Here is a 57,362-nt window from a genome sequence, read left to right on the forward strand (position 1 = left end):
TGGGGCGGCAGGTTCAGAACATCGCGTTCGGCAGCACGAGGATAATCTGCGGGAAGACCATGCATATGGCGACCGCAACCAGCATCAACGCGATGAACGGAACGACCGACCGGTAGATATCGGTCATGCGCACTTCCGGCGGGGCGACCCCTCGCAGATAGAAGAGGTTGTAACCGAAGGGCGGCGTCAGGAAGCCGATCTCCATCATGATGATGAAGAGAATGCCGAACCAGACCGGATCGAAGCCGAGCGCGGTGATGATCGGCACGAAGATCGGCGCGGTGATCATGATGATACCCACGGTATCGAGCATCATGCCCATGATGAACAGGATCGACAGCATGCCGACGAGAATGAGCCATCGGTTCACCTCCAGGTCCAGCACGAGACCCTCGATCAAGCGGGATGCGCCCATCGCGGTATAGAAGGTCGACAGCGCCGTCGCCCCAATGATGATCCAGAAGATCATGCAGCTAAGCTGCAGCGTCTCCTCGCAGGCCTGCCGCAGCACCGACCAATCGAGACGCCCGAGCACCGCCGCCGCCAGGATCGATCCGGCAGCACCGATCGCACTGGCCTCCGACACGCTGGCGATGCCGGTCAGGATGGAACCCATCACCCCGACGATGAGCAGCACAGGCAGCACCAGGCCTTTGAGGCTGACGAGTTTCTCCCGCAACGAATAGCGCGTCATCTCGCGACCACCGCTGATTTCCGGCTGGAGCCAGCCGCGGATGATCAGATAGGCGATGAAGAGTGCCGAAATGAGCAGGCCGGGCAGAAGCCCCCGGCGTACAGCTTGCCGATGGAGGTGTTTGCAACGATGCCGTATACGATCATCGTCACGCTCGGCGGGATCAGGATGCCCAACGAGCCACCGGCGGCGATCGAGCCCAGCGCGATGTCCTTGCCGTAGCCGCGGGCCAGCATGGCGGGAATCGCGATCATGCCCATCGAGATGGTCGCGGCGCCGCTGATGCCCGCCATCGCGGCAAACAGGGTGCAGATGACGATCGTGCCGACGGCCAGGCCGCCCCGCAACCCGCCGAAGAACTTCTGCATCGTGTTGTAAAGGTCTTCCGCGATGCTTGCGCGCTGCAGCATGGCCGCCATGAAGATGAAGAGCGGAATCGCGACGTATTCGAAACTCGAGGCGGTCGAGAAGGCGCGGATAGGCACCATGTTCAGAGCCATCGGGCTCCAGAAGAAGTAGATCATGCCGATGGAGATGCCGCCGAGCGCGATAGCGATCGGAACGCCCAGCATCAGAAACAACAACATGAAGCCGAAAAGCAGACTCGTCGTCAGAACGGGATCGGCCATCATCATGCGGCCTCTTGCCCGTAAAGCGCGTCGCGCCAGCCACGCAGGAGGTTCAGAATCCACGCCAGCACCAACAGCGCAGCGCCGATGGGCAGCATCGCCTTGGGCAGCCAAACCGGCCCGCCCCAGCCGCCCGTTGCGGAACGCTCGCCCATGGCAAAGGACTTCAGGGCGAAGTCATAACCGAAGGACAATAGCACCCAGATGAAGAGCGCGAAGAGGGCCGTGGAGACCACGGTGTCGACGATGGCCTTCGCAAGCGGCGAAAAATGTTCGTAGACTGCATCGACCCGGACGAAGTTGCCCTTCGCCATGGCCCATGGGCCACCCAGGAAGATGAACGCGACGAGGAGCCACGTGCTTGCATCGCCGGCCCAGCGCACGGAACGGCCAAGCACGGCGCGCGAAAACATCTCGTAGATCATAATGGCGATGATCGCCAGAACGAAGAGCGCGACGACACGGCCAATGCCCGTGATCAGACGCTCGAGAAGATTGATGATGGTGTTCAGCATCGTCCCTCGTCATGAAAAAGCGGCCCTGACGGAGTTCGTCAGGGCCGCGCTGCAAGCTGTGCCTATTCGGCGGCTGCGCTGTCGAGGCGCCCCAGATCGCGAAGGAACTCGTTGAGAAGCTCCACGCCACGAGCGGCCAGTTCATTCTCTTCCGCATAGGCCTGCCAAAGCGTGCGGGCCTCCGCCTCCATCGCCAGCCACTCGGCTTCCGGGATGGTGGAAATCTCCACGCCGGCAGCCTGCATTTCCTGCATGGCCTTGGCGTCGTTGTTCATGCTGATGAGAATGTAGTCAAGCGAGGACGCGACGGCAGCCTCCTGAAGGATCGCCTTCAGATCGTCGGGCAACGCATCCCATGCCTGGCTGTTGACCGCAAAGAAGTTGTTCGGCACCGGCATTGGCGATGGCTGAACATAATATTTGGCGACTTCGTGGAACGAGTTGTTCATGTTGCCGGCGGGGCTTGCCCAGCGTGCCGCGTCGAGAACGCCTGTGGCCAGGGCGGTGTAGATTTCGCCGCCGCTCAGAAAGACCGGCGAGGCGCCCATCTTCTCGTACCACTCAGCTTCCAGACCGAAAGCACGGATCTTCAGGCCGTTGAAGTCGGCTTGCGACGTGATTGGCTTCGTCGACATGATGTCCCAGGCCGGCGAAAGCTGCGGCCCGAGATAGAACACGCCGTGCGGCTGGTAGGCCTCGCGTGCGATATCCAGGAAGCCGCGCTTGTAGAAGAAGTTGAACCGCTCCAGCGGTGTGCGCAGCGAGCCAGGCACGCCGCTCTCGATGCTGGCGATCGGGCCGAGCTTGCCGGCGTAGTATCCACCGGTCAGAACCGCCATTTCGGTGACGCCCGCGCCCACGGCCTCCAGGCCGTCGGCGATCGGAACAGCGCGCGCCGACCGGATAGATTTCAAACGTGATGCGTCCGCCTGACATCTCCGTCGCGAGGTCCGCGAACTTCTCCTGGAGCGCCACGTATCCCGGCTCGCCGGCATTGAGGTTGCTCTGAATGCGCCAGTGTACGGCATCCTGGGCGGAAGCCGCGGATACGCCAAGAAGACCGGCCCCGAGCATCACGACCGCGCGCAGATGGTGTCTGAAACGTGCAAACATCAAGTTTTCCCCTTCAAGAGTTTCATATAATGAGATTTCATCTTGTTTTATGAAACTCTCGCGCATTTCGCCCCTGTCGTCAAGTTGTGAAACCGACGCTCAGGATGCGCTCTGCTATCTCGGAATTGCAGGGATTGGAACTGGCGGCCAAGGCGACCAGGCAATGCGCACAACGCACGCCACGCCAGACGGCGGCTGACTTTCGGCAGGCCGGCATTCGGGTGCCACCGTCAGCGGCACCCGCAATATCTTGAAAGATCGGCTGGCGAACAGCGGCCCTGCGCCAGCGTCTCGGCCCTAGCCGCCGAGTTCGTGCAGGAGTGCGGCTCCGGTCCGGATGCCGTCGACGAAGCGCACAATCTCCAGGTTCTCGTTGGGCGCGTGGTTCGCCTCGTCGGCATTGGCGTAGGGAATGACAAAGGCCGGCTTGTTGAGGATCTTGGTGAAGACGTAGTCCGGCAAGCTGCCGCCGACCGTCGGGTACATCAGCGGCTCCACCCCGCGCGCCGCTACCACAGCCCGGCGGATCGGCTCGGCGTAGCGCGAATCCATCGGGGTCTTCGACGGCAGCATGCCGTTGAGCGGGACGAATTCCACGTCGGGGGCATGCTCCTTCACATGCGCAGCCACCTTCTCGAACACGTATTCAGGCGTCAGGGGCTCGACGAGGCGGATGTCGCATTTCGCGAATGCCTCGCACGGCAGGACGGTCTTCATCCCCGGCCCGCCATAGCCGCCATGCAGGCCGTTGATGGTCAGCGTGGGGTGGAACATCAGCCGGTCGTAATAGCCGCGGTCGTGCGGCTGATCGAGTTCACTGAGGCCAAGGTCGGCCTTCAGCGCGTCGAGGTCGAGCGGCAGGCGGGCGACGGCATCCCGCTCATAGTTCGTTGCCGGAATGACGGCCTCGGTGAGGCCATTGATGGTGATCTCGCCGGTCGGGCTTTTCATGGTCGCGAGCAGATGAACCAGCTTCCAGATGGCGTTCGGCACGACGCCGCCAAAATTGCCCGAGTGCACGTCTCGCGAGGCCGTACGGACACGAAGCTCGAATGCCGCGACGCCACGCACGCCGAACGTGACCACCGGTGCGCCGCTTTCGTGCAGCGGGCCGTCCGAGGTCACCACGAGGTCGGCGTTGAGCCGGTCGGCATGTTCTCGAACGAAATCGGCGATGTGCGGGCTGCCGATTTCCTCTTCGCCCTCAAGCAGGAAGATGACGTTGCAGGGCAGCTCGCCGTGAACGGCCAGGTGAGATTCGATCGCCAGAAGCTGGGCAAAATGCTGGCCCTTGTTGTCACCGATGCCGCGCGCATAGATGCGACCGTTGCGGATGGTCGGCTCGAAGGGCGGGCTTTCCCACAGCTCCAGCGGGTCTGGCGGCTGGACGTCGTAGTGACCGTAAAGAAGCACTGTCGGCTTATCCGACGAGACCATGCGTTTGCCGAGCACCATCGGATGGTTCGCCGTCGGCACGGCCTCCGCGTCGAAGCCAAGGCCCGAAAGATGGTCGACGAGCATTGCCGCCACTTCGCGAATGCCCAGGTTGTGGGCGCTTATCGAAGGGTGGCGGACATAGTCCATCACCCGCTCGATGAAGCTGTCGCGGTTCTGCTCGATATGCGCGAAGACCGGCTCAAGACGGCTATCGATCGTGGTCATTGGGCGGCTCCCTCCCGGGACAGGATAAGCGCGCCGGTCTCGTGGACGTGTCCCGTCCAGCCCGGTGCGACAAATGTGGTGGTATCGAGCTGGGTCAGGATCATCGGGCCGCTGAAGGTGGCACCGGCCCCGAGCCCTGCGCGGTCGACAAGCGGAACCCTCGCTTCGCCCGTAGCGAGATGCACGGTCGCCTCGTCATAGGCCTCCACCTTGTCTCCGTCCTCAATGATACCGATCGGAGCGGCGGCGGTCAGCCCTGAAGCCTCGACACGCAAGGTCACCAGTTCGATGGCAGCGTCAAGCGTGAAGCCGTAAAGCGCGCGATGCTCGTCGGCAAACGCGGCTTCCAAGGCCTCGACGCCGTCCACCCAACGGATGGCAATCTCGCCGCCCTGCCCGTGGTAGCGGAGAAGCGCGACGCGCTGCATGCGGCGCTTCTCGTCGGCGACGCCTTCCTGCTCGAACCAGTCCAGCGCCTGCGCTTCCAGTTCGCCGAAGACGGCGTTCGCCATGGTTGTGTCGATTGCACCCGCGCGCGGCAGGGTACGGCTGAACTCGGCCTTGAGGTCGGCGGCGAGAAGCCCGTCGGCACACAGAACGCCCGGTGCCGGCGCAATCATGATGCGCGAGATGCCGAGCAGCTCGGCCAGCGCACAGCCGTGCAGCGGACCTGCGCCACCGAACGGCACAAGCGTGAACTGGCGCGGATCGTGGCCGCGCTCCACCGAAACGACCCGCACGGCGCCGACCATATGGTTGTCGACAATCGCGAGGATGCCGCGCGCGGCCTCCTCGATGTCAAGCCCCAGCGGACTGGCGACACTTTCCGCAACGACCCTGCGCGCGGCCTCGACATCGAGCGCCATGCGTCCGCCGAGCAGTTTCGACGGCAGGTGGCCGAGCACGACATGGGCGTCCGTCACGGTTGCCTGCTGGCCGCCATGACCATAGGCGGCGGGGCCCGGCCGTGCGCCCGCACTGCGCGGACCGACGGAAAGTGCGCCATCCTCGACGGCAGCAATCGACCCGCCGCCGGCACCGATGGTCACCATGTCGACCATGGGCAGCGGCAGCGGCCATTCGCCCACCTTGCCGTTCTGAGTCAGGCCGATATGCCCGCCCTTGATCAGGCAGATGTCGGCGCTGGTGCCACCGATGTCGACCGTGATGAGATCGTCGATGCCGCAGGCAGCCGCGATCGCGCGGGCGCCGACGACACCGGCCGCCGGCCCGGAGAGTGCGGTCAGTGCCGGTGCCTGGCGGATTGCGGGTGCGCCGGCAACGCCGCCATTCGACTGCATGAGGAGAAGCGGCGCGGACACCGCCTCTTCCTCCAGCCGCTGCTCGAGCCGGCCCACATAGGTGGTCACGCCCGGCATAACCGTGGCGTTGAGCACCGTCGTCAGCGAGCGTTCGTATTCGCGCACGACCGGGAGGACGTCGACGGAGGTCGTCACCGCGAGATGCGGCAGCCGTTGCCGCAGGATTTCGGCGGCGCGGCGCTCATGCGCCGGATTGGCGAAGGCGTGCAGGAGGCAGACCGCGACAGCTTCCACATCCATCGAGGCGATGGCCTCGGCGGCCCGCTCGACGCTCGCCTCATCGAGGACGCGCTCCACGCCGCCGCCCGGCGCTATCCGCTCGTCGATCTCGATGATGCGCGACGCGGGCACCGGTCGCTCCGGCTTCACCCATGTGTAGAGATTGGCCTTGCGGGGAATATCCTGCCGACCGATCGCCAGCACATGCCGAAACCCGCGCGTGGTCACGAGCGCCGTGCGCGCGCCCTTGTCCTCGAGGATCATGTTGGTGGCGACGGTGGTGCCGTGCAGCACCTGCTGCAGCTTCGATGCGGGCGCTCCGGCGTCGGCAAGCGCGAGCCGGATGCCGTTCAGGAACGCTTCCGAAGGATCGGAAGGCACGCTGGGCGTCTTGGCGCGCCAGACCTGTCCGCTGGAACGGTCAAGCAGCGAGATGTCGGTGAAGGTCCCGCCGATGTCGACGGCGATGGAAAGTGCCTGATCAGTCGAGTGCATCGACATAGTCCTTGCGATGGAAACGGCGGGTGGCGGGGCGCTCGGAGCGCAGGCGCCTGGTGGCGACTTCGTCGACACGGCCGTCGACGATCTCGACGCCGTAGAGTGCACGGGCCGCATCGACGCTGACATATCCGCCGAGCACGTCTTCGAGCACCTTGGCGAGCGGCCGGTCGTACGGATGGCCGTAGCCGCCACCACCGCCGGTCTCGATGCGCAGGATATCGCCGCGGACGAGCCGGTTGCCGTCTGACAGCGGCGCGAGCGGCCGCTCCCTGTCCGTTCCCGGGTTGACGACAGCGCGACCCACGCCGCCCGACATGCCGCCCTCAATGCCCCAAGGCGGGTTCTTCACGCTGTCGATTCGAACCGCAAGCACGGCGTCCTCTGCCAGCACCTCATATTCGCGCACGATACCGCAGCCGCCGCGATACGCACCCGCGCCGCCGGAATCCTGCATGACGCCATAGGTGCGCAGTCGAACGGGATAGCCCAGTTCGAGAAACTCGACCGGATAGTTCTCCTGCGCAACGAAATAGACCGCGTCGATGCCATCGGCCTCGGGCCTTGCGCCATAACCGACGCCGATGCCGTCGGCCAACAGGAAGCGCTGGAGATCGCCGGACTCATCGCGGAAATTGCCGCGCATGATCGAGATCACATAGGCGGAATTGGCGGCAGGCGCTCCGCCATTCGCCACGTTGAGCAGGCCGTTGATTGCCGAGATCACCCGCATGGTAGTCAGGCCGCGCATGCCGAGCGGTGCCGGGAAACGCGGCAGCAGCAGCGAACCCTCGCGCAGACGGACTTCATCCAGTGCGTTCGGCCCACCGGCATTGCAGACCTGGGACGGGTCGCCGCCGAGATAATAGAGCCCGAGCGCCATGCCCGGAACGCCCCGGTTCATCAGATAATTGACCGGGCCGGGAGCCTGGTCGTCGCTCTCACTCGCGTCGAAAAGGAAGCGGTCTTCGCCGTCTGCGCCCTTCTCCCGCGTCAGGGAGAAGCGGATCTTGAAGGGGCCGTTGCCGTGCCCGTCACCATCGATGGCATCGGTGAAGGAGTGGGTGCCGTAGTCGAAAGTATCTGCGAGGCGGTCGCGCACGAGGCGGCGCGTACGTTCCAGCAACTGGGCGAAGGCGTCCTCGACGACGTGGGCGCCGAAGCGGTCGACGATCTCGCCCATGCGCTTCACACCGAGATCGACACTCGCCATCAGCGCGCGCATGTCGCCATTGCTCTGCTCGGGAAAGCGCGAGTTGCGGTGGAAGATCGACAGCGTCGCCTCGTTTACCTTGCCCTCATCGGCGAGCTTGGTCACGGGGATGATGATGCCTTCCTGGTAGATCTCGGTCGCATCCGGGCTGATCGAACCCGGCCGCAGCCCGCCGATGTCGGCGAAATGCGCCCAGCTCATCACGAATGCGCAGCGGCGGCCGTCCTTGAAGACGGGCGCCAGCAAGACCTGGTCGTTGGAGTGCGAGACCGCGCCCCGCGAACCGTAGCAGTCATTATACCAGTACAGATCGCCCGGCTTCATCTCGTCGGCCGGGAACTTCTCGAATACCGGGCTCGTCATGTCGCCGAAGATCGGCACCATGGACCCGACCGCCATGATGCCGTCGGCATCGAAGAGCGCGGTGTAGAAATCCTTCTTCTCGCGAATGAATGCGGAAATGGCGGTGCGCTCCAGCAGCGCCTCCATTTCCGATTGCGCGGCGGCAATCGCGCCGCGGATGATTTCCAGAGAGATGGGATCGCAGGCGCGTTCGTCCCTCTCCGGCTGGTCGGCCAGTTTCGCGGCCGTGGTTGGTTGATGCATCGAATGGTTTCCTGTTGATGCGGTTCACAAAGTGACGACGACGTTTCCCAGATTTCCGCCGGCCTCGACGGCGCGGTGCGCGTCGGCGATGTCCTCGAGGGCGAAGGTTCTGGCGATGGCCACGCGCAAATCGCCCTTGGCGGCAAGCTCGGCAATACGAAGCTCACCTTCGAGGCGCTCGGCCTTCGGGATCGCAAACCCCTGGATCACACGCAGGTTGGCGCCCTTGTTGGCAAAAGCGTAGTAGTCGAAAACGGGCTTTGGATCGCTGGTCGACGAATAGGACGCGATCGTGCCGTTTACCTTGAGCGCGGCAATGTCGACTGCGTGATTGGCTCCGAAGTCGACTTCGATCACACGATCCACGCCCTTGCCGACGGTAAGATCGAGGACGTGGGCTGCGACATCCTCCTGCCGGCGGTCGATGATTTCGTCGGCGCCGCCAGCGCGCGCGTGCTCGGCGGCCGCAGGGTTCGAAACGGTGCCGATGACCCTGGCCCCACCCGCTTTGGCCATCTGCACCGCGCAATGACCGACAGCCCCCGCAGCTCCGGCAACCAGAACCGTCTGGCCTTCCACCGTTCCGTCGGCGAAGACAGCGCGATACGCGGTCATCGCCGGCACGCCCAGACACGCTCCCGCCTCGAAAGACATAGCGTCAGGAAGCTGCACCGCCTGCTCGGCAGGCAGTGCGATCAGTTCGGCCGCCGTGCCGAAAGCGCGACCAGCCGTGCCATATCCACCCTGCGCGTTCCACATCCAGACGCGTTCACCCACGCGTGACGGATCGACCCGGTCACCCACCGCAACAATCTCGCCAGCCCCGTCGCAATGTGGAATGACGAGTGGATGCTGCATCGCCATGCCGTTCCATCCGGCGCGTCGTTTCACGTCTGCCGGATTGATGCCGGACGCGCGAACGCGCACCAGTACCTCGCCCGGTCCCGCAACCGGGTCCGGCCTTTCGCCGATAACGAGCACGTCTGCAGCGGGACCGGTCCGGGTATAAAAGGCACAGCGCATCAATCGGCCCCTTCGAAGAGGTGGCACGCGACCTGCCGCGTCCCGGTCTGCCTCAGCTCGGGCACTTCCTGGCTGCAGCGGTCAAAAGCGTGCGGACAACGGTCGCGGAAGACGCAACCTGAGGGTGGATTGCGTGGGTCAGGCGCGCCACGGCCGATCGGCAACGCATCGTGGCTCTGGTTCGGGTCCGGCACGGGAACCGCCGCAACCAGCGCCTTGGTGTAGGGGTGAAGCGGTTCGTGGACGATGTCCTCGGTCGGGCCGTCCTCCATCACCTTGCCGAGATACATGACGATGGTGCGCTCGCACACGTAGCGCACGAGGGCGAGGTCATGGCTGATGTAGATGGCGGTCAGGCCGAGGCGATCGCGCACGTCGCGAAAGACATTGAGCACGCCTGCCCGCACCGACACGTCGAGCATCGACACCGGCTCATCGGCAACGACGAAATCGGGTTCGAGAATCAGCGCGCGTGCCATGACAACGCGCTGCAACTGCCCGCCCGAAAGCTGGTGCGGATAGCGGTCGAGATACTGGCGCGGTTCGGGCAGGCGAACGAGTTCCAGAACGGAGACGATGCGCGCCTCGCGTTCGGCCGAGGGGACGCCTGCATTCTCCAGGGGCTCGGACAGGGTCTGACGGATTGTGAAGCGCGGGTTGATCGCGTCGAACGGGTTCTGGAAGATGAACTGCGCGCGCGAGCGGTAACGCTTGAGCTCCTGCCCCCTGAGGTCGGCGATCTTCTCGCCGTCGAAGCGGATCGCGCCGCCGGTCGCTTCTTCCAGCTTGAGCAGCAGGCGCCCCATCGAGGTCTTGCCACAGCCGGATTCTCCCAGAAGCCCGACGCTCTCGCCACGGCGTATGGTGAAGGTTACTCCGTCCACGGCCTTGACCACTGGCGGGTTGCCGCGCAGCGCCGACAGCGCGCCGCCGACCTTGTAGTGAAGGCGGGCATCCTCGATGCTGATGAGCGGTGCCGAAGTCTGCATTGTCATGCGACCGCCCTCCCCATCCAGGTTTCGATGCGCGCCGCCTTTTCTCGCAGCGCGGCCGCTTCGCCGGCCCGATGGCAGGCCACGGCGTGGTCGGCGGCAATACCCTCGAGGGGTGGCTGCACGGTTCGACATGTGTCGAGGACGAAGGGGCATCGCGGCGCGAAGCGGCAGCCCGGCGGCGGAAAAGCCAGGTTGGGTGGTGCGCCCTCGATCGGGGTCAGCACCCGGACGCAGCGCCCTGAAGGTCGGGAAAAGCGTTGCGCAGCCCCATCGTGTAGGGGTGGGACGGCTCGGTCAGCGTCGCCTGCATGGTTCCGGATTCGACGACCTTCCCGGCATACATGACGACGGTGCGGTCGCAGATATAGGCGACCACCGAGATGTCGTGCGTGACGAGAATGACCGAGATGCCGAGCGCGGCCTGCAGTTCGCGAAGCTGATCGAGGATCTGGCGCTGGACGATCACGTCGAGTGCCGTCACCGGCTCGTCGGCGATGACAAGTTTGGGATTAAGCGCCAGCGCCAGGGCGATCGCCACGCGCTGGCGCATCCCGCCGGAAAACTGGTGCGGGTAGTCCGACAGACGCCCACGGTCGATGCCCACCAGCTCGAACAGTTCCTCGCAGCGCCTGCGCGCATCCCGACGGCCAAGGCCGCCGCGCCGCCGAAGCACCTCGTTGAGCTGATACTCAACGGTGTAGACCGGATCGAGCGAGTTCATCGCACTTTGCGGGATGAATGCGATGTCGCGCCAGCGCAGGGCGTTCATCTCGCGCTCGGGAAGCGTCACGAGGTCCCGCCCGCCGAACATCATCTGGCCGCCGGTGATTGCGGCATTGTCGGCAATGACGCGCGTCAGCGCCCGCGCGACCGTCGTCTTGCCGCAGCCGGACTCTCCGACGAGGCCGACGATCGAGCCGCGGGCACATCGAAGCTCGCACCGTCGACTGCATCGATCCTGCCGGAGCCGACTTTATAGCTGACCTTGAGGTCGCGGACGGAAAGCAGCGGTTCAGTCATCGGCCAAGCTTGGGAAAGAGGATGTTTTCGTAGCCGCGCGTGATGAAGAAGCCGGCGGAAACGACGAGGATGATGCAGATGCCGGGCGGCACGAACCAGTAGTAGGCCTGCTTGGCCAATGCCTGGCTGGCGAAGGCGTCCTGCAGCATGTAGCCCCAGCTTATCGACTGGGGATCGCCGAAGCCGAGAAACGAGATCGAGGCTTCCGTGAGGATGGCCCATCCGATCGCGATCGAACCGTAGAGAAACGACAGCGGCAGGATGTTCGGCGCGATGTGGCGCAGGATGATCTTCATGTCGGAAGAGCCGGCGACGCGCGCGGCATCGACGTAGCCGCGCGAGCGCAAGGTCAGCACCTGGCTGCGGATGACACGCGCCGTGTCGCGCCACAGAACCAGCGCCATGGCGATCACGACGTTCCAGATAGAGGGTTCCAGAAACGCGGCCAGCACGATGACGAAGGGCAGGAACGGAATGCCGAAGGCGATGTCGGCGAGGCGCATCAGGATCACGTCGACCCAGCCGCGAAAATATCCGGATACGAGGCCGACGATGGAGCCGATCAGCGCCACCATGAAGGCGGCCGTGATGCCGATCAGCAGCGCCGAGCGCGAGCCGTGGACGATCTGGGAGAAGATGTCACGGCCAAGGCTGGTGGTGCCGAGTATGTAGCCGTCTTCGCCCGGCCGCAGGTCGGCCGCCAGATTGTAATCGGGTGTAGAGAGAATCTCCGTCGGATCGTATGGCGCTATCTGGTCGGCGAAAATCGCGGTCAGCACGAATACCGCGTAGATCAGCAATCCCAGAACGGCAAACGGGTCGTTCAGCGGTAAACGTAGGCTGCGGAACATGCGTCCGATCAGGCTCGGCTTTCTTTCCACCGCGGCATCAAGCATGGCTGATCCTCGGATCGAGCAAGGCATAGAGAAGATCGGCGATCAGGTTCATGACGATGACCACCACGGCAATCATCAGGAACGCGCCCTGCGCCAGCGGATAGTCGGAAGCCGAAACCGCGTTGACGAGTTCGCGCCCGAGACCGGGCCACGAGAAAACCGACTCGACTACCACATTGCCCTGGAGCTGGTAGCCCACCGCGATCGCAAACGAGGTCATGACCGGCAGCAGCGCGTTGCGCGCCGCATGGCGCACCACGACGGTCCAGTTCGACAGTCCCTTGATGCGCGCCATGGTGACGAAGTCTTCCTTCATGACGTCCAGCATGTTGGAGCGCATGAGAAGCAGCGGCAGGCCCTGGCTGTAGATCGCCAGCGTCAGCGCCGGCAGCGCCAGGTAGGTCAGGAAATCGCGCGAGGTGTAAAGCGCCCACAAACTGTCGTAGTTCGCGCCGGCCGGGCGCGTGCCTCCAGCGGGGAACCAGCCGAGATTGAAGGAGAAGATCGCAAGCAGCACCATGCCCAGCCAGAACTCGGGCATGGCCCGCGTCGTCAGCACCAGCGGGATTGCCGCATTTTCCACGACGCCGCCACGCTTCCAGGCGAGATAGGCGCCGGCAAGAATGCCGAACACATAGGCGATGATAAGCGAGGTGAATGTGAGGATCAGCGTGTTGGGCAGGAGCGCCAGGATGCGGTCGGCGACGGGCTCGCGGTACCGAAAGCTCTGGCCAAGCTCACCCTGCAAAAGATTGCCGACATAGATGAAGTATTGCTCCCACAGCGGCTTGTCCAAACCGAACTGCGCCATCAGCGCCTGCTGCTGCTCGACGGTAAAAGTCGGATCGATGTAGGCCGCCATCGGGTTGCCCGGCATGAGCCTGAACATCAGGAACAGGATCGTCACCACGGCCCAGAGAACAAGCAGAAGCTGAAGCGTACGGCTGAGCGCCGCCTTCAGGTGAGGCATGGGAGAACTCCAACGTCGGCGCAGGAAGCCGAGCGGTACCGCCAAATCGATGGCGGCACGCCGACCAATGCCAGCGTGCCGCCCAGGATCGTCTACTTCGCGAGCTCTTCGGTCTTGTCGCCCGGATAGTGCAGGCGCCCGCCTTCGAGCGTGTAGCCCGCCTCTTCGAGCATCCGCGCCGCGACATCGGTCCCGGTCTCGAACCCGTCCATCACGGCCGCATCGTACCAGAACTTGAGCGCCGGAGAGATGACGGAATTGGACGGTTCCGCAAATCCGCGGAAGGCAGCGCCCACGATCAGACGGCGGTCGACAGCCTGAGAGAGAGCCTTGCGGAATGCGGGATCGTCGAACGGCGCGCGGCGGTTGTTGAACGCCACGTAGCGGAAGCCCATCTCCACCGTGGAGACGACCTCGAGATCGCCGTCCTGCTCTGCCGCCTGAAGCAGCACCTGCGGATCGCCGGCAAACTCACCCATGAAGTTGATCTCGCCGGAGCGCAGCATGCCAAGCGCAGCCTCGACGTTGGGGACGATGCGCAGGATCCAGCGATCGGCCTTCGGCGCATTGAAGTGGTCCTTGTGGGCGGAGAGGACGATTTCCTCATTGGTCAGCCAGCGCTCGAACTTGAACGGACCGGAGCCGATCGGTGTCTGCTCCTGATAGCTCTCGGCGTTCTCTTCCTTTGTCTTCAGGTCCTCGATCACCGGCTCCCAGACATGCTTGGGAATCAGGTTGATCTTGGCAAGGCTGGAGGTGATGAAGGATGCAGCCGGCTGCTTCAGCGTGAACACGAGGTTGAGGTCGTCGACCACCTCGATCGTCTCGATGTTGGACGCAAACGGCGCGTACATCGGCGCTTCACCGGAGACCGCGGTCTCGAAGGAGAACTTGACGTCCTCGGCGGTCAGCGGCTCGCCGTCATGCCATTGCATGCCCTCGCGGAGCTTGACCTCGATGGTCTTGTCGTCACGCCATTCGTAGCTTTCAGCCGCCCAGGGCTTCGGCAGGCCGTCCGGGCCGACGCGGGCGATACGGTCGTAGACCAGCTCGAACACCCAGCTATCGACGCCGCCGGAGATGTAGAGCGGATTGATCGCCTGAACGTTGTCACCCGAATTGAGGATGATGTCCTTCTGCTCGCCCAGCGGTTCCAGCGACATGAAGGTCCAGGTGTTGCGGATGCCGATGCCGCTCTGCTCGACGACGGAGTCCTTGTTCCAGACCGTGTTGTCGAAAGCGAAGGTCTGCCGCGGATGAACCAGCATCATGTTGGGCTGGTCGGCAGCCAGAATTTCCTGCGCCTTGTAGATCAGGCCCTTGCGCGCTTCCTCGTCGATCTCGACGCGCTGCGCTGTCGCCACTTCATCATAGGCCGGATTGATATAGCCGATGAAGTTGTAACCCTTTTCGGCCGTGGAAGAATGGAAAAGGTTGTAGATTATCTCGTCCGGGTCGGAGCGCTCCGGACGGCCCACCATCTGCCAGGCTGTCACATCCCACGCATCGCGCTGGTACCAGACGATGTCGGACATCTGCTCCCACGGCATCACCCGAACGTTCACGTCGAGACCGAGCTTGCGCCATTCCTGGGCGATGAGCTGGATCGACTGGAATTCCTGCGGCTGCGCAGCCTGAGGACGGGTAAAAAGATCGATCGTGCGGATCTGGTCGCCGGCAAGAGCCGGCATCACGGCTGAAGCCGCGAGAATGGCAGCCAAGCTGACCGCCTTGAAGCAGGACCTCATGCTAGTTCTCCTCTGGATGGGTATCGTTTGCTTTTATTGGCGCGTCGCTCATGCAACGCGCAGGGTCTCCACGGACTGCCCGGCCTTCATCTTGGCGGGCGTCGGGAAAGCGGTCTTCGAATGGGAAAGTCCCATTGATACAAGTGTCTCCACGTGCTTGAGCGCGGCCTTGCCGGCATTGACGGCGGGGGCTCCCACGGCGGCCGAGACCTCATCCGCCATGTCGAGGAACGACATCGTCATACAGCCGAAAAGCAAAGCATCCGCACGGTCCTGCTCAACGCATACCTTGGCGACGTCGATCAAGCGGGACTTCGTCGCTTCGGGATCCTTCATCAGATCGAGAACGGGAATGCCGGTTGCGCGCACCGAGGCAAGCTTGGCCTTCACCCCTGCCCGATAGGCGAGAAGCTCCTGCCCGGCGGCCATGCTGTCGAAGATGGTGAGGATCGAAAACTTGTGGCCGAGCCCCGCCGCGAGCAATAGCGAACTCTCGCAGGGCCCCACCACCGGCATCGTCACCATCTCGCGCGCGGCCTCCAGGCCGGGATCGCCGAAACAGCCGATGATGGCACCATCGAAGCCGTCACGCTCGCACTTCATGATCAACTCGATCGTGGCGGGCACGCACATCGCCTCTTCGTAGGCGGACTCGATCGAGGCGGGACCGCTGGGCACATCGACCACCGAGACCTCCGTGCCCGAAAACGCCCAGGAGTTCAGAAGCTCCTCACGGCGACGCATCTCCTTGGCCCCCATCGACGTCTTCGACATCGGCCCTGGCACGACGTAAGCGATCCGCATTGACTCACCCCTCATGTTTCATTAGATGAAACTACGTTTCTTATTCCGCTCACTAAATCACAATTTTCCGATATTGCAACAGCCCATCGGCTGACGCGATAATCGATCCGGGAGGACACCATGACAAAAGAGGGGCAGGATCGGGATTACCGGATCGCAGCGGTAGACCGCGCGCTTCTCGTGCTGGAAGCCCTTGGCGAGAAGCCGGGTCAGGGCGTCACTACGCTTTCGAAGTCTCTTGGCCTGACCAAGTCGATCGTCTTCCGCCTGCTGCAAACGCTCGAGGAGCGCGGCTTCGTCTTCCGCGACCCGGAGCTGGCCGTCTATTCGCTCGGCTACCGGGTGGGCGTTCTCGGCGAACGTGTCGGACGCGACGGCAGCCTTCTGTTTGCGGCGCGGCCCGTGATGGATGCGCTGCGCGACAGGACCTCGGAGAACATCAACCTCGTCGTGCGGGAGGGGTCGCGCTCGCTGGTACTTGCAACACGCGCGGGACACCACTCCATCCGCCTCTTCGCGCAGGCCGGCCGCAACGGTCCCCTCCATGCCGGCGGCGGTTCGCTGTGCCTGCTCGCGTTTGCCGACCAGAGCGTCATCGACGCCGTGCTGTCCGGGCCGCTGGAAGCCTTCACACCCTACACGATTACCGATCGTGACAAGCTGCGCCAATTGCTCGACCGAATCCGCGCAAACGGCTTCAACATCGCGCTCAACGACCTCGACGAAGGCGCGTTTTCCGTTGCCGCGCCGATCATGGGACCGCATGACGATGTCATCGCATCGATTTCCGTCGCAGGCGCGATGGTGCGCTTCGACGAAGAGCGCCGCGAACACTACATCCAGGCCGCGCGCGAGGCAGCGGCCGAAATTTCTTCGAAGCTCTCGCTCCATCCTGGCGACCCCGCGCAGATCGGCACGCCGCTGATCGCCTAGGGCCCGTTTCCCTCTCCACGACCGTTATGCAGGCAAGGCCGGGCGCGTCATTCACGCGACCGGCTTTACCGCGCACCTGAGCTCTGGTAGCGTAAACTCATTGTGAAACAATGTTTCATTCAATAAAACAAACGGGGAGCCTTCCTTCCATGAACCAGATCGAGACCGAGATTCTGTCAGCCGCGACCGTCGATGAACCATGGGCGCTGGTGGAGAGCTTCTCGACATTCAAGCGTGAACATCCCACGGACGTGAACCGCGGCATGGACGAGGTGGTGCAGCGCCTTCGCAAGCACGGTGTCGAAGTGACGGTGCACGAGCCGAGCCTCTATCTCAGCCTTCCGGGCGCGGCACGCGTGGAAGCCGGGGGCAAGTCCTTCCGCGCCAAGCCGCCGGCGTACAGCGTGGATGCGCGCAAGGGCATTTCGGGCGAGCTGGTCTATGTGGGCGCCCGCCACAACGCCATGATAACCGACATGTTCGAGCAGAAGGTCGACACGACCGAAGAGCTGGCGAACCGCGTGCGCGGCAAGATCGTGATTTCGGAAGGCTTCGCGAGCCCCGGCCTCGTCTCGCAGTTCGAGGAAATCGGCGCCATCGGCGTGATCGGCATCAACCCCGGGGTCGATGTCCACTGGGGCATCTGCACCACGATCTGGGGCACGCCCGATCTCGACGACCTGCCGCGCAAGCCGAAGATCGCGGCGGTCGCCGTTAACCAGCCCGATGGCGAGGCGCTGATCGAGATCGCCGAAAAGGGCGGCAAAGTCACGCTCTTCACCGAAATGGAGGAAGGCTGGTTTACCTCCAAATTGCCCGAGGTCTTCATCCCCGGCACCGAAGAACCCGAAAAATACGTCTTCCTGCACGGCCATCTCGATAGCTGGGATGTCGGTGTCGGCGACAACGCTACCGGCGACGCGACCATGCTGGAAATCGCGCGCGTGCTCTGGGCGAACCGGGACAAGCTGAAGCGCTCCGTCCGCATCTGCTGGTGGCCGGGTCATTCGACAGGCCGCTATGCCGGCTCAACCTGGTTCTCGGATGCGTTCGCGCTCGATCTGGAAGAGAACGCCGTGGCGCAAGTCAACTGCGACAGCCCTGGCTGCCGCTGGGCCAGCGAATTCATCAATCTGTGCCGGATGAGCGAGACCGAAACCTTCCTCGCGGATGTTATCGAGGAAGTCGCGGGCAAAGCCATCGAAGGCGAACGCCCGCACCGCGCCGGCGACTACTCCTTCAACAATATCGGCATTTCCAGCTACCTGATGCTGTCGTCGACGATGCCCGACGTCCTGCGTGAGGAGAAGGGCTACTACACGGTCGGCGGCTGCGGCGGCAACATCGCCTGGCATACGGAAAACGATACGCTTGAGATCGCAGACAAGGACATCCTGCTGCGCGATATCAAGGTCTATCTCCTTGCCGTGCTGCGCAACGCCAACGCCACCATCCTGCCGTTCGACTGGCGCGCAACGACGAAGGAGTTCACCGAGACGATCGATGACTATCAGGCCAAGGCCGGGGACCGTTTCGACCTGTCCGCCTCCAAGAAGGCCGTCGCCGAACTGAGCAGCGCACTGGAGGATTTCTACGCCGGTGTCGAAGCCGGAAAGATCGCGCCCAAGGCTGCAAACCAGGTCATCCAGGATCTGGCCCGCATCCTCGTGCCGATCAACTTCACGCGCGTTCCGCGTTTCCATCATGACCCGGCGCTGACCATCCCGGCGCTGCCTTCGATCGCGGTCGCGGCCGAGCTCGACAGCCACGCGGACACACTTGGGTTCGCCAAAACGCAACTGGTGCGTGGCCAGAACCAGCTCATCTCGGCGTTACGGCAGGCGAAGCGGCATATCGCCATCCTGACCGCCTAAGCCGAACAGGGGAGGCGCCACAGGGCGCCTTCCCACACCGCTCGACGGAGCGCGCTACCCTCTCCGTTCATGCAACAGGCTGGCAACGACATGGCCGGCGTCGGGCCCGGCTCCCATGACCAGCGCGGACGCGCGATTGCGCTGCCATGGCCTGCCGACGAAGAACATGCCCGGCACCGGCGAGATGCCGCCGCGCTGAAGAACGCTCCCATCGGCAGCCATCGCTCCGGGTATGTCGATCCACCGATTGTCGTCCCGGTAGCCCACCGCCCAGATAACCGTGCGTATCGCGGCCGAAGTTCCGTCGGCAAACCTGGCTTCGCTGCCGGAGGCACCGGACAAACGCGGCGCGATCCGTATGCCAAGACCGGCAAGAGCACTGAAGCTTCTGCCCCTGTCCGGAAACGCATCCGACTGCTTCAACTTGTTGCCAATCCAGCTTTCTGCAGGCGCCCGAAGCACGCCGGATACGTTCAGCCACCACCACACGGATTTGCCGAACGCGCGCTCCGGAAAGAGCCTGCGGGGCTTGCCTGTCGACAGGATGGTGGACTGACTTTGCGCTGCCTCGGCGGCGATGTCACGACCGCTGGCGCCGTCACCAACGACAAGCACTGGCCCTTCGGGCAACTGATGCGGATTGCGGTAGGTCTGCGTCGTAAGCTGAAGCACCCCGCTTCCGAACTGGCCGGCCACCGCAGGCGTCAGTGCTTGCTGAAACCCGCCAGTCGCCACTATCACATCGCTGGCCCGAATTTCGGATCCATCATCGAGCGCGGCGTTGAACACGCCGTCGTCTTTGCAGAGACGAACGACGCGCGTGTTCAGGCGGACCGGAAACTCGAAATGCGAGGCGTACCGCTCCAGATAGCCGGCAAACTCGTCGCGTCCCGGATAAAGCTCGCGGTTGCCGTCGAGATTGAGCCCCGGCAGCGCGCTGAACTGGCGCGGGGTGAAGAGGGTGAGCGAATCGTACCGTGCCCGCCAGCTATCGCCGACGCGGTCGGCGCCGTCCACGACAACGAACGGCTCACCCGCGCGGGCCAGGTGATAGGCGGCTGCGAGGCCCGCCTGCCCCGCACCGATGACAAGGACAAAACGTTGCATCAGCCGACCGTGTGAAACCCGACCACCATCGAACTTACGCCGCCTCCTTGCCTATCCCATGCCGAAGACATGAGTCTGCAAGCTCTAGCGGCTAGAGATGCAAGCGCTTTCTTTCCAGCAGCATCAAACCCCGACACCGCCCCGGACGACGATTGGCGACGGGGTGGCGACGCGGTCGTAGAGGTCGATGATGTCCTGGTTCATCAGGCGCACGCAGCCGCTAGATACAGCCTTGCCAATCGTCCAGTATTCAGGCGTGCCGTGAAGACGGTATAGCGTGTCCTGACCGCCCTGGAAGATATAAAGGGCTCTGGCACCTAGCGGGTTGGTCAGACCGGGCGGCTGGCCACCATTCTCGGCGCTGTACTTTTCGAGGTCCGGCTGGCGGGCGATCATTTCCGCGGGCGGGGTCCATGTCGGCCAGCGACGTTTCCACTGTATCACGCCGTCGCCAGACCATTCGAAGCCTTGCCGACCCAGGCCGACACCATAGCGCATGGCCTGGCCGCCCTGCAGGACGAGATAGAGAAAGAAGGATCGCGTATCCACGACCACCGTTCCGGGACGCTCCCCGGTCGGGTCGTCGACGAGCTGGCGATAGAAGCGGTCGGGCACCTTGCTCAAATCGACCGCGGAATCGGAAAGTCTTCCTGCGGCATGGGGCCGTACATGGAAAGATAGGCTGGGTCGACGCGGGGCCCTGTGGGCACGGGCCTGACCGGTATATCTTCGGTCGTGGTGCATGCAGGCAAGACCAACCCTGCGGCTGCCGCGCCGGCCAGGCCCAACACCCGGCGGCGGGACGGATATGCTCGATTATCTGAACTATTCACTGTTTCACTCACGATAAGTTCATCGGGCCGCTCGAATTTCAAGCGATGGCTAAAGCGATCTACGACCATCAACCCCTGTGTCGCGGGATGGTTTCCCGCCTGATGCGATGGTCGATCTTTTCGCCGGGCAAACCTATCGGGGTGGAGGGCCAAGTATGGCGGCGAAGGCTCCGAAACCGCTGCATGGGCGCGCCGTCACAAGTGCGCGGACCGTTGCGTGTTCCATCGGTTTCTGCACAGCGACAAGCCAGACACACCCATCGTGACAGTCGGTCGGTTTGCCCGGCAAAGACGAGGACGTGCCGTCGCCGTCTTCCGCGTCAACAGAGAGGTATGCTGCTTCAGGCGGCTCGAAGCCGGCCGTCGCCGGCTGCACCGCGATGTGCAGGCTGGCCAAACACACCAGCAGGAGGAGGGCCAGCGCCTTGATCATAACACCCTATTTCCCGGGTGAGTGAGGATCGGCAAGCGCTGCGGCAGGGCGGCTGATCGGCACGGATGTGAGCGAGGTTCGCTTTGCCAGCGCCGCTTCGCCGCTCCGCTCCAGGAGCTTGCGGAAAGTCGGGTGCATGCCGCCGTCGACGTAGGCGTGAGCGGAAAGCGCCGTGCCCGTCACCGTCAGCTTCTCCATCGCGACACGGTCGGCCTGTGTCTTGGCGGCAACCAGCGGCGATGATGCGTCAAGCGACGGCGGGCAGGCAGCAAGCGCATTCGTCGGTTCGCCGCCCTCAAACTCCCTGTCGAAGACGTACCGGCCACCGCAATGAGAAACTTTCGGCTGGCGGCGGGTCACCTCGAAAATATCGTATCCCTGCTTGAGATCGGACCAGAATGCGAAGTTGGGATCGTTGCGATTCTTCGCCATGTTTTCGGGCGTCATGCGGAAGGGGAATGCCTGGACCTGAAACGACCCCTGCCCACCGCGCAGCGCCTCGCGCGCGACAGCATAGATCTCCGCAACGCCTTCGTCCGTCAGTGCATAGCAGCCGGACGACGAGCAGGCGCCGTGCACCATCAGGGCTTCACCAGTGTAGCCCAGCGCCGATTCAAGCCTGTTCGGGTAGCCGAGGTTGAACGAAAGGTAATATTGGGACTTGGGATTCAGCATGCCTGCCGAGACATGGTAGAAGCCCTCGGGCGCCTGCCGGTCTCCGGTCTGCTTCTTGGGGCCGAGCTTTCCCGACCAACGGCACATCGGATAGGTCTTCAGAAGCGCGAACGTGCCATTTCGGCCTCGCTTCCAGATTTCAAGCTCGCTTTCCTGCTTGAATATCCTGACCAGAATGGGCGCGGAAGGCGACATCGACTTGCGCGACATCTCGGCCTTGAGCGCGGCGGGAATGGGCTGCGTCGCCTTGCTGTCAACGTCGAGAACGGTGGAAACACAGGCGCTCAGCAAAAACGCCAGTGCTGCAATCCCTGCAATTCTCAGTGCTGTCGGCATCATCAACTATCGCTTCTTCGACGGACTCGTACGGCTAGGCCAAGACACGATTGTCCGCTTATCATAGTTAAGATGATGTTTCCGCCCACAACTTCGCGAGCGAGTATGGTGCGAGATGTCCGCGTCGGTAACGGCGTTGGTAACGGACGGATCAAACACGCTTGACTGGCGCGTGCGAGGCCATGGTGAAAGGGTGCGCCGACCGAAACAGTGCGACCCACCCGACGAAATGTTGTTGCGCCTGGGAACTTTCATCGCCGCAGGAGCGGCCACCTACCTCACACTTTCAGTGGTGTTGCGGCTTGTCTGTCTAGCGCTTGGGCATAATGCAACGGAGATGCTCTTCGCCGAGGCTGCGCTCTACCTCTTCTCCCTCGCGGCCGCGGTCGAAGGAGCGCTTTTCCCGCCCGAAAAGGCGAGAGGTGCGGTCTCGTCAACGAGACTGACCCAAAGATTCAGGTCATCCTGCGATTGGCGCTTGAGGTAATAGATTTCCGTTTCCTGCCAGGGCAGCACCTTCTGCTCGACGTTGTCGAGAATGAAGTCGCCGAGATCCGTCACGACGGTCAGGACCGCATGACCTCCGCCACTGGCGTCGCGCGCAACGGTGAGCAGAAGGGCTCCGAGGGGATACCCCATCTCGTTCAGCCGCTTGCGCTTCATCAGCGCGTAATCCTCGCAGTCTCCGACCGTAGTCGGATATTCCCAACGTTCCTCGACCCCGAAAATCTCCATGTCGGTCAGCGGTGCGACAGCTTGGTTCACCTCGGCATTGACCGCGACAATCTCGCGCCAGCGCGGCTTGGTGAGCTGGACCGACGGCCCTTCCGGTGCCCGAGCGCAGCGCTCGGCATAGTTGCGGCAGTAGTTGTAATAGCCGACGGGCATGCTCGTTGTGCCAAAGGTCAGCATGTTGCGCGCACTGGTCGGTTGGGTGGGATTGAAATGAAAGGCATTGGCCGAAGCAGCAACGCACGACATCATGAGCACGAAGGTGCCGAGCATCAGGCGTATCATCTGGTCGTCTCCCCGTTGTCCGTGGGGAAGAGATACTTTAATCGCCTGAAAACGCTGAAAAATCAGATACTTGAATTAGATACAACTTTTCTGAAAATTGCCTGCGTCGCAGCAAGTTTTCGTTGACCAACATGGTTTGTTCCAATGCGGCGAAAGGCCAGTTACAAACCGCTTCGTTGTGGCTAATATCTCTAGAGACTGGAGGATTTGATGCTGACGATCGGAACCCTCTCCCGCCAGACGGGCGTCAAGATTCCCACCATCCGCTACTACGAGCAGATGGGACTGATGGCGGCTGCCGAACGGTCGGAGGGGAACCAGCGTCGCTACGGGCTCCGCGACAGGGACCGTCTTTCGCTCATAAAGCACGCACGTGATCTCGGTTTCACGATCGAGGCCATCAGGGAGCTTCTGGAGCTGAGCGCCCATCCGGAACGCCCCTGCGCCGATGCCGACCAGATTGCTGTTCGCCAGCTCCAGAGCGTGCGCGAGAAAATCGCCAGGCTGCAGACGTTGGAAACGGAACTCGGGCGTATCGCCACCTGCTGTCATGGCGACCATATCAAGGACTGCTACGTCCTGCAGTCGCTCGCCAACCACGAGATGTGCGAAAGCGAGCATCAGTAGCCCAGGCGAGAAGCAGGCCTCCAGCCTCTCTATGCAGCAATCCTGCGCGGACACTGCCGCGCGGAAGGAACGGCTTGCAAAATATGCAGAACCGGCTTTATTTGCAAATGAATTGCAACTGCATATGATTGCGCGTCCATGACCGATCCAACGCCAGACCCTCCCGGAGGCTGGAGCAGCAGACCCAAAGTGCCTTCGATGTCGGACGTTCACCGGTCGGTCCCGGTGCGCGCCGGCGGATCGTCCTGGCGAAGGGCAGCGGCTTTCTTCGGGCCGGGCTATCTCGTTGCCGTGGGCTATATGGACCCTGGCAACTGGGCGACGTCGATCGCCGGAGGCTCAAGGTTCGGCTACACGCTTCTCGTGGTCGCCCTGATCTCCAACATCATGGCGATCGTCCTGCAGTCGCTTTGCGCGCGGCTGGCGATCGCATCCGGCCGCGATCTCGCCCAGGCATGCAGGGACGCCTACCCGGTGTGGGTATCGCGCGTTTTATGGTTTCTTGCGGAGATCGCGATCATCGCCACCGACATCGCCGAGGTGATTGGAACGGCCATCGGGCTCAACCTGCTTTTCGGCATTCCGCTGGAAATCGGCGTGATCATCACCGCGCTGGATGTCTTCCTGATCCTCTACCTCCAGAAGCTCGGGTTCCGGTGGGTTGAAGCGCTGGTGATTGCCCTGCTCGGCATCATCGCCGTCTGCTTCGCGCTGCAGATCGTGCTGGCCGATCCCGACTGGGGTGACGTCATAAGAGGCTTTGCGCCGACGACGGAGATCGTAAGCAATCCTGAAATGCTCTATCTCGCGCTCGGCATCCTCGGCGCCACGGTGATGCCGCATAACCTCTATCTGCACTCCGGTATCATCCAGACCCGTAACTACGGCGACAGCCTGACCGAGAAGCGGGAGGCGTTGAAGTTCGCCACCATCGACTCGACGGTCGCGCTGATGTTCGCGCTCTGTATCAATGCGGCGATCCTGATCCTCGCCGCCGCGACATTCAATGCCACCGGACGAACGGAAATCGTCGAGTTGGGCGAGGCGCACAGCCTGCTGGCGCCGCTGCTCGGCGCCGCGATCGCACCGACGCTCTTTGGCGTTGCGCTTCTGTGTTCCGGTATCAATTCAACCGTGACAGCGACGCTTGCGGGCCAGATCGTGATGGAAGGCTTTCTCGACATCAGGCTGCCGCCGTGGCTGCGCAGGCTGGTGACCCGGGCGATCGCCATCGTGCCGGCGGCGGCCGTCACCATCTGGTATGGCGAAAGCGGCACGGCGCGTCTGTTGATCCTCACCCAGGTTGTCCTGAGCCTGCAACTGTCCTTCGCAGTCTTTCCACTGGTGATGTTCACGGCGGACAAACGCAAGATGGGCGCACTCGTCGCTCCGCGCGGGCTGGCCGCGTTCGCATTCGCAATCGCGTTCATCATCGCGGCGCTCAACATCAAGTTGATCGCGGATTTCCTGTCGGAACGCGCTTAGGATCAGGCCCGCATCTCATCCTCGAAACGGCAGAAATACGACGTCCGGTCCTGCTTGCCCTCCGACGAAGGGACGCCGCGCAGCGTGACGGCGACAACCGGGCTGCCCGGCCGCGTCTGCACCGAACCTTTGATCGTGACTTCCGGATGATCGTCGGGGACTAGGTCGAAACCCGTCTCGCCGCCCCGCGTCTCGCCCCACCGGACCGTACCGGAATCGTAGTCTCCCTCCGCCGCGTAGGTCGGCTCCATCCTGTCCCGGTCGAGGAACAGATAGAATTCCAGGTCGGCGCCCATTGGTGCGCGGCCCCAGCGCCAGGCCTCGGCCTTCTCGACGGACGGCTTCACCTCGCGGACCAGTGCCTCGCAATCGGCGGATGTCGGCGCACCGCCCTCTTGCGGATAAAACAGGAAAACCCCAACCGGCGGCTCGGCGGCGGTGGCCGCCGTGCAGAGCATCAACACGACCGCTGGCGCACGAAAAGTGATGTCAATCGCATGCGTCTTGTATCCCCGCCTGTAGGCCGAGCGCCCCGGGAACCCGGCCGCTTGAGAGCGCTACGGAATGGTCAGCCTCGCGATGACCGGAAGATGGTTCGATCCAAATGTAGGGCCCGTCGACAGATCTTCGAGGCCGACCGACGGCGAGACGATAATGCGATCGATCGGGGTGCCCAACTGCGTCACCGCCCCGTATCTCGTGCTGAAGCGCGTCGGAGCCGGCCACCAGCGCGATTCGGTCGTGCGGTAGCCGGTCGACGACAGCAGGTCCTGGAAGAAGGGAGACCAGGACGGTGTATTCCAGTCGCCCGCCACGATAACCGGTGTCTCAGGCGGTTCGGATTTGAGAGCCTCGGCAAGGTCGCGGAGATAGGCGCTGCGCTCGCGCCACATCGGCGGGGTTCTGGGCGTCTGCGGGTGCACCGCGTAGACGACCACCGTCCGCTCGCCAACGAGCACTTCATAGCGGACCGCGAAGCGGCCGCCGGTATCCGTGCTTTGCGGCGAAACCGTCCTCTCGTCCAAGACGGGAAACCGGCTGAACAGCTTCATATCCGTGTTGGCGTCAAGGTCTCGGCTGCTCTCGTGGGGCCACAGGCCGCTGGCCACCAGCGCATCCTGCCACAACGGCGTCATCTCCTGCAGAACCACGATGTCGGCGCTGGCGACTTCCGGTATCGCAAGAAAACCCGAGGGGTCCGGGTTGTCGACATAGATGTTGGCGCTCACCATGGAGATCGCCGTTCCGGGCGTCGATGGCGCGGGAGCCGGCAGGAGAAAAAAGGGAACGGCGGCGGCGACGAGTGCGAGAACACCGCCTGCCCTGGCCCATCGGGACGGCAGGGCAAAGCCGAACACGAAAAGGCCCGCGCCAGCAAGGAACAGGTGCGGGCGCAGGAAGTTGGCCATGTCCGCAGCCCACACATGGCGTGAAAGGAACAGGGACACGAGAGCCGCCGCGGCGAAGACGGCTTGCGTCGCCACCGTCAGCACAACCAGCAGCCGCACAATGCGGGCGTATTTCCCAAAAGCACCCAAATGCCGCCCCCTCATATAACACCCATTTCTAAAGTGACGCAGAGGCACGCACCGCGCCAAGAAGTCAATCTGACGCACGGCGCAGGTTAAGATTTCCTGCGCCACCCCTTGTCTCTCTAGCCACTAGAGGTCTTATACCGACACTCCTGTGAGTCAGGAGTGTCTACAATGACCGTTTCGAGCCGCCAGACCCGCTTCAGGGTCGAAGGCATGGATTGCGCGAGTTGCGCGGCGAAAATCGATACCGCGGTACGCCGCATGCCGTCCGTTGCCGATGTCAAAGTCTCGGTTGTCGCCGGCACCATGACTGTCGAGCACGACGACAGCCTCGATGTCGCCGCGGTATCGCGGAAGGTAAGCGGGCTGGGCTACAAGACAGTCCCTGCGGGGAACGCGCAGAGCCCGGCGGACGCAAAGGCCAAGGCAGCGCAGGGCTGCACCGGCGACCACGCGCACGAGCATGGCGCCCGACATGGAACGGGCGAACCGACCAGCCATTCGGGTTCGTCCAGGAACAGCTCGCGCGCTGAAAAGTCTGACGGGCTGGAGGGTCTGCACGGACACGACCACGCCCCGCAGGACGGTCCCTGGTGGGCGACATCGAAGGCGCGGCTGACCATCGCCTGCGGCGCAGCGCTTGCCATAGCTTTCGTGGCCGCCAAGCTTTTCCCGCAGACGCAGCCATGGGGTTTCATCATCGCCATGGCCATCGGACTGATTCCCATTGCGCGCCGCGCGCTTGCCGGGGCCACGAACGGCAGCCCGTTCACCATTGAGACGTTGATGACGATCGCAGCGGTGGGTGCGGTTGTCATCGATGCGGCGGAAGAGGCAGCCGTCGTCGTGGTGCTCTTCCTCGTCGGCGAATTGCTCGAGGGGATCGCGACGGGCCGCGCCCGCGCCTCGATACGCGCACTTGCAACGTTGATGCCGAAGACCGCGCTTGTCGAGCGCGACGGCGCAACGGAAACGGTGGCGGCGGAAAGCCTCGGGGTCGATATGGTCGTGCTCACACGGCCGGGCGACAGGATCCCTGCGGACGGCGTAGTGGTCAGTGGCGAAAGCGCGGTCGACGAAGCGCCGATCACCGGCGAATCCGTGCCAAAGCGCAAGGAGCCCGGCGACGTCGTCTTTGCAGGCACCATAAATCAGGAAGGCGTGTTGCGGGTTCGGGTCACTGCTGCCGCCGCCGACAACACCATCTCCCGCATTATCGCGCTCGTCGAGGAAGCACAGGAGACCAAGGCACCGACCGAGCGCTTCATTGACCGGTTCGCAAAATATTACACGCCTGGCGTGATGGTCGTGGCGGCACTGATCGCCATCCTGCCGCCGCTGCTTACCGGCGCAGACTGGGAGACATGGATCTATCGCGGGCTCGCCGCACTTTTGATCGGTTGCCCTTGCGCCCTCGTGATTTCAACGCCGGCGGCAATTGCCGCTGCCCTTTCGGCCGGCGCCCGACGTGGTCTGCTGATGAAGGGCGGGGCCATTCTGGAGAATCTCGGCAAGGTCGACAGCGTGGCATTCGACAAGACCGGAACGCTCACAGAAGGTAAGCCCAAGGTTACAGACATCATCGCGATCGATCGCACGAAGCACGAGGTTCTGCGGCTGGCAGCCGCCCTTGAAGCGGGATCGGGCCATCCGCTGGCAACCGCCATACTGGCAAAGGCCGACGACGAGAAGGTGGCCGTGACAGCGGCATCGGATGCCGGTGCCGTAGGTGGCAAGGGAGTCGTGGGCACCGTCGACGGTGTGAAGCTATTTCTGGCCTCCCCGCGCGCGGCGTCCGAAAAGGTCGTGCTGGACGAGACACTGTCAGCGCGCATCGCCGCCCTGAACGACGAGGGCAAGACGGTGTCTGTGCTGCTTGTGGCAGACACCGTCGCCGGCCTCATCGCGATGCGCGACGAGCCGCGCGAGGATGCCAGGGCGGGCATCGCTGCGCTGCGCGATCTCGGTGCTGAAACGATCATGCTCACCGGCGACAACCGGCGCACGGCGAAGGCAATCGCAAGCACCCTGGGCATGGAAGCCCGGGCAGAACTGATGCCGCAGGACAAGCAGAAGATCGTCGGCGAACTGCGCAAGGCAGGCAGGTTTGTCGCCAAGGTTGGAGACGGCATCAACGACGCTCCCGCACTTGCCGCAGCCGACATCGGAATCGCCATGGGCGGCGGAACCGACGTGGCGCTCGAGACCGCGGACGCTGCGGTTCTGCATGGTCGTGTCATCGATGTCGCCAACATGGTCACGCTGTCGCGCCTGACGATGCGTAACATCTTCCAGAACATAACCATCTCGCTCGGCCTCAAAGCCGTTTTCCTGGTGACCACGGTTCTCGGAGTGACCGGGTTGTGGCCCGCCATTCTGGCCGACACGGGCGCCACGGTGCTTGTCACGGCGAACGCCATGCGCCTGCTCGGCTGGAAAGGCATCTCGGAAAGCTGATCGAGGCTCGATCGCCAATTGCCGCATTCGAAAAACCGTTCATTGAGGGAGCCGTTTCTTGTCATTGCCATTCAAAGTCGTCCTGCTGGCCGGGACGCTCTGTTCCACAGCCGCGTCAGCGCATGAATTTTCTTCCGGCGCTGTCGTGATCGACCACCCCTGGGCGCGGGTTACGGCGGCGTCCGCCCCGGTAGCGGGGGCCTATCTGACAGTCACAAACACAGGATCGGAACCTGACAGGCTGCTTGGCGGCTCCACACCGATCGCGTCGCGCATCGAGATTCACCAGATGACGATGGACGACGGTGTCGCACGCATGCGGCTCCTTCCCGACGGCGCTGAGATTGCGCCCGGCGCAACCATCGAGCTTGCACCCGGAGGCATGCATCTGATGCTCATAGGCCCGGACCGGCAACTGGTCGAAGGAGACAGCTTCAAGGCAACGCTTGAGTTCGCGCGGTCGGGAACGATCGACATCGAGTTCGTGATCCAGCGCACAGCCCTGGGCGGAGCAACCGGGGACGGCGAGCATGCAGGTCACAAGCCATGAAGGGCCTCCGGCTATTCCGGCTGGCCGTGTGGGCGGCTGTCTTCGTGCTTGGTGGCTTTCTGCTCATCTCGATGCAGTTTCCCGAAAGCCAGGTTGGCCGGCAGACAACAGCCAGCGGAACGGCAAAGGTCGGCGGCCCGTTCTCGCTTCTGACGCCCGCAGGCAAACGCATCGACAACCAGTCGCTTGCCGGTCGCCCGTATATCGTGTTTTTCGGCTTCACCTATTGCCCGGACATCTGTCCCACGACGCTCTTCGAACTCACGGACCTGATGGCCGATCTCGGTCCGGACGCAGATAGCTTCGAGGTCCTATTCGTCACCGTCGACCCGGAACGGGATACGCCGGCCGCGCTTTCGAGCTACATGACGTCCTTCGACAGCCGCATAACCGCGCTTCGTGGGTCGGCTACGGAAACAGAGAACACGCTGAAGTCCTTTTCCGCCTACGCGAAAAAGGTGCCGCTCGAGACGGGCGGATACACGATGGACCACACGGCCGGCGTCTTCCTCATGCGGCCCGACGGCGGATTCACCGGCATGATGGACATGCACGAGCCGCGCGAAACGAAACTGGAGAAGCTGCGGCGGCTCGCACGGATGGCGAATACCGTACAAGGCTAACAGCGAGTTCGTTCACTGCTGGCGCAGGGCCCGCGCGCGGTCATCGGCGGCGGTCAGTTGCAGCATTGCCGCCAGAACGCCGACTACGATGAGGGACACCCAGCCAATCGAATAGCTGCCGCTCCACTGGTAGCTCAGGCCACCCAGCCAGGCGCCGAGGAAAGCGCCGACCTGGTGGCTCATGAACATGACACCGAACAGGGCGCCGAAATTCGCCGGGCCGAACAATCCGTTGATGAGGCCGCTGACCGGAGGAACGACACTCAGCCACAGGAAGCCCATGGCCGCTGCAAAGACCAGCGTCGTCTCGACGCTGACGGGCAGCGCGAAGAAGATGGCAACCGACGCGGTACGCAACAGGTAGATCAGCGCCAGCACGTTCCGGTTGCCCCAGCGCTGGCACAGATAGCCTGCAACCAGCGTTCCCACTGCATTGCATATGCCGATGAGCGCAATCGCCTCGGCGCCGACGGAAGGCGGCAGGCCGCATATGGCGATGAAGTTCGGCAAATGCGTCGCGATGAATATCAACTGGAAACCACAGGCGAAGAAGGCAAAGGTCGTGATGACGAATGTGCGGTTGGCGAGGGCCTCGGCAATCGCACTGCGTGCATCGACGCGGCGCGCCGGACTTGAAGCGACCGGATCGACACCCCTCGCCGAAACAGCAACGCCACAGCCGCCATCGATGCCGCCAGCAAGGCGAGACCACCGAGCGCGCCCTGCCAGGACCAGGCGTCGATCATTACCTGCGCGGCAGGTGCAACGACGAAGGTACCGAGCGAACCGACGGCTGCCAGGATCGAAACCGCCGTCGCACGCACGGCAGGTGCCGCAAGGCGTGAAACGATACCGACCAGCACGCCGTGCGAGGTTGCCGCCACCGCCAGGCCGATCAGCAGCCCACCGCCAATGTAGAGCCCGAAATGCCCGCCCGAGGCGGTCATGTAGAGGCCGGCGCAATACAGCGCAGCAGCGATCACGACGACCAGACGCCCGCCGAAGCGGTCGCACAAGGCGCCCATGAACGGCTGCCCGATACCCCAGGCAAGGTTTTGAAGCGCCATCGCGAAGCCGAACGTTGCCACCGTGATGCCGGTCGCGCGCACCATCGGCTCCATGAACAGACCCAGACTTTGCCGCAGCCCCATCGAAAGCGAAAGGATGGTGCCGGCGGCTACAAGGCACAGGATCAGAGCTGGCGTCCATTGTCTGGCAATCGGCTGCGGCACGGGAATCCTCCTCGACGAGTTCCCCCGACGATAAGCCCGCACCGGAAAGGCGAAACTCACTAGTCGGTATACATGCCGATTGGCTTCAGCCGACGGCGCGCACCTCCACGTTCCGGCCGGAGCCGAGCCGGTTAGCAATCCGGCTGGAAACAAGCGTGGCGGCAGCCTCGCCGGCCACCCGCGCGTATGTCACGTCGCGGTGGACGAGCATCAGGGCGATAGCGCCTTCGAGCAGCAGCATCACCTGCTGCGCAAGCGTTTCCGGGTCCCCGGCGCCGCTGCTCCGCAATTCTTCGGCCAGCCACGCCTCGAAACGCCGCTTGTGGTCCGCCGCCATCAACACTGCCGGATGGCCCGGCTGTCCAGCCAGTTCGACGGCCGCGCGGGTAAACCCGCAGCCGCGCCACTTCGGCTGCGCCGCATGCGAAGCCAGCGCCACAAACATACGCCCGATCCTGTCGGGCAACGGCCGGTCGTCATCACCCAGCCAATCGCGATACCGGCTGCGCGTCGACGCGTCGCGCGCCTCCAGATAGGCGGCGATCAACGCATCCTTGCTTTCGAAGTGATAATATAGCGTCCGCTTGGTCACGCCGGCCTGCGCCGCGATCGCGTCGACACTGACGCTGCGCAGGCCATGCGCATAGAAAAGGGTTTCCGCGGCATCGACGATCCTGGATCGCGTGGTTTCCGACATTGGCGCTATCCCCTCTCTGGCTGGCGCAATCAGTTTGCTCGAGCGGCATCATTCCGCAACGGGCCTTCCCGAGCGCTCGTTGCCATATCGACCAGTTGCCTGAGTGCTTCCGACGCGCTGTCGGGTCTCCAGGCCACGCCCACCTCCGTCACCGGAGCCGTTCCGCCGAGCTTCAGATATGTGACCCCCGGCGGCGCGAGACTGCGCATGCAGCCCGGCACGAAGGCGATCCCCATGCCTTCCGCGACCAGGTTGACGATCGTCTGCATCTGCATCGCATGTTGCGCGATGAACGGACGCGCGCCCTGATCCGCGTAATAGCGGGTGACAACATCGTGAAGCGCGGGCGCACCCTGCCTTGGAAACAGGATGAGCGGCTTGTCGCGCAGATGGTCGAACGACACCGCTCCGCCGACAGGCGCAATCTGCCCGGCCTCGATCCACGCCGACGGTACCGCGACCACAAGCTCCTCGGACACGACAGGCACATAGCCAAGCGGGACGGGCACTGCGCGGTTTGGCGGAGGGATAATCAATCCGGCATCCAGCTCGCCGCCGAGAAGCGCCTCGATCTGCACATCGCTCGTCGCCTCGCTCATCACCAGTTCCACCTCCGGGAATGACTGCTTGAAGCGACGTACCAGCGGCGGCAGGAAGCTGTAGCTGACGAAGCTGACAAACGCCAAACGCACCGTGCCGACTTCGCCACGCGACAGACGGCGCGCGAGGTCCGGCAGCACCGCGGCCTCGTCGAGGATCCGCCGCGCATAGGGCAGCCATTCCTGCCCCACGGGGCTCAGCCGCACACTCCGCTTGGTCCGAAAAAACAGCGATAGGCCGAGTTCGGCTTCGAGCGCCTGGATACTCTGGCTGAGCGGTGGTTGGGTGATGCCCAGCCGTTCGGCGGCGCGGCCAAAATGCAGTTCTTCCGCAACGGCGACGAAATGACGAAGCTGGCGCAGTTCCATGTTGCACCTCATTAATATTCTTGCCGACCTAATACCATATAATAAATAGATTTCCTGGATTAATTCACTCGGGTTTATGCTTGGCTCCGCCTAAGCCAGCCGGAGGAGTCAGCCAGTGCCACATAACGAGCGATCGAAAACGATCTCGCAGGGCAATGAGCGCGCACCCAATCGCGCCATGTTTCGCGCCCTCGGCTACACCAGCGACGATTTCGACAAGCCGATGATCGGCATTGCCAACGGTCACTCCACCATCACCCCTGCAATGCTGGTCTCCAACCGCTGGCCGACGCCGCCGCTGCGGCGATCAAGGCGGCGGGCGCGAATGCCCAGATTTTCGGTGTGCCCACGATTTCCGACGGCATGTCCATGGGCACGGAAGGCATGAAATATTCTCTAGTCTCCCGCGAGGTCATAGCGGATTGCGTTGAAACCACCGTGCAGGGCCAGTGGATGGACGGGGTGCTGGTTATCGGCGGCTGCGACAAGAACAAGCCCGGCGGAATGATGGGTATCGCTAGGGCAAACGTTCCGGCGATCTACGTTTATGGCGGCACGATCAAGCCCGGCCGCTGGAAGGAGCAGGACCTTTCCGTCATCTCCGCATTCGAGGCCGTAGGAGCATTCAATGCCGGCACGATGAGCCGGGAGGATTTCGAAGGCATAGAACACAATGCCTGCCCCACCACCGGCGCCTGCGGCGGCATGTACACGGCCAACACGATGAGTTCCTCCTTCGAGGCCCTCGGCATGTCGCTGATGGGGTCTTCGACCATGGCGAACGTCGACGGCGAAAAGCTGGAGTCCACGGCGGAGTCGGCGCGCGTGCTCGTCGAGGCGGTGAAGAAGGGGATAAAGCCGCGCGACATCATCACCAGGCAGAGCGTCGAAAACGCCATCGCGCTGGTCATGGCGACCGGCGGCTCCACCAATGCAGTCCTCCACTACCTCGCCATCTGCCATGCGGCTGAAGTCGAATGGACGCTGGAGGACTTCGAACGGATGCGGCGCAAGGTGCCGGTCATCTGCGACCTGAAGCCATCGGGTCAATACATGGCCGTCGACCTGCACCGGCAGGGCGGCGTGCCGCAGGTGCTGAAGCTGTTGCTCGAAGCCGGGATGCTCAACGGCGACTGCCTGACCATTACCGGCAGGACCATCGCTGAAGAGCTGGCGCAGGTGCCGGCCAGCCCCCTGCCGATCAGGACGTTGTGCGTCCCGTCGAAGATGCACTCTACAAGGAGGGCCATCTGGCGATCCTGCGCGGCAATCTCGCCGAAGACGGTGCCGTCGCGAAGATCACCGGGTTGAAATCGACATCGATTACCGGGCCGGCACGCGTGTTCGAGGATGAGGAGAGCGCCATGCACGCCATCCTGTCGGATGCGATCCGTCCCGGCGACGTGCTGGTGCTGCGCTATCTCGGCCCCAAGGGCGGGCCGGGCATGCCTGAAATGCTGGCGCCGACGTCAGCCATCGTGGGGCGCGGCCTCGGCGACAAGGTCGGCCTCATCACCGACGGGCGGTTTTCCGGCGGATCATGGGGACTGCTCGTCGGCCACGTCACGCCGGAAGCCTTCGAGGGCGGCACCATCGCGCTGGTCGAGGAAGGCGACATGATTACCATCGACGCACCCTCGCGTCTGATCCAGCTCGACGTCGATGACGACGAGATCGAGCGCAGACGGCGCAACTGGACCCAGCCGAAGCCGCGCTACACGCGTGGCGTACTCGCCAAATTCGCAGCGCTCGCCAGCCCCGCCAGCAAGGGAGCCGTCACGGGATAGGTTGCGTCACAATCTTCAACAGGGAGGAAGAAACATGAACCACTACGTTAGACACATCGCCGGCACGATATTCGCCGCTGCAACGACCTTGGCCTTGTCGGTCTTCGCCTACGCGCAGCAGGAGGTAAAGCTCGGCTATGCTCTGGCGACGACGTCGCATTACGGCGTGGCTGCCGAGAAGTGGCAGGAGGTCGTCGAGGCCGAGACCGACGGCCGCCATGTGTTCCGCCACTTCCCCTCCTCCGGTCTCGGCGGCGAGCGCGAGGTCATCGAGGGCGTGCAGCTCGGCACCGTCGAGGCGACCATCGTCTCGTCCGGCACGCTGTCGAACTTCGTGCCGGAGACCGGCGTCTTCGACATCCCCTTCCTGTTCCGTGACCTTGCCCATGCCCGCGCCGTGCTCGACGGTCCGATCGGCCAGGAGATCCTGGCAAAGTTCGACGATGTCGGCCTGGTCGCACTTGCCTGGGGCGAGCAGGGCTTCCGCCACATCACCAACAACCGCAACGCCATTGCAGGGCCTGCCGACGTCGCCGGCCTGAAGCTGCGCACGATGGAAAACCCGACCCACATCACCGCCTTCGAGGCGCTGGGCGCGGCTCCCACCCCGATGGCATGGCCGGAGGTGATCGGCGCCCTGCAGCAGGGCACCATCGACGGCCAGGAGAACCCGCTGTCGGTCATCACGTCCGCCAAGCTGTCGGAAGTGCAGAAGTACCTGACCCTGTCGGGCCACGTCTATTCGCCGGCGATGCTGCTCGTCTCCAAGCAGCTCTGGGACGGCATGTCGGAAGAGGACCAGGAGATCTTCCGCAACGCGGCCTCCGAAGCCGTGACCGCCATGCGCGGCTTCGTCGACGACGTCGAGACCTCCGGCGTCGCACAGCTCAAGGAAGCGGGAATGGACGTCGGAGAACTCAGCGCGGAGCAACGCGCTGCTTTTCAGAAGGCGCTGACGACTGCGTATGAGACCTACTACGGCACATTTGGCAAGGAGCTTGTCGACCAGATCATCGCAAGTAAGTAGCCTTGCGAACCTGATCGTGTGGTTGGCATCGGCGCTCCAATGCCAACCACAATCGTGCCTGCCTAGGCCAGTTGCTTGCGCAGTTCCGTCTTGAGCACCTTGCCGTAGCTGTTCTTCGGCAGTTCGGCGCAGAAAACATAACGCTTCGGCTTCTTGAAAGACGCCATCTCGGCGCGGCACCATGCGTCGAGCACCTTGGCATCGCAGGCGCCTTCGCCGCGCGGCACCACGAAGGCTACGACATCCTCGCCCCACTCCGCGCTCGGCTGGCCGACGACCGAGACCTCGAGCACGCCGGGATGCCGGGCCACCACCTCCTCGACCTCGCGCGGATAGATGTTGGTGCCGCCGGAGATGATCAGGTCCTTGGCACGGTCGGTGAGCGTAAGGAAGCCGTCCTCGTCGAGCCGGCCGATGTCGCCGGTATGGAGCCAACCGTTACGTAGGGTCTCAGCCGTCGCCTTTTCGTTGCGCCAATAGCCCTTCATCACTGTCGCACCACGAACGAGGATTTCGCCCGCTTCGCCGGGTTGCACATCCTCGCCGTCGTTCGCGATGCGCACCTCAACGCAGGACATAGCCTGCCCGACGGAGGCACGGCGCTCTCGCCAGTGCGGATGCGTCTCGTCGGCAACGAGTTCGCGGGTCAGCGACGTGATCGTCATCGGCGTCTCGCCCTGTCCGTAGATCTGGACGAAGCGAGGGCCAAACAGCGACAGCGCCTCGTCGATGTCGGCCGCATACATCGGGCCGCCGCCATAGACGACGGTGCGGATGCCCTCGCCGCGATAGCCCGAAGCCTTGGCGGCCTCGATCATGCGCTTGACCATGGTGGGCGCGGCAAACATCACCGCCTGGCCAAAATGGCGCGACAGCGCCTCGATCTCGGCCGGGTCGAAGCCGCGCGACAGCGGGAACACGTGACTACCGCCGGCGCGCACGAAGACGAAGTTGTAGATGCCGGCGCCGTGCGAAATGGGCGCCGCATAAATCGTCGCCTGGTCCGGTGCGGGCTGGTCGACATCCAGCGCATAGGCAAGCGTTGCCACGCGCATGTTCCAATGGGTCAGCATGACGCCCTTGGGTCGGCCGGTCGTGCCCGATGTGTAGAACAGCCAGGCAATATCATCCCCCGACACGCGCGCCGGCGAGGCATCTCCCTCAACCTGCTCGAAGAGGGCGGACCATTGCGGCGAGCCTACGGCGATCTGTGCGCAGTCGGCCGGCAGGCCTGCATCCGCGCCCAGCCCGTCACCGTCGCAGACGAGAACCGCCGCACCGGCGTCACCCGTAATCCACGCCGCCTCGCGGGGATGCAGCTTGCTGTTGATCGGCACGATGGTGCCGCCGAACCACCAAACCGCATAGAAAAGTTCGAGATAGGCCGGGCAGTTCTTCATGAAGACGGCGACGCGGTCACCAGCCTTGAGGTCGTGCGCGGCCTGCAGGCCTGCCGCCAGTGCACGCACCCGTGCCGCGAAACCGGCATAGGTCGCGTAGAGCTCGGTACCCTCGAAGATCGCCGGCGCGTCGGGTTTTGCCCGGGCCGTGGCGTCCAGCCAGTCGGCTAGGTTCATGCGTGTCCTCCTGTTAGCGGCGTCGCCGTGTCAGTCCGTTGCCCGCCCTTCCATCAGCCTCAGCGGCGTATAGACGATGACGGCTTCGCCGCGCTGGTTGACGATGCGATTGCGCGTGCGCACGAGACCTCGGGCCCCCTTGCTCGCCGCGCGCACCTCGATCACTTCGATCTCGACATGAATCGTATCGCCTTCCAGCACCGGTCCCTCCACATTCAGCTCCATGTGCAGGAATGCAAGCCCCGTGCCCTGCCCGGTCGCGTTGAGCACAAGCCCCTCGGCCAGGGCATAGACCAGCGCGGCCGGCGCCGGGCGGCCCGGGATCGCCGAGTGCTGCGCGCGGTATTCCTTGTCGACGAACAGCGACTCCAGCATGCCGACGCAGGATATGAAATTGACGATGTCGGTTTCGGTGATGGTGCGTCCAAATGTGCGGAACTGCTGGCCGACCGAAAGGTCGTTCCAGCGAAATCCTTCTCCGAGCAGTTTCATGTCGGTTCCTTTCAGATTGTCACTCTGCCGGCGGCGGCTGAAGCGTACGCGGGTGGCATAGTCGCGTCGAAATCCAGAATGGCGAACAGGCACACAGGATCGAGACGCCGGAGAAGATGAAGGCAGCGCGATAGTCGCCCGTCAAATCATGCAGGAATCCCGAAATCCAGGCGCCGAACGCCGAGCCGAACGACATCATCATGAAGATCGTGCCGAAGATCGAAGCCACCGCGCCCCTCGCGAAGATGCGTGCCGTCAGGGTCGATACGATCGGCCCGCGCGCGCCCTGGCTCACACCGAATGCAAGCACATAGACCAGGATGAGGAACGGGCTGGCGACGGCCGAGTAGGCAAGTAGCGCGCTGGCGCCCAGAAAGGTTCCCGTGAAGGACAGCGTCGCCGTGAAGCGGTTGCCGAAACGCGCGCAGAGCCAGCCGGCGAAGACGACGCCGAAGATCGAAAGCATGCCCGAAGCGCCGAAGGCGAGTGCGGCCTCGATCGGCGGATAGCCCTGCTCCACGAGATAGGGCACGGTCTGCACGACGACGACGCTGTAGACGCCGCAGGCGGTGAAGAAGAAGACCTGTACCAGAAGCCAGAACTCGCGCGTCTTTACCGCGCTGCGGATGGTCCAGCCGGTTGGTCTCGACACCGCCATGGCCGGCTGGTCGGCAAGCGGCTCGGCAGCGGAGGGCCGCACGCGTCCCTGGCGGATACGCCCCCACGGCAGCAGCAGCAGCGGCATTACGCAGACGAGGGCCATGGCAATCAGACGATATGTCTCGCGCCAGCCATAGGCATCGATACCAGCCTGCGCCAACGGCACGATGACGAGGATGCCGGAACCGAAGCCGGCATAGGCTATGGCGATGGCCAGGCTCATGTTGCGGTCGAACCAGCGGCCGATCAGGGCTGCCGCCGGCACCATGCCGAGCGCAGAGGCGGCGACACCGCAGAATACGCCGATGAAGAGGTAGATATGCCACAAGGCGGTGGTGGTGGAAGCAGCCCAGGTCGCCGCGATCAGCACACACAGCCCGAACCCGTAGGTGGCGCGTGGGCCCAGCCTGTCGAGCATCATGCCGGACAGCGGCGCCATAAGGCCGACCGTGATGAGATAGAAGGAATAGACGCCGGTGAGCGTCGAGCGGCTCCAGCCGAACTCCGCCTCCAGCGGCAGCATGAACACCATGAAGGTGTCGACCACGCCGCGCGCGGTGAAGTTGAACAGAAAACCGATGGCCACGACCAGCCCGGCCAGTGCAAGCTCGTTCCGCGAACCGCGTTGGTACGCCGGTTTGTCTTCAGGATCGCCGCGAGAGGTCATGGATGCCTACAGTGGAAGACCGCCCCGGCTCGCACCGGGGCGGTTCATATGCGATCAGTCGGCCTTTTCGAGCGCGGCGCGGAACGCGTTGAGGATATCCGTTCCCGGACGCCCGCGGGCGTCGAGGTCGGAAGCCCATTGCTGGCTGACCTCGCCCATCAGCTCGCCGAGGCGGGCCTTGTCCTCGTCGGGCAGGCTGACGAAGGTGACGCCGGAATCGGCAATCGTCTGCTTGTCCTTGAGATCGAGGTCGTCGGCGGCTTCACACCCCTTGGTGATGGCTTCGTCGCCGGCCTGCACGAGCGCCGCCTGCACGTCCTCATCAAGCGCGTCCCAGCGCTCCTGCGAAATCACGTATGTGACCACGAAGGACCCGAAATTCACGTCCTGCGTGCCGTATTTCAGCAGCGGATGGATGTCGTAAGGCAGCACGCTCGAATGCGGGAAAAGCACGCCGTCGATGGTTCCGCGCGAAAGCGCATCGCGTGTCTCCGGGGCGGAAATCTGCACCGGCACCGCGCCGATCTTGGTGGTCGCGATTTCCTTGGCACCGCCGGTCGTGCGCAGCTTGAGGTTGCGCAGGCTGTTGAGATCGGTGATTTCCGAATTCGACGTCAGCACCTGGTATGGCGGCAGCACCATGACGAGGAGCACGCGTACGCCGTTCGGCGCGAACTCCGCCTGATCGAGCGCGCCGCCTGGCTTGGCGATCTCCAGAATGCCTTGGTGCCCTTGCAGGAAGTCGTGAAGTTTTCCGGCAGCTCGGCGACCGACGACAGCGGCAGCTTGTCGCTGACATAGGATGCGCCGACATAGCCGATGTCCATCACCCCGGTCTGCGTCAGCGACAGCAGGTCCTTCGCCTTGCCGAGCTGTTCGCGGGGTAATAGTCGAACGCGACTTCGCCGCCGCTCAGCTCGGTTACGCGCTCCATCCAGAACTTGGTCATGTTCTCGGGGATGTAGTGGCCGACGGGAAAGCTGTCGCCGATACGCAGGGTCAGTTCCTGGGCCTGCGCGGCGTTGCCGGCAGCCAGGGCAGCGCCCACCACGGACGCGGCAAGCAATGTTCTATGCAGTTGGTATTTCATGACGTTCTCCTCCTTCTTGAACGATTGCCTTGCGGTCATTGCATCGTGGACGGAAGCCACAGGATGATGGCCGGAAAGGCGGTGAGCAGTGCGATGACGAGCAGATGCGCCCAGACGTGGGGCATTACGCCCCGGAACAGTTCGCCGAGCGGGCGGCGTGTGTATCGTGCGACGACGAAGACGTTCATGCCGAGCGGCGGCGTCACCATGCCAACCTCGGCGGTGACCACGATGATGACGCCGAACCAGATCGGGTCAAATCCGAGCGAGATGACCAGTGGCAACACTACTGGCACGGTCAGGATCAGGATCGCGATCTGGTCCATGATGAAGCCAAGCACGATATAGCCGAGCAGGATGAAGACCATGATGGTCATCGGCGAGAACGGCAGGCCTCCCACCCAGGTCGTCAGGTCGTTGGTGACCCGCGCCAGCGTGAAGTAGTAGCCGAAGATGTGCGCACCAAGGATGATGAACAGGATCATGCAGCTTGTCTGCGCAGCGCGGCGCAGCGCGCCTGAGAACGCCGGAAGGCTGAGTTTGCCTTCCTTGATCGCCAGCAGCATGGCGACGAACGCGCCGATGCCGGAAGCCTCGGTCGGCGTCGCGATGCCGGTGTAGATCGTGCCGGTAACGGCGAAGAAAAGCAGGATCATCGGCCCGACGCGCTTCAGCGAGGCGAATTTTTCACGCATCGTGTAGGCGCGGCCCGCCGGCGCCGATTCAGGCCAGAGCCAGACCAGTATGGCGATGGTGGCGATGATCGCGACGGTGACGATGAGGCCGGGAATGACGCCTGCGATCAGAAGCGCCGAGATCGAGATGTCGGCAAGGATGCCGTACAGAATCAACGCGATCGATGGCGGGATCAGCATCGCCAGCGTGCCGGAAATGGCGACCACGCCGCCGGCCAGCTTCGGCTCGTAGCCTTCCTTCATCATCGCCGGGATCGAGGTCGAGGCGAGCGTCGCCGCCGCCGCCGTGCTCGAGCCCGAAATCGCGCCGAAGCCGGCGCCCGCAAGCGCGGTGGCCATCGCGACCCCGCCCTTGAGCCGGCCGACCCAGATGGTGGCCGAGCGGAAGAGATCATTTGCGACGCCCGAGATGATGACGAACTCCGCCATCAGGATGAACATCGGGATCGTGATGATCTCGTAGGAATTGGCGGTCGACAGCGGCGACGTACGCAGGATGCCCGACAGCACTGGCAGACCGCCGAAGATGTAGAGCCCGATGGCGCCCGACACGGCCATGGCCAAGGCAACTGGCAGACCGATGACGAGCATGACGACTAGCGCCAGGAGAACGAGCGCGATGGTCATTCCGCGCCCTCCCCGGCATGGGGTTCGGTTTCCGGTGGTGGCGGCGTCTCGACGAGGTCACGACCCGACAGGCCGGATGCGGCATGACCGAAGGTGCGATAGACGCAGCGCAGTGTCATGACCAAGCAACCTGCCGCCACAATGAAATAGGCGACCCAGGTCGGCCAGGGGATGACGGCCGCAATGCGGTCGTCGTTGAGGTAAGCGGATTTGAGCCGCAGCCAGGCCTGCCAGCCGATCAGCGCCATGAGGCCCGAGGACAGGAGATAGCCGACCGCCAGAGCCAGATGCCGCGGACGATGCGGGATCTGGTGCTGAAAGATGTCGATGGCGATGTGGCCGTGATTGTGCAGCGTGTCCGACAACGCGAAGAAGAACACCGCGACCATGAGATAGAGGCCGATCAGGTTATAGGACCACGACAACGGCGCGGCGAACACGTAGCGCATCGCCACGTCGGCAACGACGATCAGCATGATGGCGCCCAGCGACAGGCCCGACAGCAGCGCGAGCACACTCTCGATGCGCGCAAGCAGCGCCGAGGCACCGTTTGCGGGCGGCTGACTTTGCATCATCTTTCTTCCTCCTCCCTGTGGATCAGGCCCCTCAGACGGCGCCGGCCACTTCGGGCCGGTTCACCATCGCCATGATCTTCCGCGCCGCGCGCTCGTGCGGCTTGTCGATCATCTTCCCGTCTATCTTGACCACGCCCGCCCGCGGATCGGCCGCAAAGGCGGCGATCACCTGCTCGGCCCACGCGACCTCCTCCGGCCGCGGCGTGAAGGCGCGGTTCACGGGATCGACATGGCTTGGATGGATGACCGCCTTGGCCGCGAAGCCGTCGCGCCGGGCTGCGTTGGCTTCGGCCTCGACATAAGCAAGATCGCCGATATTGGTGCAGACCGTGTCGATGGCAGCGAGACCGGCTGCCGCCGCGCCCATCAGGCACATGTTGCGCGCCAGCCGGAACGGCTCCGAATAGACGCCGTCGACGCTGTTTTCCGTCGCGCCCAGCGAGGCGGCAAGATCCTCCGCGCCCCACATCAGGCCCCATAGCCGCGGGCTGGCGTCCTTGTAGCTCGACAAGCCGAAGATGGATTCGGCGGTTTCCGTGGCCACCGCGATGATCCGCGTCGACCCGGCTTCGAGCCCGGATGCCGCCTCGAAGGCATCGAGATAGAACGCCAGCTTCTCGACATCCGCCACGCTGGCGCATTTCGGCAGCACGATGCCGTCGGGAAGCAGCGGCATCACCGCCGTCAGGTCGGCGAGCGTCAGTCCCGTGTCGAGCGCATTGACGCGCACGAACCATTTCTGGGCGTTCCGGGTCGTTTCGAGCATCGCGCGCGTGGCAGCACGGGCCGCCTCCTTAGCTTCGGCCGAAACGGAGTCCTCAAGGTCGATGATCAGCGCATCGGCATTGCCGCCGCGCGCCTTCTCGAACTTGCGGGCGCTGTCACCCGGTACGAACAGGAACGAGCGCATCACGCAGCCGCCCGCTTGCGCATCATGCCAGCACGCCTGCAGACGGCGACGACCTCGCCATTCTGGTTCGTGCAGGTGTGCTCGAACTCGACGATGCCGACATCGCCGCGCGACTTGCTCTCGCGTTTTGAGACAATCTTCGTATGGCTGCGTAGCGTATCGCCGGCGAAGACCGGCTTCGGGAAGCGTACGTCGGACATGCCGAGGTTGCCGACAGTGGTGCCCAGCGTGGTGTCCTGCACGCTCATGCCGATCATGATGCCGAGCGTGTAAAGGCTGTTGAACAAAGGCTTGCCCCACTCCGTCTGCGCAGAGAAATGAGCGTCGACATGCAGCGGCTGCGGGTTCATCGTCATCAGGCTGAACGAGATGTTGTCGTGCTCGGTCACGGTGCGCGTCAGCTCGTGCGCGAATTCCTGCCCGACCTCGAACTCCTCGTAATAGAGACCTGCCATATGATCCTCCCTTTGTCGGCGCTCAGTCCGCGTTCTTGTCTCTGCGTCCAAGGACGCCGGTTGTCGTCAGTTCGGCTATGCGTTCTTCCGCAATGCCCCAGTCGCGCAATACGGCGTCACCACTTTGGCCAGGCGCCTCGGGCGGCGTCGGCGCCGCAGCGGGCGTGCCGCTGAAACGAGGTGCGGGTGCCGGCTGCACCAGTCCGTCGACGGTGATGAAAGTGCCACGCTCGGCATGGTGCGGGTGCGACGACGCTTCCGCCGACGACAGGACGGGTGCGAAGCAGGCGTCCGTTCCCTCCAGCAACGCGCACCATTCCGCCCGCGTCTTTTGCGAAAACCGCTCGGCCAGAAGCCGGCGCGCCTCATCCCAGTTGGCGCGCTCGTTCATGTCGGGAAAGCCTGCCGGATCGAAGCCCATGGCGCTCAAAAGCACGGTCTGGAACTTGCCCTCGATCGGTGCGATGGAGACGTACCCGCCATCGGCGCAGCGATAGACGTCGTATTGCGGCGCGCCACTGTCGAGAATGTTTTCGCCGCGCCCGCCCGGCCAAACCCCGGCTGCCTGCAAGCCCATCAGTGGCGTGGCGAGCAGCGAAACCCCGTCGACGATCGCCGCGTCCACGACCTGTCCCTCTCCCGTGCGCTGCGCATAAAGCAGCGCGCTGACGATACCGAAGGCCATCAGCAGGCTGCCGCCTGCGAAATCGCCCAGCAGATTCAACGGCGGTGTCGGTGGCTGACCGCGACGGCCGATAGCGTCGAGCGCACCTGTCAGTGCGATGTAGTTGAGGTCGTGGCCGGCCGCTTGCGCCAGCGGCCCCTGCTGCCCCCAACCTGTCAGTCTGCCGAAAACGAGGCGCGGATTGCGGGCATGGCAAACGTCGGGGCCGAGGCCCAGCCGTTCCATCACGCCGGGGCGAAAACCTTCGACCAGCGCGTCCGCCTTGTCGATCAGCTCCAGAGCGCAGTCGATGCCTTCCGGGCGCTTCAGGTCCAGTGCAACCGAACGCCGTCCGCGCCCGGCAAAATTGAAACGATCGGGGCGCGGCACGCCCAGCCCCGACGCGACCTGCCTGTCGATCCGCACCACGTCGGCGCCCATGTCGGCGAGCAGCATCGCGGCAAATGGCGCAGGACCGATACCGGCCATCTCGACGACACGCAGGCCGGCAAGCGGCCCCTTGCGGTTTTCAGCCACAGGCGACCCTCCCCGCATCGTGCCATTCGCGAGACAGGCTTTCCCGGAACTGCGGCGCAGCGATCGCGATCATGCGTTCAACGCGCTGTGAGAGCGTGCAGCCGCGCAGCTCGGCAACACCCCATTCCGTGACGATCGCGTCGGCGTCCGAACGCGCGCAGTCACCGTTTCCACCCGGCCAACGATGCGCGAGACCGCACCGCCTCGCGCGGTTGAAGGCAGTGCGATGATCGCGCGACCGCCTCGTGAGGCATTCGCACCCCGCACGAAATCGACCTGTCCGCCAACTGCCCCGAGATAGCGTCCGCCGGCGGTCTCGGCGTTGACCTGGCCGGTCAGATCCACCTCGATCGCCGAATTGATCGCGCAGAAACGCGACAACCCGCCGAGAATTCCGTGCGCATGTGTCCAGGCCGGCGGATGCAGGCAAAACGCGCGGTTGTCGTTCGCGAAGTCGTAGAGCCTTCGGCTCCCGAGCAGAATCCCGCCGACGCTGACGCCAGTATCGTATTCCTTGGCCATATTGGTCACCGCGCCGCATTCGATCAGATCGACGACGGCATCGAACAGGGCGCCTGAGTGCAGGCCGAGATCGCGGTGCCCGGCGAGTTTCCCGGTCACTGCCTGCGGTATCGCGCCCACACCGAGCTGCAGTGCGGCCCGATCCGGTATCAGCGAAGCGACATTGTCGGCGATTGCCAGTTCGGTTTCGCCGGGCACGACGCCCTGCTGCTGCAGCGGCGGATGTTCGGCGGCAACGCAGATGTGGATCGGTATGTCCGAGGGCCATTGTGCACCATGGCACCGCGGTACATCCGGGTTTATCTCGGCGATCACCAGCCGTGCCTTGCGCGCGGCATCGAGCACGTAGTCGTTGGCGAGCCCCAGGTTGAAGCCGTCTCCTTCAAGCGCGGGCGCAAGCTGGATCAGCACGCAATCGGCGCGCAGCGTGCCGTCGGCGAAGGCCGGTGCAAGCTGCGAATAATGCCAGGGCAGAACGTCCAGCCTGCCGGCACGCGCCAGCCGCGCACCTTGTCCAACCGCGCCGTACCCCTCGAGCGTCAGCCCGTCCGCGCTGTCGAACGTGTCCGAATTGAGCACCCCGAGAAACACCGAACAGCCTTGCGGCAGCCCCCCAGTGCCGACCAGCCGCCGGGTCAGCGTCAGCGGCTCGGCCGTCGCCTGGCCGACGACGATACGATCGCCCGGCCGCAGCAGGGAGGCAAGATCGAGATCGTCGGCAGCGACGGCGCGCATCGGTCCTCTCCGCGCCTCAGTATGATTTCGGCAGGCCGAGAACTCTCTCGGCGATGTAGGACAGGCAGAGCTGCGGGCTGATCGGCGCGATGCGCGGGATCATCACTTCGCGCAGATAGCGCTCGACGTGATATTCCTTTGCATAGCCGAAGCCGCCATGGGCCATCACCGCCGTCTCGCAGGCGTTGAACCCGGCCTCGCCGGCCAGATATTTCGCCGCGTTGGCGGCGGCCCCTGCCGGCTTGCCGGTGTCGTATTGCCATGCCGCCGACATCACCATCATCCACGCCCCCTCGAGCTCGGCCCAGCACTTGGCCAGCGGATGCTGGATGCCCTGGTTCTGGCCGATCGGCCGGTTGAAGACGATGCGTTCCTTGGCGTAGCGCGTGGCGCGGTTGATCGCAGCCATGCCGAGCCCGACCGCTTCAGCGGCGATCAGGATGCGCTCCGGGTTCATGCCGTGGAGGATGTATTCGAAGCCGCGCCCCTCTTCGCCGATCAGGTCGGACTCGGGGATCTGGAAGTCCTCGAAAAACAGCTCGTTGGAATCGACCGCCTTGCGGCCCATTTTTTCGATCTCGCGAACCTTGATCCGGTCGCGGTCGAACTTGGTGTAGAAGAGGCTGAGGCCGTGCGTCGCCTTCTTCACTTCGTCCAGCGGCGTGGTTCGGGCGAGCAGCAGGATATTGTCGGCCACCTGCGCCGTCGAAATCCAGATTTTCTGGCCGTTGACATGGTAGCGGTCGCCGCGCTTCTCGGCCTTAAGCTTTAGCTGCGTCGTGTTGAGGCCGGTGTTGGGCTCGGTGACGGCGAAGCATGCCTTCTCGCGACCCTCTGCCATCGGCCGGATCATGCGCTGCTTCTGCTCCTCGGTGCCGAAGACTGCGACCGGGTTGAGGCCGAAGATGTTGATGTGCACTGCGGAGGCGCCCGAGAGGCCAGCGCCGGATTCGGCGATGGTGCGCATCATGATCGCGGCTTCCTGGATGCCCAGCCCCGCGCCACCCGAGGATTCGGCCGTGCAGATGCCCAGCCAGCCCTCGCGCGCCAGCGCGTCGTAGAAATCGTGCGGGAAGCCGCCTTCGCGGTCACGCTGCAACCAGTAGGCATCGTCGAAATCCGCGCAGATCCGTGCCACGGAATCGCGGATCGCCTCCTGTTCCTCGGTGAACCCGAAATCCATTCCTTGTCTCCTCAAGCCTGCGCCGGATCGTATGTCACGGCTGTCCGCGCGATGCCGCGTTCCAGCAGATCGGCGATCTCTTCCGGCGAAAATCCTGCCTCGCGCAGCACCTCTTCGCTGTGCTCGCCCTGGCGGGGCGCGTGGCGCGCGGGGCCGGCGGGACTGCGCGACCATTTGGCCGGCACCGCCATGGTGCGGATCGTGCCTTCGCTGGGGTGCTCGATGACGCGGAAGAAATCCGTCGCCACCAGATGAGGGTCCTGCAGCACACCCTGGAAGTCGTACATCGGCATGGCCGGCACGTCCGCCTCCTCCAGCAGGTCGAGCCATTCGGCGCTGGTGCGGGTCAGGAAAATCCGGGTGAGTTCGCCATAGACTTCGTCGATATGCGCCATCCGCGAGACGAAACTGGCAAAGCGCGGGTCGGCCGCAGGCATCTCCGGCCGGCCGATCGCCGCAAAGAAGCGCTGCCAGTGCCCGTCGGTGTAGATCAGCGCGCAGACATAGCCGTCCTTGGTCTGATAGGGGCGCCGGTCCGGCGAGAGCTGCCGCGAGTAGCCACCTGCGTCAAGCGGCGGCTCGAAGGTGAGCCCGCCCATGTGGTCGCCGAGCACGAAGCTGACCATGGTCTCGAACATCGGAATGTCGACGCGCTGCCCCAGCCCAGTGCGCTCCCGCTCGACGATCGATGCGAGGATCGCACCCACCGCCGCGAGACCGACCACGCGGTCGGCAATCGCCGACGGCACATAACGCGGCTGGCCCTCGTTAACCCGCGAGAACAGGAACGGGATCGTCGCGCCACCCTGGATCAGATCGTCATAGGCCGGCCGCGCCGCATAGGGGCCGTCCTGGCCGTAGCCGAACATGCCCGCATAGACGATCTTCGGGTTGACGGCAGATACGTCCTCATAGGAAAGGCCCAATCGCTTCATAGCCTTGGCGCGCACGTTATAGACCAGCACATCGGCATCGGCGCAAAGGCGCAGCAAGGCCGCGCGGCCTTCTGCCTGCTTCAGGTCGAGCGTGATCGAACGCTTGGAGCGGTTTGCGTTGAGGTAGATCGGTCCCATGCCGTCATGGCGCGCCGGGCCGATCTTGCGCACGAGGTCTCCCTCCGGCGCCTCGACCTTGATCACATCCGCACCGAAATCTCCCAGCATCTGGGTCGCATACGGCCCCATCAGCACGGTGGTCATGTCAATGATGCGGATCCCGCGCAACGGTCCCATTTGCCTCCTCCGCAGCCAACCCTTTCGGGAAGCTCCTCGCTGCTTATTCATATATATGGACAATTTGTCCTATTGGATGGACAGTTAGCCGTATGAGTTCGCGCAAGTCAATTCAAAATCTACGTTGGATGCCGTTTACCGGCTTTCGCGGGGCAATCGTGATGAATGAGTCCACGCTGATGGACAACAGCGCCGTAAACTCCTACGATCTTGATGAAACGTGGGGTTACCAGAGGTGGCGGGCAGCTTCGCGCGGGCCATTCGCGCCCAGACACCCCTCAAACACGGGACGTTCCGAATGCTGGTCAAACAGGCAGCCAACGTACTGGATCTACTGGAGTTTTTTGCCGAACAGAAGAAGGCGGCGAGCCTGGCGGAGGTGTCGCAGCATTTCGGCTGGCCGCGCTCGAGCACGTTCAACCTGCTGTCCACACTGGTGGCTCGCGGATTCCTGTATGAGCCGGAGGCGCGCGGACGTTTCTACCCCACGCCGCGCTGGCTGACGCTGGCACAGGAGGTCGCGGCCGCCGAGCCCTTGCCTGAGGCGCTGCTCAGCCTGCTAAACGATCTGGCGAAGCGCACCGGGGAGACGGTCTGGATCGCGGCTCCCAGCGGCCAGCATGCGATCTTTCTCGAGGTGATCGAATCGAAGGCGTCGGTGCGCTATACGGCCAGCGTCGGCACACGCGTTCCGCTTCACGCGACGGCGACCGGCCAGGCGATCATCAGCCAGTTGTCGCCGGCACAGCAGGCCACGCTTCTGCGCAAGGCAGTGTTCAAGCGCTACGGCGAAGGCACACCGATGAGCATCGAAGCGGTGGAGACCAGTATCCGCCAGTCGCTCAATCGCGGCTGGTTCGTCAGCTCGTCGGCCTTCACGCCCGATCTCGGCGGCATCGGCCTGCCGATCGTCTTCGGCGACCGGGTGTTTGCGATCACCGTTGCCGGGCCGTGGTTCCGGGTCGGCGAGCGGCTCGATGAATTCGCCCACATCATACACAGCGCCATCGCGCTGCATTTCGGGCCGGATTACGTGAAGAAGAACATCAAGGGCCTGCGCTCTCTGCTGCCTGAAAACGGCTGAACGCGATAGCGCTAGAATTCATCCGAACACCATGCCGTCGAACAACTTTCGTGCCGTGCGCAGGATGGCGGCCGATACCACCGCCCCGCTGTCGTCGAGCGTCGCCAGCACGGTCATTTCGCCGGTCGGGTGCTCTATCGACAGCGCGCGTCGTTGGCCGTCCTCCCAGACATTGGCAAGGGCCGCAGCGGGGCTCCCCGGCAACAGGCATGCGGTGGCAACGCTGACGGCGCCGAGCACGCCGATGGACGAGTGGCAGCGGTGGGGAATGAAGGTGCGCGTCGAGATCGCGCCGCCGTTGCGCGGCGGTGCGACAAGCGTCAGCTTCGGCACCGATTTCTGCGCGACATCGCCGAGGTTCATCATCGGCCCCGCCTTGCGACGGATCGTTTCCAGCCTTTCGCGCAGTGCCGCGTTCGCTTCCAGCTCGGCCGGCTCCTCATAACCGGTGATGCCAAAATCCTGCGCGCGCAGAACGACGCATGGCATTCCGTTGTCGATCAGCGTGACGGAGATGCCTTCGACCTCATCCGCAGCATTGCCGGTCGGCAGCAGAGCGCCGCAGGACGAACCGGCCGTGTCCTCAAACAGGATGGGCAAGGCAGCCGACGTGCCCGGCACGCCGTCGATGCGCACTTCGCCCTCATATGTCACCGCACTGCCCGGCGTGGCGACGGACGCCACCGCCACCTGGCCGGTGTTTTCCATGAAGATGCGCACGTCCGTCCCGCCCTCTCGGGCCGCCACAAGCCCACGCTCGATGGCGAAGGGAGCGACCCCGGCGAGGATGTTGCCGCAATTCTGCGCGTCCGTGACAACAGGCCTGTCGACGAAGACCTGCAGGAACAGATAGTCGACATCGACGCCCGGACGCGCCGACTTACCGACCACCGCGACCTTCGAGGTCAGCGGATCGGCCCCACCCATGCCGTCGATCTGGCGCGGATCGGGCGAGCCCATCACGCGCAGGAGAAACGCATCGCGAGCCGCCGGGTCGGCCGGCAGGTCCGATGCCAGAAAGTATCCACCCTTCGACGTGCCGCCGCGCATCCACATGCAGCGGACACCGTTGTCAGACATATTTCAGGCCCTTGGCGGCGAGCTTCTCGCGCATGCCGTAGATGTCGAGGCCGAGTTCGCCGGCTATCAGCCGCTCACGCACCTCGGCTTCCTTGGCCTCGCGCGCGAGGCTGGCATCGAGGGCTTCTTTTGCCTCGCCCCGCGGAACCGCGCAGATACCGTCATCGTCGGCGACGACCACATCGCCCGGATTGACGAGCGCGCCGGCGCAGGCGATCGGCACATTGACCGATCCCAGCGTTTCCTTGACTGTCCCTTGCGCCGAGACCGCCCGCGACCAGACCGGAAAGCCGATCTCGGTCAGTTCGCGCACGTCGCGTACACCGGCCTCGATCACGAGCCCGCGCACGCCCCGCGCCATCAGTGAGCGCGCCAGCAATTCGCCGAAATAGCCGTCTTCACAGGGGCTGGTCGGCGCCACGACGAGAATGTCGCCCTCCTGGCACTCCTCGACGGCGACGTGGATCATCCAGTTGTCGCCCGGAGGGACCGAGACCGTCACGGCGGAACCCGCGATCCGCGCGCCGGCATAGATCGGCCGCATGTATGGCCGCATCAACCCTTTTCGGCCCATCGCCTCGTGAACCGTGGCAACACCGCACTTGCCGAGCCCGCCAACGAGATCTGCGTCTGTACGCTCGATGTTCCTGACCACCACTCCACTCATCACAGCTCATCCACGGTTCGCGGGAAGATGGACTGGAAGGCCTCGGCATACTTTGCCTCGCGCCCGCCTGCCTGCCCGCCGGAATTGCGCCGGAACTGGTTGGCGCGGTTCTGGGCCGCGTTTGTGTAATAGTCCCAGAGATGCTGCTGGCCTTCCATGCATTCGATGGCGGCCTTCTTCCTGTCCCACACATCGGTGATGTCGAGGATGGTGTCGGGCTTCCAGTTGCACTGCTCGGTCTGGTGCGGTTCGAACAGATAAAGCTGCGGAGCCCCCAGCACCTTTTCGCCAGGGTTATGCCCCCAGGCCTGCGCCACCATCCGGCATTCGAGCGCCACGCGCGTCGCGTAGGGATGGTCGGTGTTGTAGGGGTCTTCCAGCGAGTGCGACAGCATGAAATCAGGCTGCACCTTGCGGATCACGTCGACAAGGCGGAACCGCTGCTCGCGGTCGAGTTCCAGCGGATAGTCTCCGCAATCGAAAAACTGGATGTCATGAACGCCGAGGGTCTTTGCCGCGTTCTCGGCTTCGACGCGCCGGCCAGCCTTGACCTTTTCGAGCGTCATGCCGTCCTGCTTCCACAGCTTGGCGCTTTCGCCGCGCTCTCCATAGGAAAGGCACACCACCGTCACCGCGACGCCCTTCTGTGCATGCAGCGCGATCGCGCCGCCGCAGCGCCAGACGAAATCGGCAGAATGCGCGCTGACGACCAGCGCAGTCCTTGCAGTCATTCCAGTCCTCCCTCGATGCCGGTTTACCGGGCATACTACCTCCCCAGCGTGCGATGCTCATGATAGAGGCCGGTGCCGCGTCTGTCGCCTGCCCGGACGCCGCTCTATCCGGCCAGTGCTGGCTGGAGCGCATCGCGCCTTTCGCGAGCCCAGTCTGCCGCGGCCTTGATGCCTCCCAGCGGGAAGATATGGATACGCTCGATCAGGCTATCCGGGTTTGCGGCGCCATAGGCCGCCAGTGCGGTCACGACCTCGTCCGGCTCGGAGGGCAGCATCAGCCTCGAGACATCCAGCGCGCGCCGCTGCAGAACCTTCAGCGATGGGCCGACGCCGCACGCGACCGCGTATTTGATGAGCGTCTGCAGTTTGGCCGGCCCCGCGACGCCGACATGAATGGGCATGGTGACGCCGGCGCCGCGAAGCCGCTCCGCCCAGGCGATGACCGGCTTCGCGTCGAACGCGAACTGGGTCACGATTGCCATCTTGGCATCCGTGCGTTCGCTGTATGCCTGCTTCCACAACAGTGCCTTGTTGGCCTCGGCGCTGGAGCCATCCGGATCGATGTCGGCATTGCCCTCCGGGTGGCCCGCCACATGCAGGCGCCGAAAGCCAAGACGGTCAAACAGGCCGGTCTTGAGCATATCGATGGAGCTATGGAGATCGCCGGCCGGTCTTGCCATGCCCCCCGCGAGGAGAAGCGCTTCCTCCACGCCAGCCTCGTCGCGGTAGCGCCTTAGCCATTCCTCCAGCTCGGCCGTATCGCGAATGGCGCGCGCCGGCAGATGCGGCATCGCTGCAAAGCCATCGTCGCGAAGCCTTCGCGCGGTGGCAACCATGTCGTCTATCGGCGTGCCTTCGATATGGGCGATGTAGATGCGGGTGCCCGCAGGCAGAAGTGCGCGGAAGTCATCGATCTTGGCGGCCGTGCGCGGCATGACCTCGATCGAATGGTTCTCGAGCATCTTTGCCAAGGGCACAATCGAAGTCTCCGACCCGCCACGTCCGGCCCCGAAACGCTCCAACCACGCCATAAGCTTCTCCTGCTCTTGACCGCCTACGTCATGCAACTTCCGAAATGATGCGAGGGGCGCGAAACCGGGCCGCCTCGCATCAGCTCCCGAAGCGAGCCCGTCAGCCCGCCTTGCGTGTGCGCCAGCTATCCGCGTAGTTCTCGCGCGCCTCGCGCGCATAAGGTGTCGGCGAAACGCGGACGCGAATTTCGGCCTGCTTGTGGCGCTCGGTGGAAGTCTTGCCGCTGCCCCCGTCGGGCTCTCCCCAGATCATCGTCAGCACATCGCCTTCCTGGACATCCTGGTCGACGACGCCCAGCGACAGCAGGCAGCGCTCGTTGTAGCTGTAGCCATTGAACATCGACATGCCGACCATTTTGCCGTCGCGCATGACCATATCCGCACTCGACGACGCATAGTTCGGCTGCGGGAAATCGATCCACTTGTAGTGATCCTCGCCCGGACGGAACGCTGACGCGATCACCTCGACCACATCTTCCGCGTTCCATTCGAAGGTCACCTTCTTGCGGTTCTTCGCGCCCTTCATCTTTTCCAGAGCGGCCTTGCCGATGAAGTCATCCTTCTTCCAGCCGATGTAGAAGTCGTAGCCGAGCTCGAACGGATTGACGTAGTAGTCCTCGATCTTGTCCGATGCGAAGCTGCCGCCGATCGAGCCGATCGCCTCGTAACTGTCGGCGCCGAGCCATTCGCGATAGGCCTTGAGCATGCCGTCGCCGGTGTAGATGCCCGGCAGCGGCGACGGAATCCAGCCGGATTCCAGCGTGTTGGTCGAGTAGGCGCGGCTGCCGCAGCGCACGAGATCGACGCCGGCCTCCTTCGCCGCCTCGAGGATGCAGGATAGGACATAGCTCTTGTCCTCGTAAGGACCCCAGATTTCCAGTCCGGGCGCGCCGGACATGCCATGGCGCAACGCCTGCACGCGCTTGGAGCCGACATTGATCCAGTCGACGTGGAAGAACTTTATCTCCGGGATCGGCCCGCGGTTCAGTTTCTCGAAGATCTTCGGCGCTTCCGGACCCTGGATCTGGTAGCGGTAATGGGTGCGCAGCACGCGCTCGCCCTCGGGCCGCGAATTGGAGCGCGGATCGTGCCTGAGCCGCACGTTCCACTCGCCATAGGCAGCGCAGAACTGCAGCCAGTTGGCGGTCGGTGCGCGCCCGACAAGGATGAACTTGTCCTCGCGCTCCCTGAAAATGATCTGGTCGCCGATCACATGACCGTTCGGCGTTACCGGGACGAAATGCTTGGCACGGTTCAGGCCGAAATTGGAGAACGAATTGATGCCGTGGTGTGCGAGGAATTTCTCCGCATCCGGCCCCTCGACGATCAGCTCGTCCATATGGTGCGACTGGTCGAAGAGCACCGCCGATTCGCGCCATGCCCGCTGCTCGTCACGCCAGTTGGAGAACTCCGGCGCCACGACAGGGTATACATACATGCCGATTTTCGAGTTGCGCAACAGGTCAACGGCGCTGCCATTCTTGCGCAATACGGCCTCGAGGCTGGATTCCGCCATGATTGATCCTCCCATCGGTTAGCGTTGTTGTATACATTGCGCATGCCCCAGCCGATTGCAAGAGGATCTTCGGCGACCGACCGCGCCAAATTCCCGCATGCTGCCCGCCGGGGCTTTTCAGCCTCCGCCTCAAAGGACATAAGGGCCTCACCATCGTCCTCGACGTCGGCCTTGGCGATAAAAGACAGTCGCGGGCCGGACCGACGCTGTATACACCCACCGAACCAACGAGACTGAACCGGAGTATGAGAATGACCGCACAAAACCCCGCCCTTGTGCTTACCGCCTACTGCGCCAACCGGGCCGGCATCGTCGCCGCGCTATCCAAGGCGATCTTCGAGCTGGGTGGCGACATCCTCGACCTTCAGCAATTCGACGACGCCGGAACCGGGCAGTTCTTCTCGCGGGTCGTCTTCCGGGGCGCCTCGGACCCGATCGCCGAGGATGCGGCGCGGCAGGCGCTCGGGCCGGTACTGGAACAGTTCGGCATGAAGTGGTCGCTGAGCTTACAGGGCGCTCGCCGGCGCGTGCTGCTGATGGCCTCGCGCTTCGATCATTGTCTGGCCGACCTGCTGTACCGCTGGCGCATCGGCGAACTGGCGATGGACGTGCGCGGGATCGTTTCCAACTATCCGCGCGAAACCTATGCAGACCTGTCTTTCGAAGGCGTGCCGTTCCACTTCCTGCCGGTAACGAAAGAGACCAAGCCGGAGCAGGAAGCGAAACTGATCGAGATCATCGATAGCGAGCAGATCGACCTCGTCGTGCTCGCCCGCTACATGCAGGTTCTGTCGAGCGAGCTTTCGGCCAGGCTTGCGGGCCGCTGCATCAACATCCACCACTCGTTCCTGCCCGGCTTCAAGGGCGCAAAGCCCTACCACCAGGCACACGAGCGCGGCGTGAAGCTGATCGGCGCCACTGCGCACTACGTCACCGGTGATCTCGACGAGGGGCCGATCATCGAACAGGACATCGAGCGCATCAGCCATCGCGACAGCCCCCAGGAACTGGTGCGCAAGGGACGCGACATCGAGCGACGCGTGCTGGCGCGGGCCGTCCGGTCGCACCTGGAGGACCGGGTGCTTCTAAATGGCTCGAAGACCATCGTCTTCCCCGAATAGAGGCGCCGCACTGGATTTCAGTGTATACATGCAAGCACAGCTCCAGTTGCTTTCGTCCATACTCCGCCAGCGCGCACACCGGTGAGCGCTGGCGACCGATTCGCAAAAACTCCTTTCGCGCATTCGTCTGAACGACAGCGAAGCGCGCCGCATACAGTGGGATGGAAACCGTCGCTGTCCGGAATGCCTATTGCGAACGCGCAAACGATGTATACACTTCATCCCCGGAGGAGCCGCTGCCGCGCGCGAACGAGCGCGTGGCAAGGCAACAAAAAGGGAGGAAATGCGCATGTTGAACAAAGCAGCAGCGGCGACATTGCTCGGGCTCGGCCTTGCCTGGTCGAGCACGGCACTGGCTCAGGAAACCGTCAAGATCGGCGTCATCCTGCCCTATTCCGGGCCATTCGCGGACGCCGCCAACCAACTCCAGGCCGGCATCGACCTCTACATTTCCAAGCATGGCGACGAGGTTGCCGGCAAGAAGATCGAAATCATCAAGCGCGATACCGGCGGCCCGGCGCCCGACGTCGCGCAGCGCATGGCGCAGGAGCTGGTCGTGCGCGATGGCGTCGACATCCTGGCGGGCTTCGCGCTGACGCCTGAAGCGCTGGGTGCGGCCCCGATCGCAGACGAGGCGCAGAAGCTGATGGTGGTGATGAACGCCGCCACGTCCATCGTCACCGAGCAGTCGCCCTACATCGTGCGCACGTCGGTTACGATTCCACAGCTCAACTATGCCTTCGGCCAGTGGGCGTTCAACGAGGCCGGCATCAAGCAGGCCTATACGCTGGTTTCCGACTACGGCCCCGGCCATGATGCCGAGAGCTCGTTCTCCAAGGGCTTCACCGAGGCCGGCGGCAAGATCGTCGGCTCCGACCGCACCCCGGTCGCCAATCCCGATTTCTCGGCCTATGTCCAGCGAGTCCGCGACGCCAATCCGGAAGCCGTCTACATCTTCGTGCCGGGCGGCGCGCAGCCGGCGGCAATCGGCAAGGCGCTCGCGGATCGCGGGCTGGCTCCGCCGGACACGAAAATCTTCGCGCAGGGTGAGCTGACCCATCCTGAGGCTCTGGAAAGCATGGGCGAAAATGCGCGCGGCATCATCACGACCTTCCATTACACGCTCGAACGCGACGACCCGCTCAACAAGGAATATGTCGACGGCTATCACGCTGCCAATAACGGCCGCAGCCCCGACCTGTTCTCGATCGGCGGCTATGACGGCATGCACCTGATCTACGAGGCGCTGAAGGCAACCGAAGGCGACGCGTCCGGCGACGCGCTGGTCGAGGCCGCCAAGGGCATGTCGTGGCAGAGCCCGCGCGGCCCGATGAGCATCGACCCGGAAACGCGCGATGTCGTCCAGACCGTCTATATCCGCGAGGTGC

General features: G+C 63.8%; 53 protein-coding genes and 3 pseudogenes (1 of these 56 only partly in view). 14 read left to right on the top strand and 42 right to left on the bottom strand.

Annotated elements, in window-relative coordinates; translation table 11 throughout:
• Positions 1–13: 13 nt before the first annotated feature.
• The 14 genes and pseudogenes from HK436_RS33385 to HK436_RS04150 all read right to left on the bottom strand — a co-directional run bounded on the left by HK436_RS33385 (position 14) and on the right by HK436_RS04150 (position 15,927).
• Positions 14–1,329, bottom strand: a pseudogene (locus tag HK436_RS33385) (TRAP transporter large permease).
• Positions 1,326–1,838, bottom strand: a complete 513-nt coding sequence (locus HK436_RS04095) for a TRAP transporter small permease subunit (RefSeq protein WP_173187538.1) — start codon at positions 1,836–1,838, stop codon at positions 1,326–1,328. Before HK436_RS04095 ends, HK436_RS33385 begins: the two are co-directional and overlap by 4 nt.
• A gap of 62 nt (positions 1,839–1,900) precedes the next feature.
• Positions 1,901–2,752 carry a TRAP transporter substrate-binding protein DctP gene (dctP, locus tag HK436_RS04100; RefSeq protein ID WP_173187540.1) on the bottom strand — a complete coding sequence of 284 codons (852 nt, stop codon included), beginning with the start codon at positions 2,750–2,752 and terminating at the stop codon, positions 1,901–1,903.
• A 496-nt stretch (positions 2,753–3,248) separates the two neighbouring features.
• A complete protein-coding gene (locus HK436_RS04105) occupies positions 3,249–4,613 on the bottom strand; it encodes a M20/M25/M40 family metallo-hydrolase (protein ID WP_173187542.1) in 1,365 nt (454 codons plus the stop codon).
• The gene (locus tag HK436_RS04110; RefSeq protein ID WP_173187544.1) at positions 4,610–6,649 is read right to left on the bottom strand and encodes a hydantoinase/oxoprolinase family protein; all 2,040 of its coding nucleotides are present in this window, start codon (positions 6,647–6,649) and stop codon (positions 4,610–4,612) included. The genes HK436_RS04105 and HK436_RS04110 overlap by 4 nt, the downstream gene beginning before the upstream one ends.
• Positions 6,636–8,471, bottom strand: coding sequence for a hydantoinase B/oxoprolinase family protein (locus HK436_RS04115; RefSeq protein WP_173187546.1), 1,836 nt, complete (start codon positions 8,469–8,471; stop codon positions 6,636–6,638). Before HK436_RS04115 ends, HK436_RS04110 begins: the two co-directional genes overlap by 14 nt.
• A gap of 24 nt (positions 8,472–8,495) precedes the next feature.
• Complete coding sequence (locus HK436_RS04120) at positions 8,496–9,494, bottom strand: NADPH:quinone reductase (protein ID WP_173187548.1); 999 nt, start codon at positions 9,492–9,494, stop codon at positions 8,496–8,498.
• Positions 9,494–10,489, bottom strand: a complete 996-nt coding sequence (locus HK436_RS04125) for an ABC transporter ATP-binding protein (protein ID WP_206680483.1) — start codon at positions 10,487–10,489, stop codon at positions 9,494–9,496. Before HK436_RS04125 ends, HK436_RS04120 begins: the two co-directional genes overlap by 1 nt.
• Positions 10,486–10,713: an oligopeptide/dipeptide ABC transporter ATP-binding protein gene (locus HK436_RS33390; protein ID WP_206680484.1), complete on the bottom strand. Its 228-nt coding sequence runs from the start codon at positions 10,711–10,713 to the stop codon at positions 10,486–10,488. Before HK436_RS33390 ends, HK436_RS04125 begins: the two co-directional genes overlap by 4 nt.
• Positions 10,707–11,402 carry an ABC transporter ATP-binding protein gene (locus tag HK436_RS30490; RefSeq protein WP_312860561.1) on the bottom strand — a complete coding sequence of 232 codons (696 nt, stop codon included), beginning with the start codon at positions 11,400–11,402 and terminating at the stop codon, positions 10,707–10,709. The genes HK436_RS33390 and HK436_RS30490 overlap by 7 nt, the downstream gene beginning before the upstream one ends.
• 103 nt (positions 11,403–11,505) lie before the next feature.
• A complete protein-coding gene (locus HK436_RS04135) occupies positions 11,506–12,405 on the bottom strand; it encodes an ABC transporter permease (RefSeq protein WP_173187550.1) in 900 nt (299 codons plus the stop codon).
• Positions 12,398–13,375, bottom strand: a complete 978-nt coding sequence (locus tag HK436_RS04140) for an ABC transporter permease (RefSeq protein ID WP_173187552.1) — start codon at positions 13,373–13,375, stop codon at positions 12,398–12,400. Before HK436_RS04140 ends, HK436_RS04135 begins: the two co-directional genes overlap by 8 nt.
• A 92-nt stretch (positions 13,376–13,467) precedes the next feature.
• Positions 13,468–15,123 (bottom strand): ABC transporter substrate-binding protein, encoded by a 1,656-nt coding sequence (locus HK436_RS04145; RefSeq protein ID WP_173187554.1) that lies wholly within the window; start codon positions 15,121–15,123, stop codon positions 13,468–13,470.
• 48 nt (positions 15,124–15,171) lie between these two features.
• Positions 15,172–15,927, bottom strand: a complete 756-nt coding sequence (locus HK436_RS04150; RefSeq protein ID WP_173187556.1) for an aspartate/glutamate racemase family protein — start codon at positions 15,925–15,927, stop codon at positions 15,172–15,174.
• A gap of 120 nt (positions 15,928–16,047) precedes the next feature.
• On the opposite strand from HK436_RS04150, the gene HK436_RS04155 reads away from it, so the two are divergent.
• A complete protein-coding gene (locus tag HK436_RS04155) occupies positions 16,048–16,860 on the top strand; it encodes an IclR family transcriptional regulator (RefSeq protein ID WP_173187558.1) in 813 nt (270 codons plus the stop codon).
• Between the two features lie 149 nt (positions 16,861–17,009).
• A complete protein-coding gene (locus HK436_RS04160) occupies positions 17,010–18,734 on the top strand; it encodes a M28 family peptidase (RefSeq protein WP_173187560.1) in 1,725 nt (574 codons plus the stop codon).
• 54 nt (positions 18,735–18,788) lie between these two features.
• Here HK436_RS04160 and HK436_RS04165 read toward each other — a convergent pair whose 3' ends face one another.
• From HK436_RS04165 to HK436_RS04180, 4 genes and pseudogenes are all read right to left on the bottom strand, one after another.
• Positions 18,789–19,841 carry a flavin-containing monooxygenase gene (locus HK436_RS04165; protein ID WP_173187562.1) on the bottom strand — a complete coding sequence of 351 codons (1,053 nt, stop codon included), beginning with the start codon at positions 19,839–19,841 and terminating at the stop codon, positions 18,789–18,791.
• 123 nt (positions 19,842–19,964) lie between these two features.
• Positions 19,965–20,674: pseudogene (locus tag HK436_RS04170) on the bottom strand (L,D-transpeptidase).
• A gap of 439 nt (positions 20,675–21,113) precedes the next feature.
• Positions 21,114–22,121, bottom strand: a complete 1,008-nt coding sequence (locus HK436_RS04175; protein ID WP_173187566.1) for a L,D-transpeptidase family protein — start codon at positions 22,119–22,121, stop codon at positions 21,114–21,116.
• A gap of 357 nt (positions 22,122–22,478) precedes the next feature.
• Positions 22,479–23,135 carry a transglutaminase-like cysteine peptidase gene (locus tag HK436_RS04180; protein WP_173187568.1) on the bottom strand — a complete coding sequence of 219 codons (657 nt, stop codon included), beginning with the start codon at positions 23,133–23,135 and terminating at the stop codon, positions 22,479–22,481.
• A 210-nt stretch (positions 23,136–23,345) separates the two neighbouring features.
• Here HK436_RS04180 and HK436_RS04185 point away from each other — a divergent pair, with 210 nt between their 5' ends.
• Both HK436_RS04185 and HK436_RS04190 read left to right on the top strand, forming a co-directional pair.
• Positions 23,346–23,762 (top strand): MerR family transcriptional regulator, encoded by a 417-nt coding sequence (locus tag HK436_RS04185; RefSeq protein WP_173187570.1) that lies wholly within the window; start codon positions 23,346–23,348, stop codon positions 23,760–23,762.
• Positions 23,763–23,900: 138 nt separating this feature from the next.
• Positions 23,901–25,247, top strand: a complete 1,347-nt coding sequence (locus HK436_RS04190) for an Nramp family divalent metal transporter (RefSeq protein ID WP_173187572.1) — start codon at positions 23,901–23,903, stop codon at positions 25,245–25,247.
• 2 nt (positions 25,248–25,249) lie between these two features.
• Here the strand turns inward: HK436_RS04190 and HK436_RS04195 are convergent, their stop codons facing one another.
• A complete protein-coding gene (locus HK436_RS04195; protein WP_173187573.1) occupies positions 25,250–25,705 on the bottom strand; it encodes a hypothetical protein in 456 nt (151 codons plus the stop codon).
• Positions 25,706–25,804: 99 nt separating this feature from the next.
• Positions 25,805–26,785, bottom strand: a complete 981-nt coding sequence (locus HK436_RS04200; protein WP_244648518.1) for an endonuclease/exonuclease/phosphatase family protein — start codon at positions 26,783–26,785, stop codon at positions 25,805–25,807.
• A 168-nt stretch (positions 26,786–26,953) separates the two neighbouring features.
• Between HK436_RS04200 and HK436_RS04205 the strand changes: the two genes are divergently transcribed.
• From HK436_RS04205 to HK436_RS04215, 3 genes are read left to right on the top strand one after another with little or no spacing between them, the layout of a single operon-like run.
• Positions 26,954–29,239, top strand: a complete 2,286-nt coding sequence (locus HK436_RS04205) for a heavy metal translocating P-type ATPase (protein WP_173187577.1) — start codon at positions 26,954–26,956, stop codon at positions 29,237–29,239.
• A gap of 58 nt (positions 29,240–29,297) precedes the next feature.
• Positions 29,298–29,789 carry a copper chaperone PCu(A)C gene (locus HK436_RS04210; RefSeq protein WP_244648520.1) on the top strand — a complete coding sequence of 164 codons (492 nt, stop codon included), beginning with the start codon at positions 29,298–29,300 and terminating at the stop codon, positions 29,787–29,789.
• Entirely contained in the window at positions 29,786–30,412 is a 627-nt protein-coding gene (locus tag HK436_RS04215; protein WP_173187579.1) for an SCO family protein, read from the top strand. Before HK436_RS04210 ends, HK436_RS04215 begins: the two co-directional genes overlap by 4 nt.
• A gap of 12 nt (positions 30,413–30,424) precedes the next feature.
• Here the strand turns inward: HK436_RS04215 and HK436_RS04220 are convergent, their stop codons facing one another.
• From HK436_RS04220 to HK436_RS04235, 4 genes are all read right to left on the bottom strand, one after another.
• Positions 30,425–31,012 carry an MFS transporter gene (locus HK436_RS04220; RefSeq protein ID WP_312860562.1) on the bottom strand — a complete coding sequence of 196 codons (588 nt, stop codon included), beginning with the start codon at positions 31,010–31,012 and terminating at the stop codon, positions 30,425–30,427.
• Positions 30,940–31,644 carry an MFS transporter gene (locus tag HK436_RS31085; RefSeq protein ID WP_173187581.1) on the bottom strand — a complete coding sequence of 235 codons (705 nt, stop codon included), beginning with the start codon at positions 31,642–31,644 and terminating at the stop codon, positions 30,940–30,942. Before HK436_RS31085 ends, HK436_RS04220 begins: the two co-directional genes overlap by 73 nt.
• 85 nt (positions 31,645–31,729) lie before the next feature.
• A complete protein-coding gene (locus HK436_RS04230; RefSeq protein ID WP_173187583.1) occupies positions 31,730–32,341 on the bottom strand; it encodes a TetR/AcrR family transcriptional regulator in 612 nt (203 codons plus the stop codon).
• A gap of 29 nt (positions 32,342–32,370) precedes the next feature.
• Complete coding sequence (locus HK436_RS04235) at positions 32,371–33,309, bottom strand: LysR family transcriptional regulator (RefSeq protein ID WP_173187585.1); 939 nt, start codon at positions 33,307–33,309, stop codon at positions 32,371–32,373.
• Positions 33,310–33,424: 115 nt separating this feature from the next.
• Between HK436_RS04235 and HK436_RS31090 the strand changes: the two genes are divergently transcribed.
• Genes HK436_RS31090 through HK436_RS04245 form a run of 4 tightly spaced genes read left to right on the top strand, consistent with a single transcriptional unit; the run spans position 33,425 to position 36,123 of the window.
• Complete coding sequence (locus HK436_RS31090) at positions 33,425–33,697, top strand: hypothetical protein (protein ID WP_244648522.1); 273 nt, start codon at positions 33,425–33,427, stop codon at positions 33,695–33,697.
• Complete coding sequence (locus HK436_RS04240) at positions 33,616–34,620, top strand: dihydroxy-acid dehydratase domain-containing protein (RefSeq protein WP_312860563.1); 1,005 nt, start codon at positions 33,616–33,618, stop codon at positions 34,618–34,620. Before HK436_RS31090 ends, HK436_RS04240 begins: the two co-directional genes overlap by 82 nt.
• The gene (locus HK436_RS32265; RefSeq protein WP_312860490.1) at positions 34,521–35,096 is read left to right on the top strand and encodes an IlvD/Edd family dehydratase; all 576 of its coding nucleotides are present in this window, start codon (positions 34,521–34,523) and stop codon (positions 35,094–35,096) included. The genes HK436_RS04240 and HK436_RS32265 overlap by 100 nt, the downstream gene beginning before the upstream one ends.
• Before the next feature lie 34 nt (positions 35,097–35,130).
• Positions 35,131–36,123: a TRAP transporter substrate-binding protein gene (locus tag HK436_RS04245; protein ID WP_173187587.1), complete on the top strand. Its 993-nt coding sequence runs from the start codon at positions 35,131–35,133 to the stop codon at positions 36,121–36,123.
• A gap of 62 nt (positions 36,124–36,185) precedes the next feature.
• On the opposite strand, the gene HK436_RS04250 is transcribed toward HK436_RS04245, so the two are convergent.
• From HK436_RS04250 to HK436_RS04310, 13 genes and pseudogenes are all read right to left on the bottom strand, one after another.
• The gene (locus HK436_RS04250) at positions 36,186–37,700 is read right to left on the bottom strand and encodes a class I adenylate-forming enzyme family protein (protein WP_173187589.1); all 1,515 of its coding nucleotides are present in this window, start codon (positions 37,698–37,700) and stop codon (positions 36,186–36,188) included.
• Between the two features lie 30 nt (positions 37,701–37,730).
• Positions 37,731–38,192: a MaoC family dehydratase gene (locus HK436_RS04255; RefSeq protein WP_173187590.1), complete on the bottom strand. Its 462-nt coding sequence runs from the start codon at positions 38,190–38,192 to the stop codon at positions 37,731–37,733.
• Between the two features lie 19 nt (positions 38,193–38,211).
• A complete protein-coding gene (locus HK436_RS04260; RefSeq protein WP_173187591.1) occupies positions 38,212–39,519 on the bottom strand; it encodes an MFS transporter in 1,308 nt (435 codons plus the stop codon).
• A gap of 54 nt (positions 39,520–39,573) precedes the next feature.
• On the bottom strand, positions 39,574–40,173 hold the full coding sequence (gene dctP / locus HK436_RS04265; protein WP_173187592.1) for a TRAP transporter substrate-binding protein DctP: 600 nt from the start codon (positions 40,171–40,173) through the stop codon (positions 39,574–39,576).
• A 187-nt stretch (positions 40,174–40,360) separates the two neighbouring features.
• Positions 40,361–40,609, bottom strand: coding sequence for a hypothetical protein (locus tag HK436_RS04270; protein WP_173187593.1), 249 nt, complete (start codon positions 40,607–40,609; stop codon positions 40,361–40,363).
• Between the two features lie 35 nt (positions 40,610–40,644).
• A complete protein-coding gene (locus HK436_RS04275; RefSeq protein WP_173187594.1) occupies positions 40,645–41,931 on the bottom strand; it encodes a TRAP transporter large permease in 1,287 nt (428 codons plus the stop codon).
• On the bottom strand, positions 41,928–42,506 hold the full coding sequence (locus tag HK436_RS04280; protein ID WP_173187595.1) for a TRAP transporter small permease: 579 nt from the start codon (positions 42,504–42,506) through the stop codon (positions 41,928–41,930). The genes HK436_RS04275 and HK436_RS04280 overlap by 4 nt, the downstream gene beginning before the upstream one ends.
• 31 nt (positions 42,507–42,537) lie before the next feature.
• The gene (locus HK436_RS04285) at positions 42,538–43,416 is read right to left on the bottom strand and encodes an HpcH/HpaI aldolase/citrate lyase family protein (RefSeq protein WP_173187596.1); all 879 of its coding nucleotides are present in this window, start codon (positions 43,414–43,416) and stop codon (positions 42,538–42,540) included.
• The gene (locus HK436_RS04290) at positions 43,416–43,871 is read right to left on the bottom strand and encodes a MaoC family dehydratase (RefSeq protein WP_173187597.1); all 456 of its coding nucleotides are present in this window, start codon (positions 43,869–43,871) and stop codon (positions 43,416–43,418) included. The genes HK436_RS04285 and HK436_RS04290 overlap by 1 nt, the downstream gene beginning before the upstream one ends.
• Before the next feature lie 22 nt (positions 43,872–43,893).
• A complete protein-coding gene (locus HK436_RS04295) occupies positions 43,894–45,090 on the bottom strand; it encodes a CaiB/BaiF CoA transferase family protein (RefSeq protein ID WP_173187598.1) in 1,197 nt (398 codons plus the stop codon).
• Positions 45,065–46,329, bottom strand: a pseudogene (locus HK436_RS04300) (acetyl-CoA hydrolase/transferase family protein). The gene HK436_RS04295 and the pseudogene HK436_RS04300 overlap by 26 nt, the downstream one beginning before the upstream one ends.
• Before the next feature lie 16 nt (positions 46,330–46,345).
• Positions 46,346–47,512, bottom strand: coding sequence for an acyl-CoA dehydrogenase family protein (locus HK436_RS04305; RefSeq protein ID WP_173187600.1), 1,167 nt, complete (start codon positions 47,510–47,512; stop codon positions 46,346–46,348).
• 11 nt (positions 47,513–47,523) lie between these two features.
• Positions 47,524–48,744, bottom strand: a complete 1,221-nt coding sequence (locus HK436_RS04310; protein ID WP_173187602.1) for a CaiB/BaiF CoA transferase family protein — start codon at positions 48,742–48,744, stop codon at positions 47,524–47,526.
• Positions 48,745–48,979: 235 nt separating this feature from the next.
• Between HK436_RS04310 and HK436_RS04315 the strand changes: the two genes are divergently transcribed.
• The gene (locus tag HK436_RS04315) at positions 48,980–49,828 is read left to right on the top strand and encodes an IclR family transcriptional regulator (RefSeq protein ID WP_312860492.1); all 849 of its coding nucleotides are present in this window, start codon (positions 48,980–48,982) and stop codon (positions 49,826–49,828) included.
• Positions 49,829–49,846: 18 nt separating this feature from the next.
• Here HK436_RS04315 and HK436_RS04320 read toward each other — a convergent pair whose 3' ends face one another.
• From HK436_RS04320 to ligM, 5 genes are all read right to left on the bottom strand, one after another.
• The gene (locus HK436_RS04320) at positions 49,847–50,908 is read right to left on the bottom strand and encodes a 4-oxalomesaconate tautomerase (RefSeq protein ID WP_173187604.1); all 1,062 of its coding nucleotides are present in this window, start codon (positions 50,906–50,908) and stop codon (positions 49,847–49,849) included.
• On the bottom strand, positions 50,901–51,575 hold the full coding sequence (locus tag HK436_RS04325; RefSeq protein WP_173187606.1) for a 4-carboxy-4-hydroxy-2-oxoadipate aldolase/oxaloacetate decarboxylase: 675 nt from the start codon (positions 51,573–51,575) through the stop codon (positions 50,901–50,903). Before HK436_RS04325 ends, HK436_RS04320 begins: the two co-directional genes overlap by 8 nt.
• Positions 51,575–52,306 (bottom strand): PIG-L deacetylase family protein, encoded by a 732-nt coding sequence (locus HK436_RS04330; protein ID WP_173187608.1) that lies wholly within the window; start codon positions 52,304–52,306, stop codon positions 51,575–51,577. The genes HK436_RS04325 and HK436_RS04330 overlap by 1 nt, the downstream gene beginning before the upstream one ends.
• A 104-nt stretch (positions 52,307–52,410) precedes the next feature.
• Positions 52,411–53,337, bottom strand: a complete 927-nt coding sequence (locus HK436_RS04335; protein WP_173187610.1) for a methylenetetrahydrofolate reductase — start codon at positions 53,335–53,337, stop codon at positions 52,411–52,413.
• A 100-nt stretch (positions 53,338–53,437) separates the two neighbouring features.
• Positions 53,438–54,853: a vanillate/3-O-methylgallate O-demethylase gene (ligM, locus tag HK436_RS04340; protein ID WP_173187612.1), complete on the bottom strand. Its 1,416-nt coding sequence runs from the start codon at positions 54,851–54,853 to the stop codon at positions 53,438–53,440.
• 251 nt (positions 54,854–55,104) lie between these two features.
• Here ligM and purU point away from each other — a divergent pair, with 251 nt between their 5' ends.
• Complete coding sequence (gene purU / locus HK436_RS04345) at positions 55,105–55,974, top strand: formyltetrahydrofolate deformylase (RefSeq protein WP_173187614.1); 870 nt, start codon at positions 55,105–55,107, stop codon at positions 55,972–55,974.
• A 289-nt stretch (positions 55,975–56,263) separates the two neighbouring features.
• Positions 56,264–57,362: the 5' portion of an ABC transporter substrate-binding protein gene (locus tag HK436_RS04350; protein WP_173187616.1), read on the top strand. It continues 80 nt past the right edge of the window; the window shows 1,099 of its 1,179 coding nt (coding positions 1–1,099); it begins with the start codon at positions 56,264–56,266; its stop codon lies off the right edge, out of view.

It is taken from the genome of Neoaquamicrobium sediminum (assembly GCF_013240295.1).
In the GTDB taxonomy this organism is placed as follows: Bacteria; Pseudomonadota; Alphaproteobacteria; order Rhizobiales; family Rhizobiaceae; genus Aerobium; species Aerobium sediminum.

Bases quoted from the DNA above. Each gene is read 5' to 3' on its own strand.
- ligM (WP_173187612.1), bottom strand. From the start codon at position 54,853: ATGGCGGAATCCAGCCTCGAGGCCGTATTGCGCAAGAATGGCAGCGCC.
- HK436_RS04285 (WP_173187596.1), bottom strand. From the start codon at position 43,416: ATGCGCTCGTTCCTGTTCGTACCGGGTGACAGCGCCCGCAAGTTCGAG.
- HK436_RS04235 (WP_173187585.1), bottom strand. From the start codon at position 33,309: ATGGAACTGCGCCAGCTTCGTCATTTCGTCGCCGTTGCGGAAGAACTG.
- HK436_RS04145 (WP_173187554.1), bottom strand. From the start codon at position 15,123: ATGAGGTCCTGCTTCAAGGCGGTCAGCTTGGCTGCCATTCTCGCGGCT.
- HK436_RS04245 (WP_173187587.1), top strand. From the start codon at position 35,131: ATGAACCACTACGTTAGACACATCGCCGGCACGATATTCGCCGCTGCA.
- HK436_RS04205 (WP_173187577.1), top strand. From the start codon at position 26,954: ATGACCGTTTCGAGCCGCCAGACCCGCTTCAGGGTCGAAGGCATGGAT.
- HK436_RS04110 (WP_173187544.1), bottom strand. From the start codon at position 6,649: ATGCACTCGACTGATCAGGCACTTTCCATCGCCGTCGACATCGGCGGG.
- HK436_RS04195 (WP_173187573.1), bottom strand. From the start codon at position 25,705: ATGCTCTGCACGGCGGCCACCGCCGCCGAGCCGCCGGTTGGGGTTTTC.
- HK436_RS04105 (WP_173187542.1), bottom strand. From the start codon at position 4,613: ATGACCACGATCGATAGCCGTCTTGAGCCGGTCTTCGCGCATATCGAG.
- HK436_RS04095 (WP_173187538.1), bottom strand. From the start codon at position 1,838: ATGCTGAACACCATCATCAATCTTCTCGAGCGTCTGATCACGGGCATT.
- HK436_RS04155 (WP_173187558.1), top strand. From the start codon at position 16,048: ATGACAAAAGAGGGGCAGGATCGGGATTACCGGATCGCAGCGGTAGAC.
- HK436_RS04215 (WP_173187579.1), top strand. From the start codon at position 29,786: ATGAAGGGCCTCCGGCTATTCCGGCTGGCCGTGTGGGCGGCTGTCTTC.
- HK436_RS04120 (WP_173187548.1), bottom strand. From the start codon at position 9,494: ATGCGCTGTGCCTTTTATACCCGGACCGGTCCCGCTGCAGACGTGCTC.
- HK436_RS04270 (WP_173187593.1), bottom strand. From the start codon at position 40,609: ATGAAATACCAACTGCATAGAACATTGCTTGCCGCGTCCGTGGTGGGC.
- HK436_RS04140 (WP_173187552.1), bottom strand. From the start codon at position 13,375: ATGCCTCACCTGAAGGCGGCGCTCAGCCGTACGCTTCAGCTTCTGCTT.
- HK436_RS04290 (WP_173187597.1), bottom strand. From the start codon at position 43,871: ATGGCAGGTCTCTATTACGAGGAGTTCGAGGTCGGGCAGGAATTCGCG.
- purU (WP_173187614.1), top strand. From the start codon at position 55,105: ATGACCGCACAAAACCCCGCCCTTGTGCTTACCGCCTACTGCGCCAAC.
- HK436_RS04280 (WP_173187595.1), bottom strand. From the start codon at position 42,506: ATGATGCAAAGTCAGCCGCCCGCAAACGGTGCCTCGGCGCTGCTTGCG.
- HK436_RS04305 (WP_173187600.1), bottom strand. From the start codon at position 47,512: ATGGATTTCGGGTTCACCGAGGAACAGGAGGCGATCCGCGATTCCGTG.
- HK436_RS04230 (WP_173187583.1), bottom strand. From the start codon at position 32,341: ATGTCGGAAACCACGCGATCCAGGATCGTCGATGCCGCGGAAACCCTT.
- HK436_RS04325 (WP_173187606.1), bottom strand. From the start codon at position 51,575: ATGAGTGGAGTGGTGGTCAGGAACATCGAGCGTACAGACGCAGATCTC.
- HK436_RS04150 (WP_173187556.1), bottom strand. From the start codon at position 15,927: ATGCGGATCGCTTACGTCGTGCCAGGGCCGATGTCGAAGACGTCGATG.
- HK436_RS04255 (WP_173187590.1), bottom strand. From the start codon at position 38,192: ATGAAACTGCTCGGAGAAGGATTTCGCTGGAACGACCTTTCGGTCGGC.
- HK436_RS04185 (WP_173187570.1), top strand. From the start codon at position 23,346: ATGCTGACGATCGGAACCCTCTCCCGCCAGACGGGCGTCAAGATTCCC.
- HK436_RS04165 (WP_173187562.1), bottom strand. From the start codon at position 19,841: ATGCAACGTTTTGTCCTTGTCATCGGTGCGGGGCAGGCGGGCCTCGCA.
- HK436_RS04320 (WP_173187604.1), bottom strand. From the start codon at position 50,908: ATGTCTGACAACGGTGTCCGCTGCATGTGGATGCGCGGCGGCACGTCG.
- HK436_RS04190 (WP_173187572.1), top strand. From the start codon at position 23,901: ATGACCGATCCAACGCCAGACCCTCCCGGAGGCTGGAGCAGCAGACCC.
- HK436_RS04275 (WP_173187594.1), bottom strand. From the start codon at position 41,931: ATGACCATCGCGCTCGTTCTCCTGGCGCTAGTCGTCATGCTCGTCATC.
- HK436_RS04135 (WP_173187550.1), bottom strand. From the start codon at position 12,405: ATGCTTGATGCCGCGGTGGAAAGAAAGCCGAGCCTGATCGGACGCATG.
- HK436_RS04330 (WP_173187608.1), bottom strand. From the start codon at position 52,306: ATGACTGCAAGGACTGCGCTGGTCGTCAGCGCGCATTCTGCCGATTTC.
- HK436_RS04310 (WP_173187602.1), bottom strand. From the start codon at position 48,744: ATGGGACCGTTGCGCGGGATCCGCATCATTGACATGACCACCGTGCTG.
- HK436_RS04125 (WP_206680483.1), bottom strand. From the start codon at position 10,489: ATGACAATGCAGACTTCGGCACCGCTCATCAGCATCGAGGATGCCCGC.
- HK436_RS04295 (WP_173187598.1), bottom strand. From the start codon at position 45,090: ATGCGGGGAGGGTCGCCTGTGGCTGAAAACCGCAAGGGGCCGCTTGCC.
- HK436_RS04180 (WP_173187568.1), bottom strand. From the start codon at position 23,135: ATGATACGCCTGATGCTCGGCACCTTCGTGCTCATGATGTCGTGCGTT.
- HK436_RS04250 (WP_173187589.1), bottom strand. From the start codon at position 37,700: ATGAACCTAGCCGACTGGCTGGACGCCACGGCCCGGGCAAAACCCGAC.
- HK436_RS04260 (WP_173187591.1), bottom strand. From the start codon at position 39,519: ATGACCTCTCGCGGCGATCCTGAAGACAAACCGGCGTACCAACGCGGT.
- HK436_RS04115 (WP_173187546.1), bottom strand. From the start codon at position 8,471: ATGCATCAACCAACCACGGCCGCGAAACTGGCCGACCAGCCGGAGAGG.
- HK436_RS04160 (WP_173187560.1), top strand. From the start codon at position 17,010: ATGAACCAGATCGAGACCGAGATTCTGTCAGCCGCGACCGTCGATGAA.
- HK436_RS04335 (WP_173187610.1), bottom strand. From the start codon at position 53,337: ATGGCGTGGTTGGAGCGTTTCGGGGCCGGACGTGGCGGGTCGGAGACT.
- HK436_RS04175 (WP_173187566.1), bottom strand. From the start codon at position 22,121: ATGATGCCGACAGCACTGAGAATTGCAGGGATTGCAGCACTGGCGTTT.